52 protein-coding genes (2 of these 52 cut by a window edge) are annotated in these 57,671 nt (G+C 67.1%); 25 read left to right on the forward strand and 27 right to left on the reverse strand.

Features of this window, described 5'->3' with window-relative positions:
- Positions 1-133 carry the 3' end of an acyl-CoA synthetase gene (locus tag ACSUZC_RS23210; protein WP_439033211.1) on the forward strand. It extends 1,262 nt beyond the left edge of the window, so the window shows 133 of its 1,395 coding nt (coding positions 1,263-1,395); the start codon falls outside the window, past its left edge; the stop codon is at positions 131-133.
- A gap of 33 nt (positions 134-166) precedes the next feature.
- Here the strand turns inward: ACSUZC_RS23210 and ACSUZC_RS23215 are convergent, their stop codons facing one another.
- Both ACSUZC_RS23215 and ACSUZC_RS23220 read right to left on the reverse strand, forming a co-directional pair.
- Complete coding sequence (locus tag ACSUZC_RS23215) at positions 167-1,354, reverse strand: alpha/beta fold hydrolase (RefSeq protein ID WP_439030787.1); 1,188 nt, start codon at positions 1,352-1,354, stop codon at positions 167-169.
- Positions 1,351-2,472 (reverse strand): homogentisate 1,2-dioxygenase, encoded by a 1,122-nt coding sequence (locus tag ACSUZC_RS23220; RefSeq protein WP_439030788.1) that lies wholly within the window; start codon positions 2,470-2,472, stop codon positions 1,351-1,353. The genes ACSUZC_RS23215 and ACSUZC_RS23220 overlap by 4 nt, the downstream gene beginning before the upstream one ends.
- A gap of 142 nt (positions 2,473-2,614) precedes the next feature.
- On the opposite strand from ACSUZC_RS23220, the gene ACSUZC_RS23225 reads away from it, so the two are divergent.
- Positions 2,615-3,226, forward strand: a complete 612-nt coding sequence (locus ACSUZC_RS23225) for a TetR/AcrR family transcriptional regulator (RefSeq protein ID WP_439030789.1) — start codon at positions 2,615-2,617, stop codon at positions 3,224-3,226.
- A gap of 67 nt (positions 3,227-3,293) precedes the next feature.
- The gene (locus tag ACSUZC_RS23230) at positions 3,294-3,869 is read left to right on the forward strand and encodes a GNAT family N-acetyltransferase (RefSeq protein WP_439030790.1); all 576 of its coding nucleotides are present in this window, start codon (positions 3,294-3,296) and stop codon (positions 3,867-3,869) included.
- 20 nt (positions 3,870-3,889) lie between these two features.
- On the opposite strand, the gene ACSUZC_RS23235 is transcribed toward ACSUZC_RS23230, so the two are convergent.
- The 5 genes from ACSUZC_RS23235 to dinB all read right to left on the reverse strand — a co-directional run bounded on the left by ACSUZC_RS23235 (position 3,890) and on the right by dinB (position 10,006).
- Positions 3,890-4,618: a DUF429 domain-containing protein gene (locus ACSUZC_RS23235; RefSeq protein WP_439033212.1), complete on the reverse strand. Its 729-nt coding sequence runs from the start codon at positions 4,616-4,618 to the stop codon at positions 3,890-3,892.
- Positions 4,619-4,699: 81 nt separating this feature from the next.
- Complete coding sequence (locus tag ACSUZC_RS23240; RefSeq protein ID WP_439030791.1) at positions 4,700-5,368, reverse strand: response regulator; 669 nt, start codon at positions 5,366-5,368, stop codon at positions 4,700-4,702.
- Complete coding sequence (locus ACSUZC_RS23245) at positions 5,365-7,062, reverse strand: ATP-binding protein (RefSeq protein ID WP_439030792.1); 1,698 nt, start codon at positions 7,060-7,062, stop codon at positions 5,365-5,367. The genes ACSUZC_RS23240 and ACSUZC_RS23245 overlap by 4 nt, the downstream gene beginning before the upstream one ends.
- Before the next feature lie 75 nt (positions 7,063-7,137).
- Complete coding sequence (locus ACSUZC_RS23250; RefSeq protein WP_439030793.1) at positions 7,138-8,607, reverse strand: CitMHS family transporter; 1,470 nt, start codon at positions 8,605-8,607, stop codon at positions 7,138-7,140.
- A gap of 190 nt (positions 8,608-8,797) precedes the next feature.
- Entirely contained in the window at positions 8,798-10,006 is a 1,209-nt protein-coding gene (gene dinB, locus ACSUZC_RS23255) for a DNA polymerase IV (RefSeq protein WP_439030794.1), read from the reverse strand.
- Between the two features lie 168 nt (positions 10,007-10,174).
- Here dinB and ACSUZC_RS23260 point away from each other — a divergent pair, with 168 nt between their 5' ends.
- From ACSUZC_RS23260 to ACSUZC_RS23315, 12 genes are read left to right on the forward strand one after another with little or no spacing between them, the layout of a single operon-like run.
- Positions 10,175-11,830 (forward strand): ABC transporter family substrate-binding protein, encoded by a 1,656-nt coding sequence (locus ACSUZC_RS23260; RefSeq protein WP_439030795.1) that lies wholly within the window; start codon positions 10,175-10,177, stop codon positions 11,828-11,830.
- 11 nt (positions 11,831-11,841) lie between these two features.
- Positions 11,842-12,804: an ABC transporter permease gene (locus tag ACSUZC_RS23265; RefSeq protein ID WP_439030796.1), complete on the forward strand. Its 963-nt coding sequence runs from the start codon at positions 11,842-11,844 to the stop codon at positions 12,802-12,804.
- Complete coding sequence (locus ACSUZC_RS23270; protein ID WP_439030797.1) at positions 12,801-13,664, forward strand: ABC transporter permease; 864 nt, start codon at positions 12,801-12,803, stop codon at positions 13,662-13,664. Before ACSUZC_RS23265 ends, ACSUZC_RS23270 begins: the two co-directional genes overlap by 4 nt.
- Entirely contained in the window at positions 13,654-15,177 is a 1,524-nt protein-coding gene (locus ACSUZC_RS23275; protein ID WP_439030798.1) for an ATP-binding cassette domain-containing protein, read from the forward strand. The genes ACSUZC_RS23270 and ACSUZC_RS23275 overlap by 11 nt, the downstream gene beginning before the upstream one ends.
- Entirely contained in the window at positions 15,174-16,679 is a 1,506-nt protein-coding gene (locus tag ACSUZC_RS23280) for a Y4yA family PLP-dependent enzyme (RefSeq protein WP_439030799.1), read from the forward strand. The genes ACSUZC_RS23275 and ACSUZC_RS23280 overlap by 4 nt, the downstream gene beginning before the upstream one ends.
- 1 nt (position 16,680) lies before the next feature.
- Positions 16,681-18,021, forward strand: a complete 1,341-nt coding sequence (locus ACSUZC_RS23285; protein ID WP_439030800.1) for a pyridoxal-phosphate dependent enzyme — start codon at positions 16,681-16,683, stop codon at positions 18,019-18,021.
- Complete coding sequence (locus ACSUZC_RS23290; RefSeq protein ID WP_439030801.1) at positions 18,018-19,259, forward strand: aminotransferase class V-fold PLP-dependent enzyme; 1,242 nt, start codon at positions 18,018-18,020, stop codon at positions 19,257-19,259. Before ACSUZC_RS23285 ends, ACSUZC_RS23290 begins: the two co-directional genes overlap by 4 nt.
- Positions 19,256-20,548, forward strand: a complete 1,293-nt coding sequence (locus tag ACSUZC_RS23295; RefSeq protein ID WP_439030802.1) for an ATP-grasp domain-containing protein — start codon at positions 19,256-19,258, stop codon at positions 20,546-20,548. The genes ACSUZC_RS23290 and ACSUZC_RS23295 overlap by 4 nt, the downstream gene beginning before the upstream one ends.
- Positions 20,545-21,819, forward strand: coding sequence for an ATP-grasp domain-containing protein (locus ACSUZC_RS23300; RefSeq protein WP_439030803.1), 1,275 nt, complete (start codon positions 20,545-20,547; stop codon positions 21,817-21,819). The genes ACSUZC_RS23295 and ACSUZC_RS23300 overlap by 4 nt, the downstream gene beginning before the upstream one ends.
- Positions 21,816-23,102, forward strand: coding sequence for an MFS transporter (locus tag ACSUZC_RS23305; protein ID WP_439030804.1), 1,287 nt, complete (start codon positions 21,816-21,818; stop codon positions 23,100-23,102). Before ACSUZC_RS23300 ends, ACSUZC_RS23305 begins: the two co-directional genes overlap by 4 nt.
- Positions 23,099-23,842 (forward strand): class I SAM-dependent methyltransferase, encoded by a 744-nt coding sequence (locus ACSUZC_RS23310; RefSeq protein WP_439030805.1) that lies wholly within the window; start codon positions 23,099-23,101, stop codon positions 23,840-23,842. Before ACSUZC_RS23305 ends, ACSUZC_RS23310 begins: the two co-directional genes overlap by 4 nt.
- Before the next feature lie 50 nt (positions 23,843-23,892).
- Entirely contained in the window at positions 23,893-24,729 is an 837-nt protein-coding gene (locus ACSUZC_RS23315; protein WP_439030806.1) for a class I SAM-dependent methyltransferase, read from the forward strand.
- Between the two features lie 15 nt (positions 24,730-24,744).
- On the opposite strand, the gene ACSUZC_RS23320 is transcribed toward ACSUZC_RS23315, so the two are convergent.
- From ACSUZC_RS23320 to ACSUZC_RS23355, 8 genes are all read right to left on the reverse strand, one after another.
- The gene (locus ACSUZC_RS23320) at positions 24,745-25,149 is read right to left on the reverse strand and encodes a VOC family protein (protein ID WP_439030807.1); all 405 of its coding nucleotides are present in this window, start codon (positions 25,147-25,149) and stop codon (positions 24,745-24,747) included.
- Between the two features lie 132 nt (positions 25,150-25,281).
- Positions 25,282-25,944, reverse strand: coding sequence for a TetR/AcrR family transcriptional regulator (locus ACSUZC_RS23325; RefSeq protein ID WP_439030808.1), 663 nt, complete (start codon positions 25,942-25,944; stop codon positions 25,282-25,284).
- A 9-nt stretch (positions 25,945-25,953) separates the two neighbouring features.
- On the reverse strand, positions 25,954-27,678 hold the full coding sequence (locus tag ACSUZC_RS23330; RefSeq protein ID WP_439030809.1) for an ABC transporter ATP-binding protein: 1,725 nt from the start codon (positions 27,676-27,678) through the stop codon (positions 25,954-25,956).
- A gap of 29 nt (positions 27,679-27,707) precedes the next feature.
- Positions 27,708-29,588, reverse strand: coding sequence for an ABC transporter ATP-binding protein (locus ACSUZC_RS23335; protein ID WP_439030810.1), 1,881 nt, complete (start codon positions 29,586-29,588; stop codon positions 27,708-27,710).
- A gap of 154 nt (positions 29,589-29,742) precedes the next feature.
- Positions 29,743-30,882, reverse strand: a complete 1,140-nt coding sequence (locus ACSUZC_RS23340; RefSeq protein WP_439030811.1) for a hypothetical protein — start codon at positions 30,880-30,882, stop codon at positions 29,743-29,745.
- On the reverse strand, positions 30,849-32,012 hold the full coding sequence (locus ACSUZC_RS23345) for a GTP-binding protein (RefSeq protein WP_439030812.1): 1,164 nt from the start codon (positions 32,010-32,012) through the stop codon (positions 30,849-30,851). The genes ACSUZC_RS23340 and ACSUZC_RS23345 overlap by 34 nt, the downstream gene beginning before the upstream one ends.
- 110 nt (positions 32,013-32,122) lie before the next feature.
- Positions 32,123-32,401 (reverse strand): hypothetical protein, encoded by a 279-nt coding sequence (locus ACSUZC_RS23350; RefSeq protein WP_439030813.1) that lies wholly within the window; start codon positions 32,399-32,401, stop codon positions 32,123-32,125.
- A gap of 13 nt (positions 32,402-32,414) precedes the next feature.
- Complete coding sequence (locus ACSUZC_RS23355) at positions 32,415-33,302, reverse strand: fructose bisphosphate aldolase (protein ID WP_439030814.1); 888 nt, start codon at positions 33,300-33,302, stop codon at positions 32,415-32,417.
- A 74-nt stretch (positions 33,303-33,376) separates the two neighbouring features.
- On the opposite strand from ACSUZC_RS23355, the gene ACSUZC_RS23360 reads away from it, so the two are divergent.
- From ACSUZC_RS23360 to ACSUZC_RS23375, 4 genes are all read left to right on the forward strand, one after another.
- Positions 33,377-33,793 (forward strand): hypothetical protein, encoded by a 417-nt coding sequence (locus ACSUZC_RS23360; RefSeq protein ID WP_439030815.1) that lies wholly within the window; start codon positions 33,377-33,379, stop codon positions 33,791-33,793.
- A gap of 5 nt (positions 33,794-33,798) precedes the next feature.
- The gene (locus ACSUZC_RS23365; protein ID WP_439030816.1) at positions 33,799-34,731 is read left to right on the forward strand and encodes an ATP-binding protein; all 933 of its coding nucleotides are present in this window, start codon (positions 33,799-33,801) and stop codon (positions 34,729-34,731) included.
- A 7-nt stretch (positions 34,732-34,738) separates the two neighbouring features.
- A complete protein-coding gene (locus tag ACSUZC_RS23370; RefSeq protein ID WP_439030817.1) occupies positions 34,739-36,232 on the forward strand; it encodes a VWA domain-containing protein in 1,494 nt (497 codons plus the stop codon).
- A gap of 130 nt (positions 36,233-36,362) precedes the next feature.
- Positions 36,363-37,220 carry a mycofactocin-coupled SDR family oxidoreductase gene (locus tag ACSUZC_RS23375; protein ID WP_439030818.1) on the forward strand — a complete coding sequence of 286 codons (858 nt, stop codon included), beginning with the start codon at positions 36,363-36,365 and terminating at the stop codon, positions 37,218-37,220.
- A gap of 75 nt (positions 37,221-37,295) precedes the next feature.
- On the opposite strand, the gene ACSUZC_RS23380 is transcribed toward ACSUZC_RS23375, so the two are convergent.
- The 9 genes from ACSUZC_RS23380 to ACSUZC_RS23420 form a co-directional block, all read right to left on the reverse strand.
- Entirely contained in the window at positions 37,296-38,636 is a 1,341-nt protein-coding gene (locus tag ACSUZC_RS23380) for a carboxylesterase family protein (RefSeq protein WP_439030819.1), read from the reverse strand.
- Between the two features lie 10 nt (positions 38,637-38,646).
- A complete protein-coding gene (locus tag ACSUZC_RS23385) occupies positions 38,647-40,773 on the reverse strand; it encodes a heavy metal translocating P-type ATPase (protein ID WP_439033213.1) in 2,127 nt (708 codons plus the stop codon).
- 81 nt (positions 40,774-40,854) lie between these two features.
- Positions 40,855-41,142, reverse strand: coding sequence for a DUF1490 family protein (locus ACSUZC_RS23390; protein ID WP_388061396.1), 288 nt, complete (start codon positions 41,140-41,142; stop codon positions 40,855-40,857).
- A gap of 232 nt (positions 41,143-41,374) precedes the next feature.
- Positions 41,375-42,202 (reverse strand): alpha/beta hydrolase, encoded by an 828-nt coding sequence (locus tag ACSUZC_RS23395; protein ID WP_439030820.1) that lies wholly within the window; start codon positions 42,200-42,202, stop codon positions 41,375-41,377.
- A gap of 36 nt (positions 42,203-42,238) precedes the next feature.
- Positions 42,239-43,075, reverse strand: coding sequence for an alpha/beta fold hydrolase (locus ACSUZC_RS23400; protein ID WP_439030821.1), 837 nt, complete (start codon positions 43,073-43,075; stop codon positions 42,239-42,241).
- 201 nt (positions 43,076-43,276) lie between these two features.
- Positions 43,277-44,104 carry a helix-turn-helix domain-containing protein gene (locus ACSUZC_RS23405; protein ID WP_439030822.1) on the reverse strand — a complete coding sequence of 276 codons (828 nt, stop codon included), beginning with the start codon at positions 44,102-44,104 and terminating at the stop codon, positions 43,277-43,279.
- Between the two features lie 74 nt (positions 44,105-44,178).
- Positions 44,179-45,144, reverse strand: coding sequence for a helix-turn-helix domain-containing protein (locus ACSUZC_RS23410; protein ID WP_439030823.1), 966 nt, complete (start codon positions 45,142-45,144; stop codon positions 44,179-44,181).
- A gap of 109 nt (positions 45,145-45,253) precedes the next feature.
- Positions 45,254-46,192, reverse strand: coding sequence for a hypothetical protein (locus ACSUZC_RS23415; protein ID WP_439030824.1), 939 nt, complete (start codon positions 46,190-46,192; stop codon positions 45,254-45,256).
- A 9-nt stretch (positions 46,193-46,201) separates the two neighbouring features.
- Positions 46,202-47,041 carry an alpha/beta fold hydrolase gene (locus ACSUZC_RS23420; protein WP_439033214.1) on the reverse strand — a complete coding sequence of 280 codons (840 nt, stop codon included), beginning with the start codon at positions 47,039-47,041 and terminating at the stop codon, positions 46,202-46,204.
- Positions 47,042-47,222: 181 nt separating this feature from the next.
- On the opposite strand from ACSUZC_RS23420, the gene ilvD reads away from it, so the two are divergent.
- The gene (ilvD, locus tag ACSUZC_RS23425) at positions 47,223-48,938 is read left to right on the forward strand and encodes a dihydroxy-acid dehydratase (protein ID WP_439030825.1); all 1,716 of its coding nucleotides are present in this window, start codon (positions 47,223-47,225) and stop codon (positions 48,936-48,938) included.
- A gap of 100 nt (positions 48,939-49,038) precedes the next feature.
- Here the strand turns inward: ilvD and ACSUZC_RS23430 are convergent, their stop codons facing one another.
- Positions 49,039-49,446, reverse strand: coding sequence for a winged helix-turn-helix transcriptional regulator (locus ACSUZC_RS23430; RefSeq protein WP_439030826.1), 408 nt, complete (start codon positions 49,444-49,446; stop codon positions 49,039-49,041).
- Positions 49,447-49,555: 109 nt separating this feature from the next.
- Between ACSUZC_RS23430 and ACSUZC_RS23435 the strand changes: the two genes are divergently transcribed.
- The 3 genes from ACSUZC_RS23435 to ACSUZC_RS23445 all read left to right on the forward strand — a co-directional run bounded on the left by ACSUZC_RS23435 (position 49,556) and on the right by ACSUZC_RS23445 (position 53,767).
- Positions 49,556-51,511 (forward strand): alpha/beta fold hydrolase, encoded by a 1,956-nt coding sequence (locus tag ACSUZC_RS23435; RefSeq protein ID WP_439030827.1) that lies wholly within the window; start codon positions 49,556-49,558, stop codon positions 51,509-51,511.
- A 123-nt stretch (positions 51,512-51,634) separates the two neighbouring features.
- Positions 51,635-52,477 carry an SDR family NAD(P)-dependent oxidoreductase gene (locus ACSUZC_RS23440; protein WP_439030828.1) on the forward strand — a complete coding sequence of 281 codons (843 nt, stop codon included), beginning with the start codon at positions 51,635-51,637 and terminating at the stop codon, positions 52,475-52,477.
- 345 nt (positions 52,478-52,822) lie between these two features.
- The gene (locus tag ACSUZC_RS23445) at positions 52,823-53,767 is read left to right on the forward strand and encodes a manganese catalase family protein (protein ID WP_439030829.1); all 945 of its coding nucleotides are present in this window, start codon (positions 52,823-52,825) and stop codon (positions 53,765-53,767) included.
- A gap of 61 nt (positions 53,768-53,828) precedes the next feature.
- Here the strand turns inward: ACSUZC_RS23445 and ACSUZC_RS23450 are convergent, their stop codons facing one another.
- Together ACSUZC_RS23450 and ACSUZC_RS23455 are read right to left on the reverse strand one after the other, a co-directional pair.
- Positions 53,829-55,079, reverse strand: coding sequence for an esterase/lipase family protein (locus tag ACSUZC_RS23450; protein ID WP_439030830.1), 1,251 nt, complete (start codon positions 55,077-55,079; stop codon positions 53,829-53,831).
- Positions 55,080-55,125: 46 nt separating this feature from the next.
- Positions 55,126-55,767, reverse strand: coding sequence for a class I SAM-dependent methyltransferase (locus ACSUZC_RS23455; protein WP_439030831.1), 642 nt, complete (start codon positions 55,765-55,767; stop codon positions 55,126-55,128).
- A gap of 207 nt (positions 55,768-55,974) precedes the next feature.
- On the opposite strand from ACSUZC_RS23455, the gene ACSUZC_RS23460 reads away from it, so the two are divergent.
- Both ACSUZC_RS23460 and ACSUZC_RS23465 read left to right on the forward strand, forming a co-directional pair.
- Positions 55,975-56,766, forward strand: a complete 792-nt coding sequence (locus ACSUZC_RS23460; RefSeq protein ID WP_439030832.1) for an LLM class F420-dependent oxidoreductase — start codon at positions 55,975-55,977, stop codon at positions 56,764-56,766.
- A gap of 75 nt (positions 56,767-56,841) precedes the next feature.
- Positions 56,842-57,671, forward strand: partial view of a TPM domain-containing protein gene (locus ACSUZC_RS23465; protein WP_439030833.1) — the 5' portion only. It continues 1,204 nt past the right edge of the window; the window shows 830 of its 2,034 coding nt (coding positions 1-830); its start codon is at positions 56,842-56,844; its stop codon lies beyond the right edge, outside the window.

Consider the following 57,671-nt stretch of genomic DNA (forward strand, 5'->3'; position numbering starts at 1 on the left):
CGTCGCCGACACCGAACTCATCGAGTTCGTCGCGGGCGAGCTGTCGAATCACAAACGGCCACGCGAGATCCGGTTCGTCGAATCGCTGCCGCGCAACGCGATGGGCAAGGTGCAGAAGAAGCTGCTCGGCTGAGTTCCGCGCCCGCCGGGGTGGTGTGCGCTGCCCTCAGTTGGCCCAGGACCTCTCCCCCAGCCACTCGGTGATGACGCCGACCGCCTCTTTCAGCTTCGGGCCCTGCTCACGGCCGGAGTAGTAGTGCGTCGCACCGACGATGGTGTGCAACGTCTTGTCCGGGTGACCGACCGCGTCGAACAGGCGATGCGTGTGGCTCGGTGTGCACGCGTTGTCGGCGGAGTTGCCGATGACCAGCGTCGGGACCTCGAGGTCGGCCGCGCAGCGCGGACCGTCACCGAGTGCGTCGTCGAAACTCCACTGCGACAACCAGCTACGCAGCGTGGTGAACCGCGCGAGGCCGACCGGACCCATGTTGACGATCCGCGGATCGCCCAGATAGCAACCGAGCTCGCGGTCACTGGGGTCGACGGTGAGATCCAGCCACCGCGGATCAGCCATCGTCCCGTGCACGATGAAGCCGCGCTCCATCAAGGGCTCGCCATGGTCACGGAGGTCGGCGAGTTGTTGCTTGACCCAGGCGGTGATCCGGCGGTTGCGCTCGATCTGTGCGGCGCGGTAACGGTCGAGGAACTCCGCCGAGTACGGCGGCTGGTGGGGATTCGACGGGTTGTAGAGGTCCAGCTCCGGGTCGCGGCGGTGCGGATCGGACTCGTCGACGATCGACGGATCCATCCACTCGGTCAATGTGCCGTGGCGCGAGACGTGCGCGGCGAGCAACATCATGCCGTCCGCGGCCGGCAGGTCCAGGGCGGTCAGGTCCGGGGGCTCACCCGCGGGCGTCTCGGTCACCGTCGCGTGCTGGGCCTGCTGCTGGTAGTACAACGACAGTGCCCCGCCGCCACTCCACCCGGCGAGAATCACCTTCTCGTATCCCAGCCGTTCGCGCGCATCCTTCACACACGCCCCGAGGTCCTGCACGACCTTCTCCATGATCAGCGCACTGTCGACGCCGCGGTACCGGCTGTTGCAGTAGATGACGTGATGCCCGGCGCGGGCGAGCGCGTTGGTCATCGGCAGGTAGGCGCCGCCGCCGATGGGATGCATGAAGACGATGACGTTCTTCGACGGCACACCCTTCGGCCGCAGCAGGTAGCTCTCGAGCACGACACTCTCGGTGACCCCGCCGTAGGTGTCCTGGTAGGCCGAGAGGTCGTCGAACACAACGAGATAGGGGATTCGCTCGTACTCGTGTCGCGGCACGGCGAGGGTCGCATTCATACGCGTGCCTCATCGCTGGTCGGTGATGTCGCATCAGAAACCGACGCCTCGACCATCGCCGGAGACGGGATCAGTCGACGACGGGTGTCGATCGAGATCACCTTCCATTCCACCCGATCGAACTCGTCGAACTTGCGCCGCGACCGTTCGCGCGCCCTCTCCGGAATGCCGTGATGCATGCCCTGGGGAGCGTGCGAGATCAACCCCGGTGGCATCGAGACACCGAACATGCTGCCGCCGTGGAAGAATGCGATCTCGTCGAAATCGGTGTTGCGGTGATACCACGGCAGGCGTTCGGCGCCCTTGCGCGCTTCGGCGGGGCGCGGCAGGAAGTTCATCACGTAGACCCCGGTGGCCTGCATGAACAGATGCACCGTCGGCGGCAGGTGGACGGTCTCGGAGGTGATGACGTCGTAGTCCTCGATGTTGAAGGTGAACGCGAAATTGTCTCCGCGCCAACCCTCGACATCGAGTGGGTGGAAGGCATAGAACAGGGAGGTCTGTCCATCACGCTGGCGGAAGCGCACCTCGTATTCGTCGCGGCCGTCGTCGTCGAATGCCTCCGCCTCGGGCACGACGACGAGCGAGGAATCGAACGGGAAGAACCTGCCGAGAACACCCGCCTCGGGCACCCGGAACTCGTCGACCGCCTCGATGATCAGCAGCAACGAAGGGCCGTCGGGCACCTGACGATACGTGCACCCTTTCGGGATGTAGACGTAGTCGCCGGGCCGATAGGGCAACCGGCCGAACTCGGTCTCGAAGTATCCCGTTCCCTCGTGCACGAAGAACAGTTCGTCGCCGTCGACCGGCCGGAACCAGAAGGGCGCGGCCTCGGCACGGCGGCTCAACGAGATCCGGCAGTCGTCGTTGAAGAACATCACGAGCGGCTCTCCGCCCGGGTCGGACTGATCCGTCGGCGTGAGGTCGGTGACGATCCGGTCGACGCCCGTGTGGGTACCGACCGCGCGGAACCGGGTCGGGTCGTTGCGACGATAGAGATGTGCTGTGCGACCGGTGAATCCGTACCGACCGAGTTCGTCGTCCTTGAGATCCTCCACGTCCCGGTGCACCTGCCTGGGGGTGCGGCCCCTGCGGTGGTGGATGAACGATTCCATGACTCTCCTCTGTCGCCAACGGTTTTCTGATGCTAGATTCAGTTTCAGAACTTGACAAGGGTCACACACGTTCTCGACGCTCGAACGGGTCGCGCGCCGGCGCGTGGTTCGATATGTCATCGGTACGCGGAAGGGAGCTCAGGTGCCGCCGACGAACAAAGGACGTCAGACCGAGGCCGCGTTCCTCGACGCCGCGCGCCGGACCTTTGCCGAAAAGGGCTATCTCAACACCAAGATCTCCGACATCTCGGCCGCGGCCGGACGCTCCACCGGGTCGTTCTACAACTACTACGACAGCAAGGACCGGCTGCTCGAAGCGCTTCTGGACCAATTCGGCGAGGAGGTCGTCGCGGGCTCGCTCGCGACACGGCACGCCGACCCCGAGGCCAGTGTGCGGGCAGCGGTCACCGCCTACTGGACGACCTACAAGAAGTACCTCCCCGAGATCATCGGCCTGTTCCAGATGTCGATGCTCGACGACGATTTCCGCGCTCGTTGGCACGCCAACCGCGTGTCGGGCGTCAAACAGGTGTTGTCGGGACTCCACGGCGCGGAGCGTGCCGGTTACGACGTCGGACTGCCACTCGAGCCGCTCGCGTCCGCTCTGGTGGCGACACTCGAATCCACTTGCTGGACATGGCTTGCGGTGCGTGGGGAGGCCGCCGGTCCGATCCCCGACGACGACACGGCGATCGAGATCCTCACCGCCATCTGGTACCGGACCGTCTTCGGCGCGGGGCCCCGCGAGTCCTGACGACCGCACCTCTGCCAGATCACCCGTGGTGCTTGCCGTCCGCCGGAGCGGCGACGATGCTGGACCCATGCCCATCGAGGTCCGGCCCGCAACGATCTTCGACGACATCGCCACGATGGTCGGCCCGAAGAAGCCCACGTCGAATGTCTGCTGGTGCCTGAGTTACCGAATCCCCAGCACGCAGAACCAGCAGTTGGTCCGCGAAGAGCGCGGCAAGTTCGTGAAGGAGCTGTGCGACAGCGGGATTCCGCTGGGAGTCCTGGCCTACGACGGTGGCGACGTGGTCGGTTGGGCGGCCGTCTCTCCCCGCGCGGACACGACGTTCGCGCGCAATCGCAAGATCCCCCACGTCGACGACCTGCCGGTCTGGTCGGTGTGGTGCATCCGGGTGCGGCCGGGTCATCGCAAGAAGGGGATCTCGCACGCACTGCTCAGGGGCGCCGTCGACTACGCCCGCTCGAACGGCGCCCCCGCCATCGAGGGGTATCCCGTCGACAACAAGGGCGAGAAGGTCGATCTGACGATGGCCTACGTCGGGACACGCGGGTTGTTCGAAAAGGCGGGGTTCGTCAAGGCCGCCGACACCGGTTCGGTCCTCGCTCGATTCCCGCGCGTGGTGATGCGCCTGTCGCTGGCCGGTTGATCACGCGGTCACCGCGAACCTCAGATCAGTTCCGCCAGTTCGACGGTGGGTACGTGAATCCAACCCTCGCGGGCGGCGACAGGCCGGTCATCGGCGTCGGGCAGGGTGGTCCGGCCGAGCTCGGCGGCGCGAGCGATGAGCGCGGTGATCACGGCGTCGAATGCGTCGTCGTCGCGAGCCATCGTCTCGGCATGATCGCCGAGATCGAGCCACGGCGCAGCCGCTGTCAGGGCCACGAGGAGCTCGGCGAGGATCGGCGCATTGACGGCTCGTTTGTATCCCCGCGAGGTGAGACCCCACCGTTTGAGGGCGCCTGCCGGATACGCCTCGACAGCCCACCCGTCGACGCGGTCGTCGACGGCAAGATCCGCGAGTAGCCCGGCACATCGAAACGCGACATGGGCGATCTGATCGGCGGAGACACTCAGCGGACGCCCGAGCCCGGAGTCGGCGATCCAACGATCGGTACGACGCAGCGCAAGAGGCCGGCGCCGTGCGATCTCGTCGAGACGACGATCCGCAGGCAACCCGTGCCGGTGATGGGCGACGACGAAGTCCACGAACTCGTCGGGCCACCCGAACGGCGAGTCGATGCCGATCCGCGTCGCACCCTCGGCGAGCCGGCGGATGTCGGCGTCGTCGGCCCCGACCACGAGATCGGTCACCTCAGCCCGGCCGTCACGCCAGTCGAGCACTGCGACAGCGGTTTTCGCCGGAGACGCGGAGAGATCCACCCCGACCGTCCGCATCTCAGACACCCCCGACATCTCCGGCAACCTCCACACTCTAGTGCTGTGACCGACGCAGGCGGCCCTGCGGCCCTCGCCGGTTCACGCGCCGCGGAGCCGGTACTCCTGCCGCGGTCGTCCGGTGGTGCCGTACTGCAGCGACATCGTCAGTTTCCCGGCGGCCACGAGGTTGGCGAGGTGCCGTCGGGCGGTCGGCGCGGCGACGCCGATCTCCCGGGACACGTCGTCGGCGAACAGCGTCGAGTCGGAGCGGGCGAACAGGGCGAGAATCCGCTGTTCGGTGGGCGATCCGGACTCCGACCGTTCGGTGGCCCTGGTGCCGAATCGCAACGCCGACAAGGCTGCGTCGACTGCATTCTGGTCGACGTTCCGCCCGGCCAGCACCCGCCGGTACTGGGCGTATCCGGCGAGACGTCGCGCGAGGTCGGCATCGTCGAACGGTTTGATGAGGTAGGCCAGTGCACCGGCGCGTGTCGCGGTACGCACCGCGGAGGCGTCGGTCTCGGCCCCGACGATGAAGCAGTCGCACGCCAGTTCGGCCACGAGGTCGATACCCGAACCGTCGGGCAGGTGGACGTCGAGCAGCGCGAGATCGATGTCGGGATGCTCGGCCATCGCCTGTCGGGCGGCGGCCACGCTGCCCGCACGCGCGCGCACGGTGAATCCGCGGACCGCCTCGACGATCGTCGAATGCAAGGCCGCGACCCGGAAGTCGTCGTCGACGATGAGAACGCCGAGGTCCTCGCTCATTCTCGGTCTCCTTGCTCGTCGGGTTCACGGCGATCGTCGTGCGGCGTCGGCGCGAGGACGCCGGGCAGCCTGGCCACGAAGAGTGCACCGCCGAGTTCGTGATCGCCGGGTCCCCCGGGGTGCGCGACCCACAGGTCGCCGCCGGTTCGTCGGGCGATCTGCCTGGCGAGGGCGAGTCCCATGCCGCGACCACCGGGTATGTATGCGCCGGATTTGGTCGTCGCCCCCTCCGCGAAGACGTCGTCGGGATCCTCGAAGCCGATGCCGGGACCCGAGTCGCCGACGGACACCAGCAGCGTGTCACCGTCGGCGATGATCTCCACCTCCACGTCGGCGGGCTCGTCGGACGGTGCGTCCGACAGAGCATCGGGCATTCCGTCGGCCGCGGCCTCGATGGCGTTGTCGACGAGGTTACCGAGGACGGTGGTGACGACGACGGGTTCGGCCAGGGTGGCGTCGAGCCACGTCTGGTCGCCGAGGCGGAGGGTCACACCGCGTTCTCGCGCCTGTGCCGCCTTCGCGTCGAGGAAGGCGTGCAGGTGCGGTTCGCGGACGTTGTCGAGGCCGCTCAACAGCCTGCCACCGGGGCCGGTGCCGGCCAGTTCGTCGAGGTAGGCGAGCGCCTCGTCGGCATGCCCGTGTCGGAGCAGACCGGCGAGCACGTGCATCCGGTTCGCGGTCTCGTGCCGCTGGGCACGCAGCGCTGTGCTCATGGACCTGATGGAGTCCACCTCCCGGCTGAGTGCTTCGACGTCGGTGCGGTCGATCACCGACAAGACCATGCCGAGGTCACGACCGTCGGCGCGGACCCGGTGGGAGCTGACGAGGACGACGCGTTCGCCGATGCTCGCCGCGAGCGGTTCGTCGGTCGGCGTCGCCAGGACGGTGGCGACGCGCGGCGTGAGGCCGAGGTCGGCCGCGGGTGTCCCGGTCGGCGCGTCGATGTCGAGCAGTGCGCGCGCCCGGTCGTTGATGACGCGGACGATGCCGTCGGCGTCGACGGCGAGTACGCCGTCGGCCATCGAATGCAGCACGGCGTTCTGTTCGCGCACGAGTTCGGCGAGCTCGTCGGACTCGAGACCGAGGGTGAGACGCCGCCACCTCCGGGCCAGCAACGCGGAGCCGAGGGCGCCGATGCCGAGCGCGGCCAGCGCGAGCAGGGATGTGGCGATGATGTCGCTGCGGGTGTCTGTCTCCAGCCGCTGCGTGGAGACACCCACGCTGACGAAGCCGACGACGCGTTGCCCGTCGCCGAGGATCGGCACCTTGGCTCGCACGGATTCGCCGAGGGTGCCCCGGTCGGTGTTGACGTCGTCCGATCCGGACAGCACCTTCGACGGGTCGGTGGAGACCGTCTTGGCCAGTTCCGACGCCTCCGGGTGAGCAAGACGGATGCCGCGATCGTTGCCGATGACGACGAACAGGGCACCGGTCCGGGCGCGCACCGCCGCGGCGTGACGCTGGAGCGGGCCGTCGAGCAATTCGGCCGCATCCACCTGGGTGCCGGGATGGGCCGCGACCTCGCTGCGGACCTCGCCGTCGGCGGCGACCGACTGGGCGATCGCGAGTGCGCGTTGCGCGTACTCGTCGCGCACGCGGTCGTCGGCTCCGGCGATGACCAGTCCGAACCCGACCACGAGGCTGACGGCGATCACCGCCAGCTGCAGGAGCAGCACCTGCGTCCGCAAACGCATGCTTGTCACCCTAGTGCCGCAGATGGGGTGTCACAGAGGGGTGTCACAGACGCGCCGAAGTGCGGTGGGGTTTCGTCAGAACGGGATCGCTCCCACCAGCACGCCGACGGCGAGCATGACTAGAGAGACCACGGTGGCCCGCCACAGGACCTTCTTGTGGTGGTCGGCCAAGCCGACGCCGGCCAGGGCCACCAGCAGCAGGATCGCCGGGACGAGGGGGCTCTGCATGTGTACGGTCTGGCCGGTGATCGATGCGCGGGCCATCTCGGTGGGGTCGATGCCGTAGCGGGTCGCGGTTTCCGACAGCACCGGCAGCACGCCGTAGTAGAAGGCGTCGTTGCTCATCAGGAAGGTGAGCGGGATCGAGAGCACGCCGATCACGATCGCCATGTGCGGTCCCATCCAGTCGGGGATGCCGTCGGCGAGCCAGTGTGCGATGGCGTCGACCATCCCGGTGCCGTTGAAGACTCCGGTGAGCACTGCGGCGGCCAGCACCATGGCGACCACCGACACGATGCTGGAGCTGTGACGGGTGATGGCTTCCTGCTGCTGCTTGATGTGCGGGAAGTTGATGGCCAGGGCGATGCCGGCGAAGATCATGAACAGCACCGGGATGGCGACGATGTCGGCGCCGAGGATGGCCAGCAGGGTCACGGTGAGACCGGCGTTCACCCAGAAGAGCTTGGGACGCAGGGTCTCCCGATGGGGATCGAGGACGCCGGAGAAGGAGGCGTCGCGGTCGTCGTCAGCGGCAGCCGAGACCGCGCCGAGGTCGTGATCGCCGGTGGGGGCGTGGTCGTATCCGCCGGAACCGGTTGCCGCCGAACCCGAACCACCGGAACGACGACCCTTGGGCGGCAGGCCGGTCCCACCACCGGCAGCCACGAGCACTTCCTCCTTCGGCGCGAGGATCGACTCTCTGATCTCCAGCTTGCCGATGCGGCGACGTTCGAGGACTCCGAGGTGGTAGGCGAAGAGCAGCACCACGACCAGCGCAGCGGCCAGGGCGGGGACCATCGGGACGAAGACGTCGTTGGTGTCGATGTTCAGCGCACTCGCCGCCCGGGCGGTCGGGCCACCCCACGGCAGGATGTTCATCGTGCCGTTGGTGAGTCCGGCGACGACGGTGAGGACGACCGGACTGACTCCGAGCTTCACGTAGAGCGGCAGCAAGGCGGCCGTGGTGATGATGAAGGTCGTCGAGCCGTCACCGTCGAGGGACACGACACCGGACAGCACCGCGGTGCCGACGACGAGGCGTGCCGGATCGTCGTGCACGGCACGGACGACCGCTCGCACCACCGGGTCGAAGAGGCCGACGTCGATCATGATCCCGAAGAAGATGATCGCGAAGAACAGCATCGCCGCCGTCGGGGCAAGGTCCTTGATGCCGTCGGTGATCATGTCGCTGATGCCGAGGCCGGCGCCGGCGAACAGCCCGAACGCGACGGGGACGAGGATCAGCGCCACCACGGGCGTCGCCCGCTTGGTGATGATCAGCACCATGAAGGTGGCGACCATCCCGAGGCCGAGTGCTACCAACATTGTCTTCTCGATTCTTCATCGGATGTGAGGACGACCACATCGGTGGTCACATCAGAAGTGTTGGCGTAACCGGCATCACAGTCACGCTTGGGCGCATAAGTATCGTTTCGCGCTTTTCGCGCGCCCACCGCCCCCGCCCGCGTTTCGTAGCGATAACGGGGAAATAGCGCGCATTTCCGCTACGAAATCCCTAGTCGGGGAGCATCGGCGCGTCGTCGCCGTGGTTGCGTCCGATGAGCACCGCGCGAGTGACCGAGTCGCGTCCGAAGCGATCGCGCAGAAGGTCCATGGTCGCGTCGAGCTCCTCGCCGTGGTCGGTGTCGAAGGGCAGGGCGAGCTGGATGTTGTCGTGATCGTCGAGGTTGGTCAACGACAGCCCGACCAGGGTGCACCCCCGCTCGCGGATGATCGGCATGGCGTCGGCGAGGAGTCCGCGCGCCGACGCCATGACGATGTCGGTGCGGTCGGTCGGTTCGAGGAGCGTCCGAGACCGTGTGGCGCGGGTGAAGTCGTCGAAGCGCAACCGCAGAACCACAGTCCGACAGACTCGTTCAGCCGCCCGGATCCGCTTGCCCAATCGCTCCACGATCGCGACGATCGTCGCCTCGAGGTCGGCCTCGGATTTGGGGCGGCGACCGAGAGCACGTTGCGACCCGATCGAGCTCCGACGCTTGCCGGTCTCGACGCGACGCGGATCCTGGGCGAGCGACAGGGCGAACAGATGTCGTCCGGCCCCGGACCCGACGATGCCGCGCAGCGATCGCTCCCCGAGTGCGGCCAGTTGACCCACCGTCTCCACTCCGGCGTCGTGCAGCTTGGCCTCGGTGACCGGGCCGACGCCCCACAGTCGACGGACGGGTAGCGGATGCAGGAACTCCAGTTCGGTACCCGGCGCGACGATCAGCAGACCGTCGGGTTTGCCGACGGCACTGGCGACCTTCGCGAGGAATTTACTGCGCGCGCCGCCGACGGTGATCGGGAGCCCGACCTCCTCGCGGACGCGCCGACGGATCGTCGCTGCCACATCATGAGGCGTCCCGCTGATGCGACCCAACCCGCCGACGTCGAGAAAGGCCTCGTCGACCGAGATCCCCTCGACCACCGGGGTGGTGTCGTGAAAGATGTCGAAGACCTCGCGGCTCGCCTCCATATAGGCCTCGAACCGGGGCGGCACGACGACCGCGTCGGGACACAGGGCACGTGCCTCGTGGCCGGGCATCGGCGAGCGCACACCACGGGCCTTCGCCTCGTAGCTCGCGGCGAGGACCACGCCACCCCCGACAAGGACCGGACGTCCCCGAAGCGCCGGGTCGTCCCGCTGCTCCACCGATGCGTAGAACGAGTCGAGATCGGCGTGCAGGATCGACGCGTCACGCCGCTCCCGCCGCTCGATGTGCATAGAACACATGTTCGCATGGCGTTCGGACATGCACCAGAACGCGCTGTCACGAACTGGAGTCTCCAAAACCGTCGGCAGTGTGCTATTGATAATGATTGTCATTAGCAATAGTGCGTCCGCACCCCCGTGCGGTATCGAAGGGGCATCCACACAGTCATGAGACTCATCATGAGTCGACGCGTCGTCGTCGGCTTGGCATTGACAGCGGCGCTGGTCGCCGGCTGTAGCTCGACATCTGAATCCGCCGAGACGGCACCCGCCCAGGCACAGGACATCAACGCCCAAGAGGTCGGATCGCTGCGCGACGGCGGGGAACTCCGGATTCCGGTGGACGCACTGCCGACCAACTACAACCCGTTGCAGGTCAACGGCGCGCGGGTGGTGACCTGGCAGCTGTCCGAAGCGATCCTGCCCAGTGCGTTCCGGGACGGAGCAGACGGCAAACACGTTCTGGCAGAGGACTTCTTCTCCAGTATCGAGCTGACGTCGGAGTCGCCGCAGGTGGTCACCTACACCATCGCCGATGGCGCGGCCTGGTCCAACGGGCGGCCTCTGGACTGGGAAGACCTCCGTTCCCAGGTGGGTGCACTCAGCGGGAAGAACGCCGCGTTCGAGGGTTACAGCTCCGTGGGCTACTCCGCCGTGGAATCGGTGACCCGCGGCGACACCGACCAGCAGGCGCTGGTCACATTCGCCGAGCCGTTCGCCGAATGGCAGGGCCTGTTCAACCTGATCGTGCCCAAGGAGGTGACCGGCGATCCCGAGACCTTCAACACCGGCTGGCTGAACGCGCCGACCATCACGTCAGGCCCCTTCGTCGTCGACCGCGTCGACCCGGTGGGCAAGAGTGTGGTGGTCAAGCGCAACCCGGACTGGTGGGCGACCACGCCGCCGCTCGATCAGATCACCTTCCGTGCACTGGATCCCGCGGCTCGAGCCGACGCGCTGGCCAACGGCGAGATCGACCTGTATCCGGTCGGCGGTGACATCGACCTGTTCACCAGGGCACAGTCGATCGACGGCGTGGAGATCCGTCAGGCGTCCGAGCGCCGCGCCGGCCAGCTCACGTTCAACGGCGCCGACGGTGCGATTCTGGCCGACGAGCAGGTCCGCGTCGCGGTGGCGCAAGCCATCGATCCGGCCGCCATCACCACCGTGCTCCTCGGCGAGATCGTCCCCGGTGCCGAGCCCGTCGGCAACCACATCCTGCCGCCGACCGACACCGGTTACGTCGACAACTCATCAACCCTGCCCTTCGATCCGGAGGCTGCCGGGCAGGCGCTCGACGCGGCCGGATGGGTTCGGGAAGGGGACGTCCGGGTCAAGAACGGCACCCCGCTGACGTTGCGGTTGCTCGCCCAGAACACGCCGGTCGGCAACACGGTGTCCGGTGTCGTCCGCGATCAGCTCGCAGCGGTCGGCGTGAAGGCGGAGGTCGTCTCGGTGTCGCCGGATCAGTTCTACGACGCCAATCTCCTGCCCGGGAACTTCGACATCGCCGCGTTCGAGTGGACCAAGTCCGCGTCCCCGTTCGCCCACGATCGCCCGGTGTTCCAGAAGGTCGAGGGGGACGACTTCGGCAGCAACTACGGCCGGATCTACATCCCGGAGATCGACGCGCTGTACGACCAGGGGCTCGCCGAGCTCGACGCCGACAAGCGCAACGAGATCGCGAACCAGATCGACGTGCTCGCCTGGAAACACGCTCACCACCTGCCCACCTACGCCGAATCCGGCGCGTATGCGGTGCGTGCGGATCTGGCGAACTACGGTGCACGTGGTCTCGGCGCGTACGGCTTCGAGAAAGCGGGCTGGCAGCAGTGATCCTGCGCCGGGTGATCGGGGGCACGTGCCTGTGTCTGGCGGCGACCTTCGTCGCCTATGCACTGGCGTCATGGAGCTTCGATCCCCTGGCGGACCTCGAGACCCGACAGCCGCGCCCACCGCAGGCGGTGATCGACGCGCAGGCCCATCGGCTGGGTCTGCACCTGCCGATCCACGAACGCTTTCTGCACTGGCTGTCGGGTCTCCCCACCGGCGACCTCGGCGTGACCGTGGCCAATCAGCCCGTGTCCGAGGAGTTGTGGCGTCGCGCGGGCACGAGCTTGCGCCTGTACCTGATCGGCGCCGCGGTCGCGGTGACGGTCGGGGTCGTCCTCGGGGTCCGCGGGGCGATGTCGCGGCGCCGCGGCGCCGACCAGTTCTCACTGCTGTGGACGCTGGCTCTGATCGCGATCCCGACCTTCGTCCTGGGCACTCTGCTCAAGATGCTCTGGCTTCCGGTCAACACGATGGCCGGCCAGCAGATCCTGTACTTCTCCGGCGAGCAGACCGTCGGCGCCGACTTGTCCGGTGGCGCTGCCCTGCTCGACCGAGTGCAGCACCTCGTGTTGCCCACCATCTGTATCGCCCTCCCCCAGTTGGCGTTCTTCGCGCGGTATCAACGGGCGGCCGCGGTCGACGTACTCGGCAGCGAGTACATCCGCACCGCCCGCGCCAAGGGCTTGTCCGACCGACAGGCCTTCTGGCGACACGGGTTACGGTCAGCCCTGGTCCCGGTGATCTCATTGTTCGCCTTCAGCTTCGGCATCCACCTCGCCGGCGGCGTCTTCACCGAGCGGGTCTTCGGCTGGCACGGTCTCGGTGACTGGGTGCTCACCGCGATCCATGACCACGACGCCACCGTCGTCGCGTCGGTGACCCTGTTCTTCGCGGTACTCGTCGTTCTCGCCGGACTCACCTCGGATGTGGTCGTCTCCCGCCTCGACCCTCGCGTCCGGATTCGAGGTGTGCGATGACCCTGCTCACCGCCGACGAAGTGGTGCCAGGCAGATTCGCCCCTCGACGCGGAACCATGATGGCCGCCACCGGCGCCGTGTTGTTGTTGCTGTTGCTGATCGCAGCTGTGCTCGGACCCGTCCTCGCGGGTTCCGACCACCTGACCCAGCGTCACGACGCGATCTTGACCCCCCCGGGAGGCGAGCACTGGTTCGGTACCGGACGGCTGGGCGAAGACGTTGCGGCACAGACCTTCCACGGTATGCGAAAGTCTTTGCTGATCGGCGTCGCCGTGGCGCTGATCTCCACCGCGCTCGCGGCGCTCGTCGGATCGTTCGCGGGATTGCTCGGCGGTCGCGCGGACGGGATGACCATGTGGACGGTCGATGTCCTGCTCGTGCTGCCACCGATTGTCGTCGTCGCCGTGCTGTCCCCGTTGTTCGCGGGACGTTCCTGGTTGCTACTGGTCGTGGCCATCGCCGTGTTCCAGTGGATGCTCCCGGCGCGGATGGTTCGGTCCCGCACGATGGTGCTGCGCGAGAGCGGTTTCGTGCGCGCCGCCACCGCCATGGGCGCCTCGCGGGTACGCATCATCTGCCGTCACCTGATACCGAACATGGTGCCGCTTCTGGTCATCGACGTCACCCTCACCGTCGGCACGGCCGTCATCGCCGAAGCGGGGTTGAGCTACTTCGGATTCGGCGTCCAACCGCCTGATGTATCGCTGGGCACCCTGATCGCCACCGGGAGCACCTCGGCGGTCACCTTCCCGTGGGTCTTCGTCTTTCCGGCGGCTGCGCTGGTGGCCACGGTGATGGCGGTGGGTCTGCTCGGCGAAGGCATACGTCTGCGACTGGAAGGACCGTCCGATGGACGTTGAACATCCGGTGATGCTCGAGGCCCGGGAACTCGCCGTGACCATCGCGGGGCGACAGGTGGTCCGGCGGGCGTCGTTCGATCTGCAGGCCGGACGGACGATGGGTATCGTCGGCGGTTCGGGCTCCGGCAAGACCATCACCGCCTCCGTCCTCCTGGGGCTCGCCCCACCGCGGGCCACGGTGACCGGCTCGGTTCGGCTCGACGGCCGCGAACTGCTCGGGCTCGATGAGCGCGCGTGGTGCGACATCAGGGGAAGACGGATCGGGTGGGTGGGACAGGACCCGCTCGCCTCGCTCACGCCCACGATGACCGTCGTCGATCAGATCGCCGAGGCGATCACGATCCATCGCCGGATCGGCCGGCGCGTCGCACGCCAGGAAGGCGTGAGATTGATGGAAGCGGTGGGCATCCCGGGCGCAGCACGTCGCGCCGGCGCTTACCCGCACGAGTTCTCCGGGGGGATGCGGCAGCGGGTGGCGATCGCGATCGCCATCGCCAACGAGCCCGACGTCCTGATCGCCGACGAGCCGACCAGTGCGCTCGACGCGGTTGTCGGCGCACGGATCCTTGATCTCTTCGACGAGCTCGTGCAGCGACGTCGCCTCGCGATGCTCGTCATCTCCCACGACGCCGCGGTGATCGACCGGTTGTGTCACAACACTCTCGAGATGGACAGCGGGGTGCTCGAAGAGCGCTCCCGTCCACGACCGACGGAGCTCACCGGACGCATGTCGCCTGCGCGGTCACGCCCGGATACCCCTGAGGTCCTGGCCATCCGCGGACTCACCGTGCGCTACCCCGGACGCCGCGGTGTCCGCGGCACACGCGCTTCCACCACCGGTTGCGTGAACGTCGACATCGATGTACGCGCCGGCGAAGCCGTTGCGCTGGTGGGGGAGTCGGGAAGCGGAAAGACGACGATACTCGAGCAAGTGCTCGCGTTGCGCGCCCCACAGGAGGGGGGCGTCGAACTGTTCGGCACCCCGGTCGACACACTGGACCGGCGCGGTAGGCAATCGCTGCGTCGCCGGCTGGGCGCCGTATTCCAGGATCCCAGCGACTCACTCAATCCGCGAATGACGGTTGCCGATCTGGTCGCCGAACCGATGCGTATCCATCGAGTGTCGCCCGAACCGGGGCGTGTTCGCGAACTGCTCTCCCAAGTGGGGCTCAGCGCAGACCTGAGCACCCGGCGGCCGGCAGAGCTGTCCGGTGGACAGCAACAGCGGGTGGCCATCGCACGCGCGCTCGCGCTCGACCCGATGCTGCTGTTGCTCGACGAGCCGGTGTCCGCACTCGACGCCCCCTTGCGCGAAGACATCATGTCGCTGCTCGACGACCTGCGCACCGTATTCGGGCTGGCCTACCTCATGGTGTCCCACGACCTAGGCCTGATGCACCGGTATGCGGACCGGATCCTCGAGATGCATCAGGGGCGAATCGTGAGCCCTTCTGCCCCAGTACCGCCGCCATACGCACCGCCCACCACCCCCGAACTGGAGTCCACCGCATGACCGCACCGCCCCCACTCCGTCTCACCCCTGCACTCTCCGAGGAGTCCGCATCTCTGCTCGGCGAAGCCGCGACGCTGCACCGGCTCGTCGATGCCCTGGGATCGCCACTCAACGTTCTTCTTCCACAACGCATCCGGCACAACGTGGCTGCATTTCGGCAGGTGATGGATGCGCACCGGATCAGCGGCCACATCTACTACGCCCACAAGGCCAACAGATCGAGTGCACTGGTCCGCGAGCTCGCCGCCACCGACGCATGCATTGACGTCGCCTCCCCCGCGGAGCTCCAACACGTCCTCGGAGCCGGGTTCAGCCCGGAGCGGGTCATGGCGACCGGCCCCAAGACCCCTGAATTCGTGTGGTTGTGCGCCCGCAGCGGTATCACGGTCAATGTCGACGGAGTCGATGAACTGGCCCTGTTGGGTCGTATCGTCGCCGGCGCCCACCTCTCCAAGGTGCCGGTGCTCGTACGGTTCTCCGAGTTCCGCGCCGCCGGCACCACCCTCCTCAGCAAGCCGTCGCGTTTCGGCTGCGCGGCCGATGATCTCGACGTCGTGCTGGCGCTCCTCGACAAGTTCCGCGACGAGGTGCGATTGCGCGGGGTGGCCTTTCACCTCGACACCGTCGGCATGCCGGAGAAGACCAGAGCCATCGAGGGGAGCCTGCACCTGCTCGACGAGTTCGTCCGCCGGGGTCACGCACCGACGGTTCTCGACATCGGTGGTGGCTACGGGGTGAACTACCTGTCGTCGGCCGTGGAGTGGGACGACTTCACCACCGCACTCGGCTCCGCGCTGCTCGGTAAGCGCGAACACATCACCTGGCAGGGAAGCGGATACGGACTTCGCAACGACGGTGGTCGTCTCCGGGGCACCCTCGGTCTGTATCCGGCCCATCGTCCGGTTGCCGGTCCCGGGTATCTGGACGGGTTGCTGAGTGCGGCGGCACCGACGATGCAGCGCCCCCTCGGCACGATCATCCTCGAGAACATGTACGACCTGTACATCGAGCCTGGGCGGGCGCTGCTGGACCAGTGCGGATTCGCGATGGCCCGGGTACTCGAGGTCCGTAGCTCCCCCACCGGCGAGACGCTGGTCCGGATGGACATGAACGCCCGTGACGTCAGTCTCGAAGAGCATGGCGTGCAACTCGATCCGGTCCTGGTGCCGCGGAACGCCACTCCGCGCGACTCCGGCAGCGGTTACCTCATCGGCAACCTGTGCCTGGAATCCGATCTGATCAGTCGTCGGAAGATCTTCTTCCCGGCGATGCCCGCCGCGGGCGACCTGCTCGCCTTCCCCAACACCGCCGGGTACTTCATGGATTTCAGCGCCGATCACGCACTCGGCCAGCCCGTCGCCACCAAGGTCGCGATGTATCGCGAAGCCGGTGAATGGAAGTGGAAGCTCGACGACCAGTACTGGCCGCTGTCGCCCCAGTGGCTCGACCCCCAGTTCCCCGACCTCATGCGCACAGAGCAGATGACCACCCAGGAGTCCTGAGATGATCTACGACAACATGACCGACGTCATCGGCAACACTCCGCTGGTCAGGATGGACCCAGCGGTGACCGGCCTACGCAACATCGACCTGTACGCCAAGCTGGAGATGCTCAATCCGTTCGGATCGGTGAAAGACCGTGCCGCGTGGTCGATGGCACAGCCAGGACTCGACGACGCCGCTGCGGGCGAGCGCACGATGATCGAGCTCTCCAGCGGCAACACCGCCAAGGCACTCGCGGTGATCGCGGGCATGCACGGCGTGCGGTTCCGTTCGGTCACCAACCGCATGAAGGTACCGGAGATCAAGGACCTGCTGCTGCTCCTGGGTGCCGACATCGAGGAGCTGCCCGGCCAGGCGGAGTGTCTGGACGTCACCGACACCGACGATCCACTCGCCCGGATCCACCGAGCCGTATCCGAGCCGGGCAGCGGGTATTTCCACACCGACCAGTACTTCAACGATCGGAATGTGCAGTCCCACATCGACGGCACCGGTCCGGAGATCGTCGCCGATCTGGGCCGAGCACCGGACCACTTCATCGCGTGCGTCGGTACCGCCGGGTCGTCGACGGGAGTGGCCACAGCGTTGCGGGCGGTGGACGACGGTGTCCACGTGCTGGGTCTCGTTGCGGCGAAATCCGATTTCATTCCCGGTATCCGGAACATCGACGAGGTCCACGAGGTCGGGTTGTTCGACCCGGAGACCTACGACGCGATCGAGGCGGTCAGCGCCGACGAGGCCATCGACGGAATGCTCGATCTCGTCCGCCGATGCGGGATGCTGGCCGGACCGACCGGCGGCGCAGCATATTTCGGCGCGGTACGGCATCTTGCGAAGATCGACAGCCAACTCGAAGGGTCGGGCCGGCGTGAGAGTGCGGTGTTCATCGTCTGCGACCGCGTCGAAAGCTACATGAGCTACGTCCGCACGCGGCGGCCCGAACTGCTGAAGCAACCGCCGCGCATCCACGACGTTCGCAACCTCGCGGATCAGGATCTCGCCGCAGCCGCCGTCGTCGACGCCGCGCAGGCCCAGTCGTGGATGGCTCAGGAGCGGCCCACGGTCATCGACCTGCGCGGAGGTTTCGCCTTCGCGGCCGCCCACATCGAGGGCTCGATCAACATCGTCGACGAGGTCTTCGCCGAACTGCTGCACGGCGGTCTGCCGGTGGGCGCCGACCAGCCGGTGCTGCTGGTGTGCCCGGTGGGCGAGAAATCGTTGCGTTACAGCGCTCTCATGCGGCGGATGGGGCACCGCGGCGTCCGCAGTTTGTCGGGCGGCGTCATCGCGTGGCGCGACGCGGGTGCTCCGTTGGTTCGCGGTGCAGGTGCCGGCCGATGACCACACCGGATCTGCTTTCCTCGCGGCTGGCCGACCCGGCCGAGGTCATCGAGCGGCTGGGATCGTGGAACCGTGAGGTCCGAGCACAGTTTCCCATCCTGACGGGCCACCCCGACCGGGCGTACCTGGACAGTTCGGCCACCGCGCAGAAGCCGCAGGCGGTCATCGATGCGGTGAACCGATACCTGTGCACCATCAACGCCAACGCCGGCCGGGGTACATACACGTGGGCCAACGCCACCACCGACATCGTGGAAGCGGCCCGCGGCCGCGTTGCCCGGTTCCTCGGCGACACCGGATCAGACGGTTCCGGAGTGACGTTCACGAGCGGCACCAGCGGTGGACTTCGCCGAATCGCGCTGGACTGGTTGACCACTCACCTGCGCGATGGCGACCACATCATCGTCCCCTTCGCCGATCATCAGGCCAACCTGCTGCCGTGGACGGAAGCTATTGAGTCACTGGCATCCCGGGGCATTCGCGTTGCCATCGATGCCCTACCCTACGAATCCACCGGCACAGGCGATTACGACATCGATGCGCTTCGCGGGTTGCTTACGCCCCGAACGACCTTCGTCGCTGCGACCCATGTACATCACGTCTACGGCAACGACATGAACGTCCACCGGCTCCGCGATGCGGTCGGACCGGACGTGGTGATCTGTCTCGATGCCGCCCAGAGCGTTGGACACCTCCCCGTCGACGTCGGTGCGCTCGATGTCGACTTCGTCGTCTTCTCGGGGCACAAGGCGATGGCTCTCCCCGGTATCGGTGCGATCTGGGCGCGCAATCGACGGGGACACGAGTTTGCACCGAACGGCTGGTCGGGCACCCCCAACACCAGTGGGATCGTGAGTCTCTGCGCCGCCCTCGACTGGCTCGATGCCGCCGGCGTGGACCGGATACACGAGTGGACTCTCGCACTCGGTGCCCTGCTCACCGACGCGTTGTCGACGATGGATGCCTACGAAGTCCTCGGCTGCCAGTCCAGCCTGCATCTCGATTCGCATGTGCAACGACGTGTCGGCATCGTCACCTTCCGCCACCGCCACATCTCGTCGAACGATCTCGGGTTCATCCTCGACAGCCGCGGCTTGATGGTGCGCGCCGACGGTCACTGTCAGGGCCGTGACGGCGAGAAGACCGCCTCGGTGCGGGCCAGCATGCACGCCTACACCTCCGCCGACGAGGTCCGCCGGTTGATCGAGGTCCTACGAGAAGTGGAGAACGCGCGATGAGCTCGGTGGTGGTGATGGTCGACCTCTACGCGCCGACGCTGCGGCTGGCTCGCGGCTTCCTCGACGCCGGGCACGAGGTGATCCGGGTGCAGAGCACGCCAGAGGTGCCTCCGGCCTACGGCGGCTTCGACGAGCCCGGCTTCACACCCCCGATCATTCACGAGGGCAACATGTTCGACGGCCCGGGGATCGAACGGACGGTGGCCGCGGTGGCCGCGCATCGGCCGGTCGCGGTGATCACCGGAGGTGAGACCGGTGTGGAACTCGCCGATGCCCTCGCCGAGCGGCTCGGGTTGCCCGGGAACGGCACGGCGTTGAGCTCCGTACGCCGCGACAAGTTCGGCATGATCGATCGGTTGTCGGCATGCGGCCTGCACACCGCCGACCAGATCCGCGTTCCTGACGCGGCGGCCGCCGCGGAATGGCATCGTGCCCGCGGCGGTCGCGTAGTGGTCAAACCGACGCGCAGCGCGGCCAACGACGGGGTGCACTTCTGCGATACGCCGGAGCAGACCCGCGATGCCGTGGACCGGGTTGCGGCGTCGGACAACATCTTCGGAATCCGAAACGAAGGTGTTGTGGTGCAGGAGTTCCTGGTGGGTGGCGAATACGTGGTCAACACGGTGAGCTGCGCGGGCCGTCACCGCGTCACCGACATGTGGAAGTACACCAAGATCTCGGCCAACGGCGTCACAGACCGCGTCGCAGCCGCGACCTCGATCGCGGTCGATGATCCGATCGGGGAACAGCTCGCCGACTACGGTACTTCGGTATTGGATTCGCTCGGCATCAGCTACGGTCCTGCCCACCTCGAGGTGATGATGACGGCCGACGGTCCCGCGCTGGTGGAGATCGGGGCTCGCCTATGCGGTGCCGACACCGCGTATTTCGCCCACCTCGCGGTCGGTGAATCTCAGATCGACTGGACTGTCCGAGCTTTCCTGGAACCGGAAGAGTTCCGCGGAAGCCATCGTCGGCCGAGGCGTCAGCACGCTCACACCGCGATGGCCTTTCTCACCTCGCCGGTCGCCGGAACATTGCGTGGCTACCCGAAACTCGATCAGGTGCAGCGGTTGCCCAGCTATCACAACCATCAGGCCATCATCGAACCGGGACAATCCATCCCGGTGACGATCTCCGACGTCACCGAGCCGATGATGATCGGTCTGAGCCATCCGGTCCGCGACATCCTCGAACGCGATCTCGCGACGGTGATGTACCTCGACGGCGAAGGCTTCTACGACGTGGAACGTGAAGAACCCGACGCGACGAATGGTGCCCCATCGTGAGCCGGCACGTCGTGGTCCTGCATCGGTGGGTGGCTCCGTATGCGCTGTATGAGAACTACATCGACCACACCGTCGACCGGGTCAGTTACATCACCACACCCACCGGGGTGGCGGGTGTCCCGTCCGGTGCCGCAGCGATGAGGATCGTCGCGGCCACCGATGATCCGGACGAGGCCGAGGAGGCCCTGCGCAGCCTCGAACTCGCGCACGGGGATGCCGACGCGGTGATCGCCCTGAAAGAAGACGATCTCCTGGTGGCCGCCGGTTTGCGCGCACGTCGCGGGCTGCCCGGCTGGTCGGCCGAAGACCTACGCGTGTTCCGCGACAAGATGGCGATGGCCAGAGCGGTCGCGGATACCGGCGAGCAGTTGCCGGCATTCGCTGCGGTCGACAATCTGCGGGACATAGCCGAATTCGCCCGGGCCCACGGTTGGCCGGTCGTGCTCAAGCCGCGGTTCGGGAGTTCGAGCGCAGGCGTGGTCGTGTTGCGCGAGGACGACCTCGCACACCTCGACCTCGACACCCGGATGGCAGAACTGGGTCCGCACCTCGTCCAGACACTTGCCACCGGCACCCTCCTCCACGTCGACGGTGTCCACGTCGAGGGCTCGCTACCGGTCTGGCGGGTACATCGATATCTGCACACCCCGTTGGTTTTTCGGTCTGGCGGTTGGATCGGCTCGGTGGAGGTCGACGATCCCGCGACGCTGCGACGCGTGCACGATCACGCACTGAGGATCGTGTCACGCCTGGCCCGAGGAAAGTCGACGGTCTTCCATCTCGAGACCTTCCTCTCGTCCGGCGACTCCGGACCGCAATGCACCTTTCTCGAGGTCGGAGCGCGGGTCGGCGGGGCCGAGATCCCGATTCTCTGGCGCGACATCCACGGTCACGACCTGATGGAGACCGCCTTCCGGCTCGCTCTCGGTGAACGCGTGACACGGGCCCCTGTGGACGAAGTGCACGGACCTCGTGAGCTCGGCGGGCTGCTGCTACTCGCGGCGCCGGCACAGCGTCCGTGCGAGATCACCTCCGCCGCTGCGGCGCTCGGCACGGATTGGGCCCCGCCGGAACTCTACGGCGAAGACATGGTGGGCGTCGGCGACATCATCAGCGACGCCGATGCGTATTACGAGCACGTCGGCGGCCGCTTCCGGTTCCGGGGGCACGACGCTGCCGCCATCGCGTCGGCCATCGACCAGGTCGCAGCCCGCGTGCGCCTGACCGGCCGTCCGATCGCGCCGTCGCATCCCGAAGGTGTACTCACGTGAGGCGGTACCTGGAGCTGTGGCGGATCCCCGGTGCGCCGATGCTCCTGATCGGCGGCACGGTCGCTCGCCTCGGGCACGGGGTGACGATCGTCGCGTGGCTGTTGCTGGTGCGTGCGGTCAGCGGCAACTACGCCGAGGCCGGATTCGTGGCCGGCGCCATCTCCCTCGCCACGGCGTTCGCCGCACCGGTCGCCGGTCGGCTCGTCGATCGCTTCACCGTGTCTCGCGTACTCCCGGTCATCGCCCCGGCGTACTCGGTATCTCAACTCGCACTGCTCTGGGTGGTGGTGTCCGATCAGCGGCTCTGGGTCACCATGCCCGTGGCGGTGATCGCCGGTGCGCTGTTCCCGCCGCTGTCACCCGCCATCCGCGCGGGCTGGACGCACCTCACCCGTCCGGGCGGCGGACACGAATCCGGTCGTACCACCGCGATGGCCGCGGAATCGACGGTGTTCGAGCTGGTCTTCGTGATGGGGCCGCTCCTGCTGTCCGGTTTCATCTTGGCGACAGACGTCGTCGGCGCCGAGGATCCGTCGACAACCGGGACGGCGTCGGCGATCGTGGTGGCGGCGCTGACCACCGCGGTTGGGACGGTGACGGTTGCCCGCGGTGCCGCATTACGATCGGTGTCCGGGACTGCCGGCGGCACTCGGACTGTCGGTCTCGGGCCGCTGCGCGTGACCGGGTTTCCGACAATGCTCGCCATCACTGCGACCGTGGCTCTCGGATTTGGCGCCTCGCCTGTGGCGATTGCGGCATTCGCCGAGTTGCGCAGCGACGGTCAGGGTTCGGCGACCACCGGGCTGCTCATCGCCATCTGGAGCCTCGGCAGCGCCGCCGGCGGTCTCATCTACGGAGCGCTGCCGTGGCCGAACACCGCGATAGCCGGGCTCGCTCGTCGAGCCACTGTCGTGCTCGTTGCGCTCGCTCTGGGGTACGCGCTGTGGAACCTCACCGACTCGGTGCCTGCGTTCGCCGTGATTCTCGTGCTGACCGGCGCGGTCATCGCACCGGCTACCGCCATCCTCGCCGAACTCGTGGCCGCGGCCGTCCCGGCCGGGATGCTCACTGAGGCCTACACCTGGTTCACCTGCGTCAACATGAGCGTCGCAGCCCTGGGTGCCGCGATCGCAGGACAGGTGGTCGAGAAGTCCGGCGGCGTGTCCGTGGCATTCTGGATCTGCGCGGCCGCCGCGGCCGTGGCCGGTCTGGGCGCCATCGCGCTGACGGTGTCGGCCGAGCGCTCCCACCCTGCCGCGGTGGACAAGGAAGCCGTGTCATGAACCCGGATCTCGCACTCCACTGGTTCGATCGCTGGGAACGCCAGCAGGAGCTCTACGCCGTCGCGCGCACAGACAGATTCGAGGTTGTCTGCGACGTTCTCGCCTCGGCTCCATCCCCCGACGTCGTGATCGATTTGGGTTGTGGCCCGGGTTCATTGTCTGCCGTTGTAGCGCATACGTTTCCCGACGCCACCGTGATCGGCATCGACATCGACCCGCTCCTCCTCGAGCTGGGAGCATCCGTCCATCCTGACGTCGACTTCCGGCAGGCAGATCTCGGCACCCCGGGCTGGGCGGACGACCTGCGTGACCTACGCGTCGGAGCGATCGTCACGAGTACCGCACTGCACTATCCTTCGGTGCCCGTCCTGGCGACGATCTACCGCGAATGCGCGCACCTGCTGCGCCCGGAAGGCGTGCTGGTCAACGCCGACCATCTACTCGCGGACTCCCCCGGCCTCCAGAAGATCGCGACGGCGATCGGCGAGCGCGCGGCCGATCGCCCACACGTCAGCGGGCAGGAGACATGGTCCCAGTGGTGGGGCGCCATCGAGAAGGAGCCGGAGTTCACCGATCTGCTGGCGCAACGCGCCCGTGATGTGCCGGCGCATGTGGCCGACAACGCACTGACCGCCGACCAGCACCGCGAGATCATGCTGGCCTCGGGGTTCGTCGAAGCGGGGACCGTCTGGCAGCTGGGGCTGAGCTCGGTGATGGTCGGGATCGCCCCGGGCGGATGAGGCGTCGACGCTCTATCGAAAACCGTTGTCAACAGGGCTACGCTGGTCTCATGACCGGACCAAGCCTCGTCGACACGTTCAACTCGACCAGTCCCGACTTCGATTTCGTGACGCCCATCGTGTGGGGACCGGCCGGTGAGTCCTTGGTGGCGCGAGCGCGCGTCGCACTCGGCGATCGCGTCCTCGACGTCTGCTCCGGTACCGGTGCGAGCGCCTTGGCCGCGGCCCGCGTCGTCGGTCCCGACGGACATGTCACCGCCGTCGACTTCGCGGCCGACCTGATCGACCGCGCCAAGACGAGCGCATTTGCGGCGGGCTTGCGCAACATCGACTTCCGCGTCGATGACGTGACTGCCCTACCTGGCCGAGATGAGGGCGGGTATGACGTCCTCACATGCGGTTTCGGCGTGTTCTTCCTTCCCGACATGGACGACTCCGTACGCAATCTGCTGACCCTTCTGCGTCCCGGTGGCCGGATCGCGATCGGGGTCTGGCACGACGACGCACTGTACGACTTCACCGGCGCGTACTTCACCGAGGTCGCACGGGTGACGAACACCCCACCGCCGCCCGGCCCGCGCGCCCCATCCGACGGGCCGCCGCATCCCATCACTCGGATCGACACCGAGGAGAAGATCATCGGCTGGCTCGAATCGATTGGCGCCGTGGATGTGTCGGCGTCGGTTCTCGATCTTCGTGTGCCGCGTACCGATGACTTTTCCTGGTCGATGGTCCTCGGTAGTGGGCTACGTGGAGCCCTCGCGGGGCTCGACACCGACGCCGTCGACGACGTGCGCACCGGATTCCTCCGTCGGCTCACCGACGAGGGCATCGTCGAAGTCGACTGCGACACGCTGATCGCCGTCGGGCAGCGTCCGGCTGTCTGACGGCGACCGCAGTCGTCACCCCGCCATGGCCGCCAGGTCCATGTAGGAGACCTCCCACGCGTGACCGTCGAGGTCGCGGAAGCTCCGCCCGTACATCCAGCCGTGGTCCTGGGTCTCCTGCCAGGCGCTGCCGCCCGTCGCGAGCGCCTTGTCCACGAGGGTGTCGACCGCCTCGCGTGACTCGGCCGAGATCGCGAGCAGGACCTCGCGGTCCTTCGTGGTGTCGCTGATTCCGCCGGTGATGAAGCCCTGGAACTTCTCTGGAGTCATGATCATCACGAACGCCGAATCATTGACCACCAGGCACAGGGTGGTGTCGTCGCAGAAGTCGGTGTTGAACTCGAACCCCAGACCGGTGAAGAACTCCCGTGTCGCCGGGATGTCGGTGGCGGTGGTATTGACGAACAGCATGCGAGACATCGGGTTTCCCTTTCCGTGGCGCCCCCGTGATGGGGCGGTCAACACTGTAGACACGCCTGGGGCCGAAAACTCATCGAAGTAGTTCGGGCGTGATCAGCTGACTGCTCGAAGGTCCAGTGCCCTGCGCGACTGTCAGATCTCGGGCCATGAGTGCTCGAGACCCAGGATGATGAAGTCCACCTTGGTGTCGACCACCCCTCGCTCCAACCACTTCTCCCGAGGCTCGATGATCGATCCGCTGTCTACCGCGCTCTGCACATGTTCGAAACCGGTCACCCCGTCGCCGTCGCGGGTCCGCCACGACTCCACCCCCAGATAGCACGCGAAGACTGTGTCGCCGAGGAAGTCGAGCGCGAACATCGCCTGCTGGTGGGTCTTGCCCTGTATCGCCAGACACCGGGCGTACTCGGTGATGATGTGCTCGATGCGGGTGAAGGCCGGTGCGTAGGAGTACACCACACGACTCAGTCCCGGGTACGCCTCACAGAGCCGCCAGCATTCGTCGGACCAGAGACGGAGGATCGTGCGCCAGTCGTCGTTCTCATCGGGCAACCGGAAGGTGGCAGCGATGTGGTCGAGACAGGCGACTACGAGGTTCTCGCGTGAGGAGTACAGGCGGTAGAGCGCCGCGGTGACCACCCCGAGATTCTTGGCGACACCGGCGAGAGTGAAACGATCGATACCCTCCTCCAGGACCGCGGCGATGACGTCCTGCTCGGTGAACGCCGGTTTGCGCCCCGCCTTCTTGCCGGCCGTTCGAGACGTACGAGCCGATTCGCCACCATCACGATCCATGCGAATAGGCTAATTCGTCAGTTGCCAGCCCTGGGCATCCTCCAGCCGACGCCAGAACCGAGCGTAGGTCCCACCGGCCGCGAGCAGCTCGTCATGCGTTCCCTGTGCCTCCACTCGACCGTCGGCATCGAGCGCGATGATCATGTCTGCACGCGCGATCGTCGAGAGACGATGAGCGATCACGAGGACGGTCGCACCTTCGCGCAATCGCTCGACAGCGGCGACGATGTTGGCCTCGTTTTCGATGTCCAGGGCCGACGTAGCCTCGTCGAGCAGGACGATGGGCGCCTGTTTGAGCAGAGCACGGGCAACCGCCACACGTTGGCGCTCACCGCCGGACAGGGCGCGGCCGCCTTCTCCCACCCGGGCCGACCAACCACCCGGCAATCTGGCGGCGATCTCGGTGACTCCCGCGATCTCGGCGGCCGCGCGGATTTCCGACGTCGTTGCGTCAGCGCGCCCCACACCAACATTCGCCTCGAGTGTGTCGTCGAACAGGTACACGTCCTGGAAGACCATCGACAACTGGCTCATCAGTAGCTCGGTGGTCTGTTCGGTGACCGGCAGACCACCGACCAGGACCCGGCCGGAGTCGACGTCGTAGAACCGGGAGATGACCCGGGCGATCGAAGTCTTTCCGCTGCCCGACGGTCCGACCAGAGCGACCATGGAACCCGCCCGCACCGTGATCGACACGTTCCGAAGCGCCGGTGCGGCGCCGGATGAGTACGAAAACGTGACATCGTCGAGTTCCACGGTCCCCGGAGTGGGAAGTTCTGTGGCCGTTCGAGACTCGGGCAGCGCTTCGGCGGTGAGCACTTCGTCGAGACCGTCGAGGAGCGGACGTCGCGACTCCAGGGCCATCGCGCTGCTCGTGATCGCCTGCAGTGTCGAGGTGAACCGCAGCGCCAGGCCGATGAACGCCAGCGCCGGTATCGGGTCCAGGCTGCCGTCGACCGCGAGCGAGCCGGTGACCGTGATGAGGATGACGATCACTCCCTGGGTGACCATGCCGCTGAGCAGCATTCCAACCGTCTCGAGCCACAGACCCTTCGTCTTCGCCGAGTAGGTGCCCTCGAGAGCCTTGTTCAACGGCGCGTAGTCGTCGCTGCGCCCACACGAGCGGATCGAGCCCTGACATTGGGCGTACTCCACCACCCTGTTGGCGAGGGTCACCTCGGAGGGCTCGTGGATCGAGCGTCCGGCACGCATCAGGGCCGTGGACGCCAGCGTCATCACGACGAAGATCGGCACGGCGATGGTGAGGATGAGACCGAGAACCGGGTCCCAGAACCATGCGGCGGCGATGATCACGAGGGCAGATGTCGTCCGTGACACCAGCGGCCCGAACATGTGCGCAAAGATCTCACCGGCCGACATCAGCTCGGTTGACACCATCCGGGAGAGCGCACCCGCGAGCGGGCGGGCGAACCAACCGAGTGGCTGCTTGGCCACCTGATCGCCGACGAGCCGGTGAAGACTCCGCAGAAAGTCCAGTGCTACCGCATAATTGGCGCGCTCGGCGACGTAGTTGAGGCCGAAACTCGCCACCGACAGGGTGGCGAGTACGACCAACCAGCCGGAGAGGCCGAGCCCCCATACCGCGGTGCCCTGGGCCAGGGCGGTGATGGTCGGCAGGAGCGTCGCGAGCGCAAGGCCTTCCACTGCGCCGACCATCATGCTCGCCGCGATGGCCGGACGCATTGCCTCGGGACGGGAGACCATACGCTGCATTCGCGGAACGATATCGATCAGCGGAATTTTCATCGCCGGGCTCCTTCGGTGTGGTCGAGGTCGGCGCCGCGGGACAGACGCGACTCGGCGCCGGTCACCTGCCACAGATGGGCGTAAGTCGGATGGTCGAGTAACTCTTCGTGCGTTCCCGTGGCCGTCACACGGCCGGCGTCGATGACAATGATCTGGTCGACGCCCTTGATCACCTCGGGCCGGTGCGCAATGACGAGGACGGTCCGTCCGCGGACGAGCGTCGAGAGCGCCTGCTGGATCTGATGTTCCGACTCCGGGTCGGTGAGGGCCGTGGCTTCGTCGAGAATCAGAACCGGCGCGTCGACGAGCAGTGCCCGCGCGATCGCGACCCGCTGGGCCTGACCGCCGGACAGGCCGGTGTCGGCACCGTAGACGGTGTCGAAGCCATCGGGCAGCGCTTCGATGTCGTCGAGGATGCAGGCGGCTCTGGCTGCTTCACGGATGTCGGCATCCGACGCGGCCGGCCGGCCGAGCGCGATGTTGTCCCGGAGGCTGATGCCCGACAGCTGCGGGTCCTGGAGTACGAATCCCACGTGTGCGTACAGGTTCGGCACGTGCTGGAGAGGAACGCCCCCGATGGTGATGGTTCCCGATCGCGGGTCGTCGAATCGTGCGAGCAGGGTGGCGATCGTGGACTTGCCGGAACCAGACGGACCGATGAGCGCGGTGACGGTGTTCTGGTGCAGTGTGAAGCTGACGCCGTCAACGGCGAGCGCGGCGTCCGGACGGGAGTCGTAGGCGTAGCTGACACGGTCGAAAACCACGTCGTAGGAGCCTGGTTCGCGACCGACTGAGTCGTCGACGTGCGACAGGACAGGGGTCTCCAACAATTCGGCGAGTCGCAGCGCGGAGGCACCGGCGATCTGCTGCGACCACATCGAGTTCATCAAGGTCTCGAGCGCGTACGGGATCAGCAGTGCGATGAGTGCCGTTGCGAGCACGTCGGCGGTGCTCACCATGTCGTGATGCACGAGTATCGCACCCACACCGATGTTGATGAGCAGGATCAGCGGGACTGCGAGGAACGACGTCCCCAGCGCGGCAACCCGAATGAGGGGTTTGACCCAGTCGACGTAGAAGTCGTGGAACTCGTCGGCCGACTCCTGGTAGCTGCGGTGCGCACGGCCCACACGGCCGAAGGCTTTGACCACCGCGATGCCCGTGACGAACTCGACCATCCGCGCGGACACCGTCGACAGGCGCTTATCCATCTCGACGGTCTTCTCACCCATCCCACGCATGGACATCGCCATCGAGGCGATGTAGAGCGGCAGAGTCGCGATGGCGAGAAGTCCCAGCCGCCAGTCGATCACGAAGGTGTACACCATGAGTGCGACCGGCATGACCACTGCGTTGGTCCCATCGACCGGCTGGTGGGCGATGAGGTGGTGGATGGTGCCGATGTCATCCTGGACGGCTTTGCGGACGCGACCGGAATTGGTGGACGTGAACCACGCCAACGGCACCCGAGCGAACCGCTGAATCATGCGAACCTGGATCACGTGCCCGAGCTTGATGTCGGCGACATGGGTCACGAGGAGCGCGACAAAGTACACGAACAGCCGCAGAGCGAAGGTGAGGACGAGGATGCGGACCCATCGGCCGACCTCGTCGCCGTCGACCTCGGTTCGGGCCCCGTAGGCGTCGAGCAGCACGCCGCCGATGTGTACCAGCGCGATGTAGGGAACCACCGCCAGCAACGCCGAGACGGCCGCGAGCAGTCTGCCGACGGCCAGCCGCCCGGCAACCGGCTTCAGCAACGTCTTGAGCGCGCGAGCGCCGGCCTTCTGCTTCGCCTTCGCGTCGACGACGTCGGTGTCGAGACCTGGTGGCGGGTTGTCGGGCTCGGTGGTCTCGGTGGACGCAGTGATTGTCATGGCGGTCCCGTCGACGGTGGCAAGCCACTCTTGGCTGGCGGCGCACAACACATCGCCGAACTAGTTAGGGTTGCCATACTCATTTATGAACGTCGTTCACTTTAGACACCCATGGCCGCGCTCGCAATACCTCGTCCGGCAATCCCGAGATGGATCAGCCCGCGCTGATCTCGTCGATCCAGCTGGTGTCGAGGAAGATCCGTTCCCGCACCGGAAACACCTCGCTGATGGATCCGACGAGCGCCTCGCGTGCCCGCGATGTCCACGGGTTCGTCTGGTCGTGAATCGTGATCAGGCTCGAGATCGCCTGGCCCGCCTGGCCTGGTGCCTCGCCGAGGTGTCGTGCGAACGCCCGGATCTTGTTCGGACTCAGGCGGGCGCTTCGTCCGGCGTCGAACTCCGCGCTGAAGTCGCGCCACGCATCGAGCACCCTCAACCGGTCAGGGTCCGTGGTGCCTGCGATGAGGGCGTCGAATGCGGCCGCCTGCCCGTTGTCATCGGCACCGGTTGCGGCTGAGCGCTTCTCGCATCCCGCCAACCGGGCGCCCAGCAACGGCCGCAGTTCGACGACGTCGTCGGGCACGTCGACACAGCGGTGACTCTCGGCGAGGGCCGTCGCGAGGGTGTCGACGACCTGCGCATCGTTGGCTGGTCCACACCTCGCCAACCCGTCGAGGTCCGTGGCGCGTCGGTCGAAGCCGGCGATCGCTTTGTCGATGGCGGTCGTCAGGATGATGTCGGTCAGAAATCCATGGGGGTGAGACATATTGAGAAAGCCGATGAGTGCGTGTGGCCGGACCGGACCGGTGAAGGCACACATCAGGACGCACTCGTCGCCGAACACATCTGCGTACTCGTGACATCCCAGCAAGCGGGTCCGTCCGAGTTCCTCGTGCCATACCGGTTCGGCGGCACCTCGTGCGGCGATCCGGTCCGCGACCTCGGCGGCAGCATGACGTGTTCGCGCTGTGGTTGCGACAACGGACAGCGCGCGCGATAGAGCAAGGCACTCCGGCCCGCCGCGGTCGGCAACCGTCTCGATGAATCCGAGTACGACGGCCTCGTCCGCATCGGGTTCATCGCGAGTCATCAACGCCGACAACAATTGCGAGGTGTAGGCCTCGCTGCCGAGTGGGTCGACCTCGGTACGCAGAGCGCGCATCATGGAGACGATCGGCGCGAGGTGGTCCGCCACGACTTCCCGGTCGGTCCGCCGCGGCGTCCCGCGCTTCTTGGGTCGCCTCTTCTTGCTGACCGGGCTCACGCGTGAGAGTGCGCGGCGATCGGAGACCATTGCGGCAGCGGATCGGGATAGTTGACCCATTCGTCGGGCCCGGCGGCGTACTCCTCGTCGGTCAGAAGGGCGGCGCGTAACAGCTCCATCGGTGACCAGTGATCGAGCCTGACGCCGATCAGCACCACCTCTTGTCCGGGAGACACATCGGTGTCATCCCAATTCACGGCAGGTTCGATCATGAGGTTGGGACCCGCCTGCGACCACACTGCTCCGATACCCGGCCGGCTGGCCACCCAGCAGAATCCCTTGCTGCGCAACAATCCGCGGAGACCGTCGAGAGCGGACTGCAGGCGTTGCGGATGAAACGGGCGGTCCGACCGGAAGACCGTACTGGAAATGCCGTACTCCTCGGTCTCCGGAGTGTGACCGCCGGCCAGCTCCTCCTGCCATCCGGCGACACCGCGCGCGGCCGTCAGATCGAACAGTCCGGTTCCCAGAACTTTGTCAAGGTCTATGTGTCCGTTGGTGATTCGAACGACCTCGGCGTTCGGGTTCAGTCGTCGGAGCGTTCCCTCCGTGGCGCCGGCCAGCTTCTCACCGACCAGGTCGGTCTTGCTCAACAGGATAATGTCGGCGAACTCGACCTGATCGACCAGGAGATCCGAGATCGACCGCACGTCACCGGCGCCGGCTTCGAGATCTCGATCCCGAAGCCTGTCACCCTTGGCGAGTTCGGACAAGAAGGTCACGGCATCGACGACGGTGACCATGGTGTCCAGCCGGGCGACCTTCGACAGGGTGTAACCGTCGGCGAACTCCCAGTCGAAGCTCGCAGCAACCGGCATCGGCTCGGAAATACCGGTCGACTCGACCACTATGTGATCGAATCGTCCCTCACCCGCCAGCTTCGCGACCGACTCGATCAGATCCTCCCGGAGGGTGCAGCAGATGCACCCGTTGGTGAGCTCGACGAGCTTCTCCTCGGTGCGATCGAGGTGTGCCGTGCCGGCCATGGGACCGTCGACGAGCTGGGCGTCGATGTTCACCTCGCTCATGTCGTTGACGATGACCGCGACCCGTTTGCCGCCACGATTGGTCAGGATGTGGTTCAGAAGGGTGGTCTTGCCTGCGCCGAGGAAGCCGGACAGGACGGTGACGGGAACGCGTGAGGAGAGCTGGCTGTTCATCGCTTAATGATAACGATTGTCATTAGTGGATGGACAGCGCCTCCGGGGCCTGGTTCTTGCGATTTCGGCAAGAACCATGCGCGAGCGCCGAGGTGCGCCGCCGACCACTCTCAGTTCGCGTCCTGGAGTCTTCCGATGAGGGCACTCAATTCGTCGATGACCGTCCGTTCGCTGCGACCCGAGGCCGCCGCGAGTTCGATGGCGAGCAACCTGGCGACGGTGGCCAGCCCGACTGCAGCCGCGTTGGTGTCACGCTCCGATCCCACCGCCCGGGCCAGTGCCTCCTCGGGCGCGTCGTCAGCATGCGTCCACGACGACAGGATTCGCAGGCCCGTGCCGATACTTCGAAACTGGGCGTCGGAAACCCACGACCCTCCAGCGGAACTCATGGCACGCACATCCTCAGTCGACCGATGCGCGGTAGATTGCGTCGATCGAATCGTCGAGCGTGCGGTCGAACGCGGCGTCGTCCTGCTGGTCGGTCAGCCCGTCGAGAAGAGCGCGGCTGAAGCTTGCGATGAGGCCGGGGTTGCGGCTCAGTCTCGCACAGGCGTCCTCGCGCGGGTATCCGCCGGAAAGTGCCACCACTCGGGCGACCCTCGGGTGCGCGATGAGGTCGGCGTAGAAGTCGTCGACGGTCGGAATGGTGATCTTGACGGCCACTTGCGCGTCGCCGATCCCCTCCAGTCCACGGAAGATCTCGGTCTTCAGCAGTTCCTCTGCCTCACGCTTGTCCGGCGCGTCGATACTCACCTCGGGTTCCAGGATGGGAACCAGGTCGGCGGCGAGAACGTGGGCCGCCACGTCGAACTGCTGCTCGACGACCCGCCGGATCCCCTCGGGACTGGCCTCGTGGATGACCGACCTCTCCTTGGTGCCGAAGACGCCACGCGTACGAGCGTCTTCGAGGGTGCTACCCAGATCCGGGATGTCCTTCATCAGTTGAACGCCGTCCTCCTGGTCTCGCAACCCCTTGTCGATCTTCAGAAACGGGATGATTCCCTTGCTGTCCCACAGGTACTGCGCGAACCCCACACCGTCGACGCGGCGATCGAGCGTCCCCTGGAACAGGATCGCGCCGAGGACGCGACCGCTGTCGAAGGACGAGCTGAGGACGATGCGGGTGCGCGCCGTGTTGATGAGGTCGAACATCTCCTCATCCGTGGAGTAACGGTCGTCGTCGATGCCGTACAAGCGCAGTGCCTTGGGGGTACTGCCCCCGCTCTGGTCGAGCGCGGCGATGAAACCGTTCCCGTTGGCGAAGCGCTCGAGCTGTTCGGATGCGGGCATGGTGATCCCCTTCGGCTGGTCGTCGACATGGTGTTCGATACCCGAGTCTAAATGACAACGGTTATCGTTAAGGGATGGGTTGCGACGAGAATGCCGGAGACCGAGGCGGACCATTGGTGACTGTGTGCGCGGGACACCGGTGCAGTGCCCTGTGGCAGCTCCGCGACGAGAGCGCTCCGGACGCGGGCGGAGTCGGGACGGTTGCACACTCGCAGCAGCTGGGAGCCACAATCCGGACGACGCCGGGCGGGGTTCTCATCAAGACCGGATGCCTGGGGGTGTGCCATGAAGGGCCGGTCGTCGCCGTCGCCTATCGTGATGCCGGATCAGCGCGCGTACGTTTCGGGCACGCCTTCGCGACGGCGGACCGCGGGCCGGTGCTGCGTGGCCTCATGCGATGGATCGTGAGTATCCGATCTCCTTCCGACTGCCGAGCCATCCCGCGGTCGCTGCAGTCCGCACTCATCGTCGCCGCAGAACACGGCGGGTGAAACGGATGACGACCTACCCTTTCACCGCGGTTCTCGGACATGACTCCCTCAAGAACGCGCTGCTGATGACCGCCGTCGACCCAGGCATCTCGGGAGTGCTGGCGATGGGCGACCGGGGAACTGCGAAGTCCACCCTCATCCGGGCCCTGGGCGATCTGATGAGGCTGGCGGGAGTGGCCGCGCCGGTGGTCGACCTGCCGCTCGGGGCGACCGAGGACCGAGTCGTCGGCGCGCTCGACGTCGACCGCGCGTTGCGCGGCGGGGAGGCGATGTTTCGTCCCGGACTGCTGGCGGAAGCTCACGGCGGGTACCTCTACATCGACGAGGTGAATCTCCTCGACGACTTCCTGGTGGACCTGTTGCTCGATGTCGCGGCAAGCGGGCTCAACATCGTTGAACGCGACGGCCTCAGCCACCGGCATCCTGCGCGTTTCATCCTCGTCGGTCCCGGAAATCCCGAAGAGGGCCAGTTGCGACCACAGCTGGAGGACCGATTCGGCCTGTCTACTCATGTGCAGACCATCACCGACGTGGGCCTGCGGACGCGCATCGTTCGCCAACGTCTCGAATACGATTCTGATCCTGTTGGTTTCGCAGCCGGTTTTGCGGTGTCTCAGCACCGGCTCGCCGAACGCCTCGCCACGGCGCGCCGACAAGTAGAGAATGTCGACGTCGACGATCGCATCCTCGAGTCCGCTGTGCAGCTGTGCGTGGAGGTCGGAGCCGTCGGGCACCGTGGCGAAGTGATGCTGGTACGTGCGGCCCGAGCGCTCGCCGCACTGCGAGAACACCCCTCCGTGACCCCGGGCGACCTGGGAGAGGCGGCGATTCCTGTTCTACGCCATAGAATTCCGCGCGATCAGTTCGAACGTCCGACGGCATCGACGGCGCGGGTGCGGAACGCGGTGGCGGCGACCCTCGGTCGCTCGGCCGCCTGAGTCGACCATGCTCCCTTGGCAACGTCCTCCGGAGTCGTTTCTCGACGCGGGTCAGGTCCACCTGTGCCGAACGTGGCGCAGCGGTGGACGATTCGGCCTCCTGCTGGTCGGCGACGCCGGCCGCCGGGAGGCGGTCTTGGCGCACCTGCGCCCTCGCTCCGCGATCACGATCACCGCAGCGATGACCGAAGCCGACGTGACCGCCGATGAGACCGCGACCGGAACACCGATGCAGTCGATTCTCACGCGGTCCTCGGGTCCGGCCGGCGTCGTCATCCCCGCCGCCGAACTCGTCGACCCCGCTGTCGCCGCGCTCCTCGACAGTGACCGAATACTCGCTTCCGCTCCTGACGTCGAGAGCGTTCCCGGCGCTCTCCTGTCGCGCCTGCCTGCCATCGTCGGACTCGGAGTCGTGCCGACGATCCGGTGTCGGCGCTTGCCCCTGACCGACTTCGCGGCGCCGCTCAACTGGGTCGTCGAGTCGCTGGCCGCCAATGGCTTTGATGACCACCGGTTGGACATCGGCGCCTGCCGGTGCCTGCTTTCCATGAGGGTCGGGCCCGGGTCGTCGACGAGGATATTGGCGCGCCACGTCATCGAGCCGCGACTGGGACCGATGGTCGATGCCGCCGTCCTCACGCCTGAGCCCATCGAGCAGACACCCTCCGCTCGAGGGGCGCCCGCCGGCGACTCGGGACAAGAACTGGGCCACGACGAGGCAGACGTGACACGAGTGCCCGATCCCGATGCCGGCTCCCCGACCATGCCTGAATGGGCAACCGTGTCAGCGGCGCATCGCTACCTGCAGCTGAAGCGACCTGGACGACGAGGTGCGCGAGCCCTGTCACACCGTGGTCGGGTCCGGCGCGTGGTCGACTACGAACCGACACTCGGACTCGATGTCCACCAGACGCTGGCGATGGCAGCACGCCGGGGAAGGCTCGATCGGGACACGTTGCGGAGCAGCGTCCGGACCCGCCGCGCCGGTCGGCTCACGATCGTCATCGTCGACCGGTCGGACTCGATGAGCGGTGTGAAGGGCCGAGTCGCGGCGGGCAGGGCCATCGGCGCGATACAAGAGTCCGTCGGCAACAGGTCCAAGGTGGCCGTGATCGCGGCCCAGGGGGCGTCGGCGCAGCTGGTTGTGGAGCCGACACGTGATCTGAGGGATGCTCACGACACGATCACCCGACTGCCGTCGGGCGGCGGCACGCCTCTGGCATCGGCGTTTCTGCTCGCCGTCGGAGTGATCGGCGACGACACGGACACCGGAGTGCGCGTGCTCGTGGTGTCCGACGGCGGATCGAACGTCCGGCTGGAGGAACACGTGGCCGGGACAGCGGAATCGCCCGCTGCCCAGGCGGAGACAGCGCTTGCACTCCTGGTGCGACGTTGCGAGCAGGTCGTGGTGATACCGACAGCGAACCCCGGGGTCCGGGTTCGTCCCGGCGACATCGAGTGGTTGATCAGAGCCGGGGCGGTCGTGCGGACCGCCGGGTAGTGAACCCTCGCACCTCTACGAAGCTAGAGGTTCCGAAAACGTCTGTTGCATAACCACATTCGCATTTGAATGCGAAACTAGAACGTGTTTCACTTCTCACGTCCAGGTATCGAAGAGACCGAGGAGAACCATGAATCGCGTGGCGGGAAAAGTCGTTTTGATCACGGGAGCCGCTCGCGGCCAGGGCCGCAGCCATGCCGTCCATCTCGCCGATGAGGGCGCTGACATCATCGCCTTCGATCTGTGCGAGGACATAGCGTCCAACGAATACCCTCTCGCGACTCGGGAGGATCTCGATGAGACTCGAGTACTCGTAGAGAAGTCAGGGCGGCGCTGCGTCACCGCTCAAGTCGACGTCCGCGATCGCACAGCGCTGCGCGAGAACCTCGCAGCCGCGGTGTCCGAGCTCGGCGGTCTGGATGTGGTGGTCGCCAATGCGGGCATCTGCCCGCTCGGTCGTGACGTCGGGATCGAAGGCTTCGTCGACGCCTTCGACGTCGATTTCGTCGGCGTCGTGAACGCCGTACATGTCGCACTCCCCCACCTGTCGGCGGGTGCGTCGATCATCGTGACCGGATCGGTCGCCGGCCAGGTTCCCCAGACCGGCATCAACGGCATGGAGGCGCTGCAAGGCCCGGGCGGCGACGGCTATGGCCTGGCCAAGAAGATGCTCGGGGCCTACACCTCGTCGCTGGCTTTCACGTTGGGGCCGCTGAACATTCGCCTGAACACAGTCCACCCGACGAACGTCGACACCGACATGCTGCAAAGTGCCCCGATGTATCGGACATTCCGTCCCGACCTCGAGAACCCCACCCGCGAGGATGCCCTGGAGACCTTCCCGTTCATGCAGCTCATGCCGACTCCCTGGGTCGACGCCGCCGACATCTCCCACGCGGTTGTGTACCTGGCCTCGGACGAGTCGCGGTTCGTGACCGGGCAGCAGCTGCGGGTGGACGCCGGCGCCGGGATGAAGATCGGACTCTGACAAGCTGCCGGGCGCGCGGGAATCCGTAGCGCCAATGCGGATATGGCGCGCATTCCTGCTACGAAACGCCGCGGGTCAGGGGAAACGGATCAAGCCCGGTACGTCCGACGGGGCGGTCCAACCGTCTCGTGCGAAGCCCGCCCAGATCCGGCGGAGACGACGTCCGTCCTCTGCGGCTCTCTCGGCGTCGTACCCGGCGAGGATCGGGGCACCCTCCCAGATGTCAGGAGTGCCGAAGAGCAGCGGGATGTCGACGGTGTGCACGGCGCGCAAGGGGTGGTCGTCTGCGCCCCACTCGATGACGTACTGCGCGGCCTTGCCGCCGGCCCGCCGGTGCCGCCGCGCGAAGCGATTGGCCGCCGACGTGTAGATCGCACGGGTGAGTTGCTGGACGAGACCCTCGTACAGTCGGGTGCCGACGACCGGAACAGCCGGTAACGACGAGACGCCGCCGATGGCTGCGGTGAAGAACCCGGCCTCCCGGCTGTTCCACCCGATCAAGAGCTCGACCTCGCTGGCGCGCTCCTCCCACACCGCGTCCACCTCGCTCTCGGATGGCAACGGGTGATGCCCGTACTGTGGCCCGAAGGACATGAAAGCGGGAAGACCATGCTGCAGCACCGCTTTGAGTCCCATCATCGACTCCTGGACGTCGAGGACCTCCTCGATCGTCGCGGATGCCGACACCTCGTGCGATGCGGCGAACATGTCGGCGTGCAACCGCTCCCGCCGACGGGTGATACCGAGCGGCGCACTCTGCACGATGGCGCGGTGGAACAAGCCCGAGACACCGTCGGCCGCCATCAGCTGCGCGACCGCGTCACCACCCGCCGATTCACCGAAGACCGTCACCGCGTCGGGGTCACCGCCGAAGGCCGCGATGTTGCGCTGCACCCACCGGAGGGCTTCGATCATGTCGAGCAGGCCGAGATTCGCCGGCCGCGTCACGCCGTCGCCGAGAAAGCCGAACAGACCGAGGCGGTAGGTCACCGACACGACGATCACCCGCTGCTCGGCGACCAGCGCCGACGGATCGTGACAGGGAGCATCGGCGGCGCCGATGATGTACGAGCCGCCGTGGATCCACACCATCACGGGCAGGATCTCGTCAGGCCGGCGATCGACCGGCACGGTGACCGACACGTACTGCGCGTGTTCGTCCCCGACCAGTTCGCCCAGTGCTGCCTCACCGAATGCGTTGTCGACGATGCCCTCCCCGTCACGCTGAGGGCAAGCAGGAGACAGCGCTGTCGCGTCGATCGGCGTGGCCGACACCGGTTGTGGTGTCGGCACCTCGAATCGGGCCGCGCGTGCACAACGGATTCCGGTGGCTCGCACCACCTCTCCCGAGACCCGGCCGATGACGGTGCCGGCCGGGCACTCGAATGTCGCACTCGTCGTCGGCGGATCGATCACGATAGGCTCCTCAACGCGTCACGGTGTCGGCGGCGTCGACCTGATAGCGGATGAGTCGAGAACTGTTGAGCACCACCGCAACCGAGGACGCATTGTGCAACACCGCGGCCAACACCGGGGAGAGCGCGCCGCCGGCGCCGATCACCAGACCCAGGGCGTTGACCGCGATCGACATGCCGTAGTTCTGGCGGATCACCTCGACGGTGTGCGAGCCGAGATCCCGGATGTCGAGCAGCTTGCGCAGGTCGTCCCCGGCGAGGGCGACGTCGGCGGTCTCGACGGCGACGTCTGTGCCCGCCAGCCCCATGGCGATGCCGATGTCGGCCGCAGCCAGGGCGGGAGCGTCGTTGACGCCGTCACCCACCACCGCGACGACGTGCCCGAGTGCCTGCAGTTCGCGGACAACGGCGAGTTTGTCGTCGGGCGTGACCTCGGCCGCCCACCGTTCGATGCCGAGTTCGGCGGCGATGGTGGCAGCGGTGACCGGGTGGTCGCCGGTGAGCATGGCGATCTCCGTGACACCGTCGGCCCGCAGGGCGTCGAGCACCTCGCGCGCCTCGGGTCGTAGTTCGTCGGAGAGGCTCACCAGACCGACCAGCGTGCCGTCGACGGCGAGCAGCAGAGGTGTCTCGCTCGCCTGTCGCAACCGACTCACCCAGTCGATGGCGTCGTCGGAGATGGCGACACCGTGCCGGTCGAGAAGCGACGGGCTCCCGAGGAGCAGGACGCGGCCGTCGTCGGCGCGGGTACGCATCCCGAGCCCGACGATCACCTCGCATTCGGCGTGGGTCGGGATCTCGATACGCCGCTCCTCGGTGGAACGGATGACCGCCTCCGCGAGCGGATGACGCGAGTGGATCTCCGAGCTCGCCGCGTACGCGAGGATCTGTTCGGGTTGCCAGTCGTCGGAGAACGAGACCACGTTGGTGACGACCGGACGTCCGACCGTCAGGGTGCCGGTCTTGTCGAACACCACCGCCGAGATCCGGCCCGACGCCTCGAGGTGCGAGCCGCCCTTGATCAGGATGCCGCGGCGTGCTCCGTTGCCGATGGCCCCGCTGATCGCGGTCGGCGTGGACAGTCCGACCGCACACGGACAGGCGATGAGCAGCATCGTCATCGCGCGTCGGAGATCCCTGGTGACGAGCAGGGTCAGCGCCGCCATCGCGAACGAGGCGGGCACGAATCGGCGGGAGAAGTTCTCCCCGACCGTCTGGATGGGCGCGCGGTCGCGCTGGGCCTCCTCGACGCGGCCGATGATGCGCCCGATCGAGGTGTCGTCGCCGACGGCGTCGGCTTCGATGACGATCCGGCCGGTGAGAACCACCGAACCGGCCTGGACGCGGTCGCCGACGTGCTTGGTGACCGGCAGGTTCTCGCCCGTCAGCGCGGACTGGTCCACCACGGCCTCGCCGTCGATCACCACACCGTCGACCGCAACCGCGACCTGCTCGTGCACGATGACCGCGTCGCCGACGTGCAGTGCGTCGATGGGCACCTGGACCTCGGTGTCGTCCTCGAGACGCACCCACGCCGTGTCCTGTGTGCCGCGGAGTAGGTCGGTGATCGCGCGACGGGTCCGTCGGAGCGTGAGGTCTTGCAGGAACTCCCCGATGTTGAGCAGCCAGAGCACTGTGAGGGCGACGACGTTCTCGCGGAGCAGCAGACTCGCGATGGTGGCCGCCGACACCAGGGCGTCGGTGCCGGCCCGCCCACCGCGCAGAGAGCGCAGGGCGCCGCGGAGGAAGGGGTAGCCGGAGAAGATCGTGACGCCGGTGGCCACGGTGCGCGACGCCGGGCCGAGCAATGGAGGCCGACGGAAGCCGTAACGTCGGAAGCCCAGCAACACGAGGGCCGCGGCGCCGACGCCCATGCGGAGCAGATCGGCGTTCGTCACATCCGCCGAATGTGGTGCCCGGTCAGGAAGATTGGCCGGATCCGCCGCGGTGGCAGCTGCGATCGCGTGCTCGATCGCGGCTCGCTCGGTGTCGGCCCGAAACCACACGACGACCGATGCTGTCCGGGGATAGGCGTGTACGGCCCGCACACCCGTGACCCGGGCGACGCTCTCCTCGATGGCGACGGCACGACGATCGGCCGCTCCCCGGGCCGGTCCGCGTAACCAGGGCACCGTCATGCGGACCCGACCCGCCGCTGATGACAGGACCAGGATCTCGGTCGCGGGAATGTCCTGCGTAGGCGCCGACGCGCTCACGATTCAGTGATCGTGGTCGTGGTCGTGCGCGACGGCCGTTCCCGGCGGAGTCGCCTCCTCACCCAGCCGTTCCTTGGCCTCCGCGACGATGTCGGCGGTGTTGAGCCGCACCGACTCGGCCACCTCTTCGGCCTTGCGGGTTCCGCGGATTCCCCACGTGGTGGCGACGACAGCACCTTCGCGCAGCGGGGCGCGGCGGGCGACGGTGCGTACGGCGTCGTAGGCGACCGCGCCGACGAAGCCCGTCGCGACCGTTGCCCCGGCCTTGGCGAGCAATGCGTGAAGTGCCATGTGGAGTCCTCGCTATCCGATGTGCTGCGCACGTGGTGACAGGACACCACGCTACATGCGCACACCGACTCGCACGGCTCGGCCGCGGGTGCGGTTGTCGGACATGCGGACCCGCTTATACGAGTGGCCGGGCGGGCGGCGCCCTTCGAGGCTCGTCGCTATCGCTCCACACACCTCAGGGAGCAGTGGGGGCCGCTGGCACTCCTCACACCTCAGGGAGCACATGGGTGGGTCACGCGGGCAACGCTCCCCGCGTCGCGTGGTCCTCGGCCCACCGGAGCGCGTGGTCGGCGACCTGTTCCCACCCGGGCTCACCACAGGTCCAGTGCGACCGCCCGGCGAACTCGTGGTAGTCCGTCACCGACTTCGACCGGCGGTACTTCTTGGCGTTCGACCTGTTCACCGCGGGCGGCATGATGTGGTCTGCCCCGCCGGCGATGAAGAGCAGGGGCGCGCGGTCGTCGCGCCGGTAATCCACCCAGGTCTCCTGGTGCCCCGGTGTGAGGTTCGCGAACACTCCGTACTTCCACACCCACGAGCCGGGCGCGGGGATCGCATATCGGTCGTACACCGCACGCGAGTCCTCCTCGCTCAGGGTGTTGGTGAACGCGTACTGCCACTCCCGGGGTGTGAAGCCGGCGGCCTTGTGGCGGTTCGAGAACCGTTTGAGAATCGGGAACAGCGAGCGAACCTGCGAGAGTGGCTGTGTGCGTACACCTTCGGTCGGCGCCGAATCGATCACGACCGCCGCGGCACCGAGCCCGCGGTCGAGCAGCAACTGCGTGAGCACGCCTCCGAAGGAGTGGCCCATGATGATCGGCGGTGACGGCAGTGCGCGGATGATCCCGGCGAGATGGTCGACCGTCGCGGGCACGGTGAGGTCGGCGATCACATCCGAGTTCTGGCGAAGGGCTTCGACTTCCACCTCGAAGCCGGGATACGCGGGTGCGATGACCCGATACCCCTTGTCCTGGTAGTAGGTGATCCACTCCTCCCAGGACCGGGGCGTGACCCACAACCCGTGGATGAGGACGATGGTGTCGGGGGACGGTGTGGTCATGAGATGTCTCCGTTGTCGGTGGCCGCAAGCGTGGGCTCAGGGGGCGGTGTAGGTGTCGAGAAAGGCGAGGAGATCGTCGTTGAGCTCGCTCTTGTGGGTGTCGGTGATTCCATGTGGCGCACCGGGGTAGACCTTCAGCTCGGCCCCGGCGACCCGTTCGGCGGACGCCTTGCCGCCCACGTCGAACGGCACCACCTGATCGTCGTCGCCGTGAATCACGAGCGTGGGCACGTCGACCCGTTCGAGGTCGGCTCGGAAGTCGGTGGCCGAGAACGCGGCGATGCTCTCGTAGGCATTGTGCGCGCCCGCCTGCAGGCCCTGCCGCCAGAAGGCGTCGCGCATGCCCTGTGACTGGTTCTGGCCGGGCCGGTTGTTGCCGAAGAAGGGCCCATCGGCAAGGTCCCGGTAGGTCTGTGAGCGATCGACCGTCGACGCCGACCGGATGCCGTCGAACACCTCGATCGGGACGCCGCCGGGATTGTCGTCGGTCTTGAGCATGAACGGGGGCACCGCGGAGACCAGCACCAGTTGCGCCACCCGATCGGTGCCGTGCCGCCCGATGTAGCGCGTGACCTCGCCACCGCCGGTGGAGAACCCGACGAGAGTGAGCTCCTGCAGATCGAGATGCCGGATCAGCTCCGCGAGATCGTCTGCATAGGTGTCCATCTCGTTGCCCGACCACGTCTGCGACGACCGCCCGTGCCCGCGACGGTCGTGCGCGATGGCCCGGTACCCGTTCTGCGCCAGGAAGAGTTGCTGCGATTCCCAGCTGTCCGCGTTCAGCGGCCACCCGTGGCTGAGAAGCACCGGACGTCCGGTACCCCAGTCCTTGTAGTAGATCTCGGTTCCGTCGAGCGTGGTGACGTAGGGCATGGGTCCTCCGGGATCCTCCGGTGTCGATGTGGGACCACCGTAAGAGCAAACCGGGCCGCGGATCGTGTCGAGGGTGCACGGTTCTGTGCTGTCGGTGACGCGGCCCGGTTGTGGAGACGGTCACATGTGGCGACAGCGGCTCGCACCGTACTTCTTCAGCGAAGGGCGCGGGGTCGCGGCGGCGCCTGCCGCACGATCCGGTCAGGGTCTCGCGTTGTCGCGACGCCATTGCGACGGCGACAGGCCATACGCTGCGCGAAATCGCTTGGCGAAATGAGTCGCGTCGCTGAATCCGTGCGCCCGGGCGACCGCCGGGATCGTCAGGTATCGCCGGACGATGAGTGCGTCCCGGGCGCGGTCCAGCCGCCGTCGGATGATGTAGTCGCCGAGTCGCCCCTCGGCGGACGGCCACTCGGCGTACAGCTTCCGAGTCGACACGTGGTGGGCCGCGGCGATGGTGTCCGCGCACAACCCGCTGTCGGTGAGGTGCTCGTCGATGTAGGTCTTCACCGAGGCGACCAGTTCCGACGACCCCGGCCGGTCGCCGGCGTCCACCGACGTGAGGATCAGGGACCGGATCACCGCACTGGTCGGTGCGGCCAGGTCCGGGAGCAACTCGGGGCATTCCAGCGCCAGCCGCGCCAGGTGCAGGACGTGGTCACGGACGAAGCCGAGCAACGGGTTGACGTCGCGCAAGCGATCGAGTCCGCGCCGAACGGTTTCGGGAGCGAGGGCCAGCCATCCCTGCGGAACCTGCAGCGCGACCAGCGACCCGGCTCCGTGAGCTCGAAAGTCGAAGGGTGACAACACATCGACGACGGTCAGCGATCGTGGACTCTGTTGATCTCCGGCGCCTCGACGCAGGGTCCACTCATCGTTTCCGGGGACCGCCACGACCAGCACCCCCTCTGCTCGCTCGTCGGCGGACCTGTTGCGGGCCAGTCTGATTCCGCGGTGCTCGGCGGTGGTCAACCACATGCCCTCACCCATCGGCCAGTGCGTCGCCGACAGAGCTTCTGATGCGACCACCGCTTCGGCGCCACTGACCCCGTGCCACGGCGCACATGGGGAGGCACCCGGATGGGCCGTCTCCCGGCCCGGGGTCACGTGTCGTCCCGCTGCGCCAGGGACATCACCCGCCATGCCCGTGGCGTCATCCCGTACACCTCACGAAACCGCCGGCTCAGGAAGGACGGGTTGGTCACTCCCCAGCGGCGGCCGATGAGCGCGACCGACTGGTGGCGGGTCTCCGGGCGGGCGAGGTCGTCGTGGACACCCTCCATCCGGCAGGCGATGATCCACTGTTCGAGTCCGAATCCCGCATCCGCGCAGAGCCGGAACAGCTTTCGCACCGAGATCCCGTGTGCATCGGCGATCATCCCGGCCGAGAGATTCGGATCACCGAGGTGCCGTCGCACGTAGCCCCGGATACGCGGGAGGAGCACGGCCGCCATGGCGTCGCGGGCATGGTCGGGATCGTGGGCCGACGCCAGCAACGCGCGGGCTATGTCGATGGTCGACGAGCCGATCGCCTCTGCAGCAATCGGATCGGCGGCCAGTCCGTCACCGTTGTCGGCCATCGACCCGATCCGGTCGGTCATCAGCGAACAGAGTGGACTTGACGCCAGACGGCCAGCCGCGCCACGCACCACCTCGTGGGGGAGGTCGAGTTCGTCGAGCGGGATGTACAGGGCCTGCGATGCCCCTTCCCCGGGCCAGTAGTAGTCGTAGGGGGTGTTCAGGTCGCACAGCATCATGTCGCCGACCCGCAGCCGTTGCTGGTTCCCGAACTGGTCGAAGCCGCCGACACTGCGCTCCTGCACCGCGATCGCCAGCACCTCCGACGGACCGCTCCGGATCTGGGCCGGGCTGCGCGACAACCGGAGTCCGGTGAGGTACGAGCGGAAGATGCTCGTGCTGCCGTAGGGGATGCGCTCCATGGTCGCGTCCGTGCGGAGCGGATCGTCGAACTCCACCGACGTGGGCCAGATCTGGTCGAGAAAGGCCGAGTAGGTCGCCTCTCGGCGGTCCTTCTCCGCCACTTCGTGCGAGGCGAAGACGATGGCCATGTCCGGGCCCCCTCATCTGACACGTTCGCTGGACGGCAATGGATGATCGAGCACGAAGAATACCGGCGGAACTCCCTTGATGACGGAGTTACCGCCGGTCAGGGCACAATTACGGCTCTCCGTGAGCCTCCCACCACAGTCGCGGTGTCATCCCGTGGGTGAGTACGAAGGCATCGACGAACGACCTCAGGTCGGAAAAGCCCAGCGACATCGCGAAGTCGGCGTCGGGCGGGACGTCGGAGGCCCGCAACGCCGCGCCTGCTGCGGCCACCCGTCGGGCCGCGATCCACCGATCCAGATCGATCCCCGACTCGGCCAGCCGGCCACAGGCCTCGACACGCGACAGTCCGCAACTCGCGGTCACGGATGCGGCGTCGAGGTCGGGGTCGTGCAGCCGGCTGTCGATCACGGCGCCGACCAGGTCGCGCACCCCGTCGTGGTCAGGCACCGGAGGATCATCGTGTGCCGCGGTCTCGATCAACGCACGGACCAGAGCGATCGTCGCGTTCCCCAGCGAGTCGGCCGCACTCGACGGCACCTCATCCTCCCGTCCGAGGCACAGGCCCCTGATGTGCCGGCGGAGAAGCGGATACACCGGGCTGTGCCCGAGACGGTCGGCCGCGCGTCGAAGCTCGTCGTGACCGGTGCCCAACGCAGCGAGCGGCACGTTGAGACACCTCGATCGTCCCCACCCCGGCCAGCTGAAGCCATAGGGACGGTCGAGGTCGACGAGCATCAGATTCCCGGGCCGGACCTCGCGACGCCGTCCGTGCTGTTCGAAGCGGGCCACGCCGAACTCCTGCCACGCCACGGCGACGTTTCCGGCCGGGCCCGAGCGGATGTTGCGACGGCTCCGCGTCAGCTGATTGCCCGTCATCGACGCGCAGAACAGGTTGACGCGACCGAATCTCCACGCCTCCATCACCGCAACCATCCGCGTCTCACCGGCGAAGGTCACCGTGGAGGGAGCGGCCTGTTCACCGAAGACCGTGCGTGCCACATCGACTCGGTCGGCTTCGGCATGATCGGCGCTGTCGAAGACGATCATGCCGCGTCGTCAGTTCGGCTGCGTCGCGTCGACCGCTCGGAGCACGATGCGTGAGACGGCGTCAGGACGCGAGACCAGCGACGCGTGAGATGCGTTGACCTCGGCGGTGCGTCCGGGGGCGGCCCGTCCGGCCAGGAAACGCTGCAGCGCGGGCGGGATCACCCGATCCTGCTGCGAGACGAGGTACCAGCTGGGCACCCGTGCCCACGACGGCGGTCCCGACGGTTCCAGGTTGGCGCGTAGCGCTGCGGACTTCTGGTGCGCGAACATGTCGGCGGCGACAGCGGGCGACACGTCCTGAGCGAAGATCTCACGGAAGTACGGGCGGGCGATGTAGCCGTCGACATTGCGTCCGGCGACCCCGGTCGGGTCGTTCTCGACGACCTTCAGTTGGAGCGCGGGCGGTAGCAACCGGCTGCCGGGATAGGTGAGCGGGTTCAGCAGACCCTGGACGAACTCGCCGGAGGTGGGTGCGAAGGCGGCGATGTAAACGTTGGCGCGGACGTCGGGGTCCTGGGTGTTGGTGATGACGAAGCCGCCATACGAATGGCCGACGAGAACGATCGGCCCGTCGATCGTCGCCAGCTTCTTCTCGAGTTGCTCGGCATCGTAGGCCGGGGACCGGAGCGGGTTGTCGAAGGTCTGCACGGCAAGTCCACGGCTCCGCAGATCCTGCGCGACGTCGCGCCAGCCCGAGGAATCGGCGAACGCCCCGTGCACCAGGACGACTGTCGGACTCGACGGCTGGGCGTCGGCGGGCGCCACGGACAGGCCGACGGCCGCGGCCATCAGCGTCGAGACGAGCACAGCCCGTCCGGCCAGTTTTCGGAGCGCGATCCTGGGGTTCATGCCGGCGGCCTTTCCACGAGAGATGGGGTCGAGGTGGACCTTAATCACTCCCGCCGCGATGGATCTGGTCACGAGCGCACGGTTCTGTGCTGACCGCGCACGGTCGGGAGACCGAATCGTCGCCGGTCCTCGAACGCGGACTCGAGAACACTCGTCCGGGACGACCATTACTGTTGCCTTCATGACCAAGCGAACCGAACCCGGCGCCGAGATCGACATCAAGCCTCGTAGTCGCGACGTCACCGACGGCCTCGAGAAGACCGCCGCCCGCGGCATGCTCCGCGCGGTGGGCATGGGGGACGACGACTGGGTGAAACCGCAGATCGGTGTCGGGTCGTCGTGGAACGAGATCACGCCGTGCAACCTGTCGCTGGATCGGCTGGCCAAGGCCGTGAAGGAGGGCGTGCACGAAGGCGGCGGCTACCCGCTCGAGTTCGGCACCATCTCGGTCTCCGACGGCATCTCGATGGGGCATGAGGGGATGCACTTCTCGCTGGTCTCCCGCGAGGTGATCGCCGACAGCGTCGAAACCGTGATGAGCGCCGAGCGGCTCGACGGTTCGGTCCTGCTCGCCGGTTGCGACAAGTCCCTGCCCGGCATGCTCATGGCGGCCGCCCGTCTCGACCTCGCCTCGGTGTTCCTCTACGCCGGCTCGACGCTGCCCGGATACGCGACGCTGTCCGACGGCAAAGAGCGTCAGGTGACCATCATCGACGCGTTCGAGGCGGTGGGCGCCTGCTCTCGCGGACTGATGAGCCGCGAGGACGTCGACACCATCGAACGCGCCATCTGTCCGGGTGAGGGTGCATGTGGCGGCATGTACACCGCCAACACCATGGCCAGCGCCGCCGAGGCACTCGGTATGTCCCTGCCGGGCAGCGCTGCTCCCCCGGCCCCGGACAAGCGCCGCGACCAGTTCGCGCGGAAGAGCGGGATCGCCGTGGTCGAGATGCTGCGCCGCGGGATCACCGCCCGCGACATCATGACCCGCGAGGCCTTCGAGAACGCGATCGCGGTGGTGATGGCGTTCGGTGGCTCCACCAACGCGGTGCTCCATCTCCTCGCCATCGCCAGCGAGGCCGAGGTCGAGTTGTCGCTCGACGACTTCATCAGGGTCGGCAGCCGGGTTCCGCACCTCGCCGACGTCAAACCGTTCGGCCGGCACGTGATGACCGACGTCGACCGCATCGGCGGTGTGCCGGTGGTGATGAAGGCGCTCCTCGACGCGGGACTCCTCCACGGCGACTGCCTGACCGTGACCGGATCCACGGTCGCGGAGAACCTGGCCCACATCGCGCCACCTGATCCCGACGGTCAGGTCCTACGGGCCACGAAGTCGCCCATCCATCCGACCGGCGGCATCACCATCCTCAAGGGGTCGCTGGCTCCGGAAGGTGCGGTGGTGAAGTCCGCCGGTTTCGACTCCGACGTCTTCGAGGGCACGGCAAGGGTTTTCGATCGGGAGCGCGCCGCGATGGACGCCCTCGAGGACGGCACCATCACCGCGGGGGACGTGGTCGTCATCCGATACGAAGGCCCCAAGGGCGGGCCGGGTATGCGCGAGATGCTCGCCATCACCGGCGCCATCAAGGGCGCCGGACTCGGCAAGGACGTACTGCTGATGACCGACGGCCGGTTCTCGGGCGGCACCACGGGTCTGTGCGTCGGCCACGTCGCGCCGGAAGCCGTCGACGGCGGACCGATTGCGCTGGTCCGTGACGGCGACCGCATCCGGCTCGACGTCGGTCGCGGTCTCCTCGACCTCCTCGTCGACGATGACGAACTCGCCTCTCGCGCACAGGACTTCACTCCCCTGCCGCCGCGGTACACGCGTGGTGTGTTGGCCAAGTACTCCAAGCTCGTCACCTCGGCGTCGCAAGGCGCCGTCTGCCGCTGAGCGCGGGGTCGCCGGGACCGGCGTTTTACGCCACGTCAGCCGTGGTCACCACGACGGGCGGGCGAGCTGACACCCGTCGATGCGAGATGATGGCACCCGCTCAGGCGGTATTGGCGACTCCGAGGTGGGACTCGCGCAACGCCTCCAAGTGCTGATGAAGGTGCTCGAGGAGATCTGAGTGGTCGATCGTCGTCGGATCGATCCTGCGACCCAGACGGCCGAGCTCGACGAGCAGCGGAATCGTGTCGAGACCGAGCTCGGTGAGCGAATAGCGCCCCTGCTGCCCGCGCGACACCTCCGTCTTGGACAGGAACCCCGACGCGGTGAGGTCGGTGAGCCGGCGAGACAGGACAGGTGCGCTGATGCCTTCCTCGCTGCCGGTGAGCAGTTCGCGAAACGAACGCCGGTCGTACATGGCGATGTCACGCAGGATCAGCAGGCTCCACTGGTCACCCACCATCTCCAACGTCCGGTTGACCGGGCAGGCCGATCGAGGTCGGGCGATCATCGTCACTCCTAGTGGTTGCAGTCTGTTACTACCGAGTGTAGCGTCACCGCAAAGTGATAACAGAACGTAACTACTCGCGATGCTGCGCTCGCGGGAGACGGAGACAGTTGTGGAGTCATTCATCCTCAGGAAGTACGGCGCCCCGTTCGAGCGGGCGCTGATACCCCGCCCGACCCCCGCCCGCGGTCAGGTCCTGGTTCGGGTGGCGGCCGCCGGCATCAACCCGGCCGACGAACGCAGCCGGACAGGTGAATTCAAGCTGCTGTTCCACCCCCGCCTGCCGGGCGTGGCCGGCGGTGAGCTCTCCGGTGAGGTCGTCGCGGTCGGGGAGGGCGCCTCGAAATTCGCGGTCGGGGACACCGTGATCGCGTATACAGGCGTCGAGGCCATGGGCGCCTACGCGGAGTTCGCCGTCGTCGACGAGGCGGCGCTGGCGCCCGCACCGACAAGTGTGTCCCTGGTCGAGGCGGCCTCACTACCCGTGGCCGCACTGACCGCCTGGCAGTCGCTGGTCACCCTCGGCCACGTGCAGCCCGGCCAGCGGGTTCTGGTTCATGGCGGTTCCGGTGCCGTCGGGTCGCTGACGATTCAACTCGCCAAGCACCTGGGTGCCACTGTCGTCACCACCGCCTCCACCGCCGGCGCCGGCTTCGTGCGCGAGCTGGGCGCGGACAAGGTCATCGACTACCGCGACCAGGACTTCGTCGCCGAACTCGCCGACAGCCCTGTCGATCTTGTCCTGGACACCCAGGGCGGCGAGACCACCAGCCGCTCGCTCGAGGTCGTTCGCCCCGGGGGACTCGTGGTCGGAATCGCCGGCACCCCCGATCCCGGGCTGGCCGAGCAGGCCGGCGCGCCCCTGCCCGTGAAACTCGCTCTGGGTGCAATGAGTGCGGGTCTCCGACTCCGTGCCCGCAAGCTCGGCGTCGGCTACAAGTTCCTGTTCATCGAGCCCGACGGCACGACTCTGGAGACTCTGGTCAGACTTGTCGACAGCGGCACGCTGCGGCCCGTCGTCGACCGCGTTCTCCCCTTCCACCACACGCTCGACGCCATGCAGCAGGTCCTCTCCGGCGGCCGACGCGGCAAGGTACTGGTCACCACCCGTCCCGATGCCGTCACCACCGGTCTGGCCGAGACCGACGCCGAAGGCTCCGTCGACGCCACGACCGACAACGCCACCGCATCCGAGTCGTCCCGCCCGACAACCTGGTCGGAGACGCCGAACAGCACCATCACCGTGGCCGGTGAATCGCTGGTCTTCCGCGACCTCGGACCGACGGGCGGCACACCGGTCGTCGTGCTGACCCACCTGGGGGCCACCCTTGACGAATGGGACCCCGCGGTCCTCGATCCCCTGGCGGCCGAACACCGGGTCGTGGCGCTCGAGCTCGCGGGTGTCGGCGGCTCCGGCGGAACGATCCCGGACACCGTCAAAGACATGGCCGACACCGCACGCGCCATGATCGCGGCCCTCGGGTTCGAGCACGTCGACCTGTTCGGCTTCTCGCTCGGCGGCTTCATCGCCCAGCAGATCGCTCTCGACGACCCCGGACTGGTACGCAGGCTCGTCCTGACCGGCACAGGCCCGGCAGGTGGGAAGGGAATCGACCGCCCGACCGGGCCCGCCTACATCTTCTGGGACATTCTGCGCGCAGCCCTGCACCGCACCGACCCGAAGGAGTTCCTGTTCTTCCCCCGCACGCCCGCGGGCAAAGCCGCCGCCCGCGACTACCTGAACCGCATCGCCCAGCGCGTCGTGGACAAAGACCAGGCCATGGCGATTCGCGGATTCAACCGGCAGATCGCAGCGATTCGCCGTTGGGGACGACAACAACCCCAAGACCTGTCCCGGATCACCGCGCCCACCCTGATCGCAAACGGCGACCACGACCGCATGGTGCCCACCGAGCTCTCCCGCGACATGCACCGTCGAATCCCCAACAGCACGCTGACGATCTACCCCGACGCCGGTCACGGCGGTGTCTTCCACAACCATCGCGAATTCACCGACCAGCTGCTCGCCCACCTGGCGACGGACGCCGTGAGCACGGCCGGCCGATGACCGACGCCTACACGCAAGACAGAGAAGACGCGCTCGGTCTCCGTTTCGGAGGGATGCCCACCGTGAGCCGCGGTGTCCACCGCACCCCAACCGCGGCAGGCGAACACGGGCGGGGGAAGTGACATGGCGACCTACCCTCTACGCGACAAAGTCGTGTTCCTCACCGGTGCCGGGCGGGGTCTCGGCGCGCAGACCGCACGAATCCTGACCCAGCGCGGGGCGCGGGTGGTTCTCGCCGACATCGATGCCGCCGCAGCGCAACGGGTCGCAGGCACACTGCCCGAGGGAAGTGCGCTGCACCTGGCATGCGACGTGACCGACCTCGAGTCGGTGAACATCGCGGTGCGCCAAGCCCTTGGCGTGTACAGCCGGATCGACACCGTCATCGCCAACGCAGGCATCCTGGGACGCACCGGAACCCTGCGTAGTCTCTCGACAACTGACGTATCGGCCGTCGTCGACGTGAACATCAACGGCGTCATCAACACGCTCTCCGCCACACTCGACTCCGTCATAGCCAACCGCGGTCAGGTCGTTGTCCTCAGCTCGGTGTTCGCCTATCTCAACGGTGCCGGGAGCATCCCCTACGCCATGAGCAAAGCCGCGGTCGAGCAGATCGGGCGCGGACTGGGTGTCGAGCTCGCCGCGCACGGCGCGTCGGCGATGGTGGCGTATTTCTCCCTCATCGACACCGACATGATCCGCGATGGCGTCGACAACGACCCGCGTGCGGCGGCCCTCCTGCACACCTTGCCGAAATCGTTCTCCACCAAGATATCCGCCCATGAGGCAGCAACCGCGCTCGTCAACGGGATCGAACGCCGCCGCCGCTCGGTGACCGTTCCCGCGAAGTGGGGTCGGGTCGCCGCCCTACGCGGAATCGCGGGGCCGATCGGTGATGTGGCGATCACACGCAGAACCCCGTTCGTCCGGGCCCTACTCGACCTCGACCAGGGCCCCTCCTGAACGCCGTTGACATGGGCGTCTCAACCGTCGGCACCAGGTGTCCGAGCTGAGCGCGGTACCGATCGTTCCTCACACGCCGGACCGACCCCGGTCGTCCCCAGAGGGGCCGGGTCCGGTCCGGCGTGTTTGTGTCATGGCGGCATGGGTATTGCTCGGCGTACCAGTTGCTCCAGAAATGTGGCCTCTGTTGATGTTGTGGCCCCCTTCGACGGGTGGCGGAGAGGTGTAGGTGTCCGCGAGCCGGATTGCTCACCTTCTGTCACAGCCGGTCCCGAGCCACTCGATCACACCATCTGCGAACTTCGGCACCGCCGGTCCGCCTCCATACGAGCTCGAGGAGAGCCTGTGTACCTACACACTCAGCAATTGATCAACGAGATCGCCGTCGACGAGCCCGATCCGGCCGCCGCGAACGCCTTGCAGGAGGGCCTCGGCGGGCAGTTCGGCGAGATGCGCACGATGATGCAATACCTTTTCCAGTCCATGAACTTCCGTGGCGATCCCGCATCCAAGCCGTACCGGGATCTGCTGCAGGGTGTCGGGACCGAAGAGATCAGCCACGTCGAACTCATCGGCACCACCATCTCGCGCCTGCTCGACGGCTCGCCGGAGTACAGCGGCAAGAAGACCGATCCGGTCGACAAACCAGGTGAGAAGGGGTCCACGCCCCTCAAGATCGCCCTGGACACCAGCAACATTCACCACTATCTGGTCGGTGCACAGGGTGCTCTGCCGGTCGACGCCGCCGGCAATCCGTGGTCGGGGTCGTATGTCTACAACAGCGGGAACCTCGTTCTCGACCTGCTCTACAACCTGATGCTCGAATCCACCGGCCGACTGCAGAAATGCCGGATCTACGAGATGACCGACAACAAGACGGCCCGCTCCACGATCGCCTATCTGATCGTCCGGGATCAGGCGCACGAGAACGCCTTCGCCAAGGCGCTGGAGAGTCTCGGGGTCAACTGGGGATCGATCCTGCCCATCCCGAAGACCAACGCCGAGCGGTACCCAGAGGTCAAGAAGCTTGTCGACCAGGGATTGCAGAGCGTCCAGTTCACTTTCAGCGCCGACAATCAGAGCGACGCGGCAAAGCTGTACCGCGGCGCATCCCCCAGCGGTGACGGGACCGAACTCAGCACGGAGGTCATGCCGGAAGGATTCCCCATGACCATCGCACCGGAACGCCGCGAAGAATTCGCGCCCGGACTCGACAAGGATCTACTGGCGCTGATCCAGGCCACCGCGGAGGTCGAGATCGCGACCGCCGACGATCCCGGCAAGAAGTAACCACTCCCCGGCGGGCGGCACGCGACTTCGGCGCCGCCTGCCGGCACGAGGGTGTGCCGCCCTAGGAAGATCGTCCGGGCGGCAACGCCTTCCGTGGTGCGAGGTTGGGAAGCATCCAGTCGTAGATGGCGTCGCTGTTCAACAACGTGAAATGGTGTGCGCCGCCGACGTGGAATCCCTCCTGGAACCGGAGCCCCCGGCGGCGTCGCGTGTGCTGGCCGCGTCCACTCGGTGCGAGCACCAGGCCGTCACCCAGCAGTCGCCCCAGAGGATTGTCGGGATCGCGGGTGATCGTCGCGGTAACGAACAGATGCCGTGCGCCCTCGAGTAGGGGGACGTCGGCGCCGGGCGGTTGAGACCACGCGTCTGGGTCATGCCCCACCCAGTCGTCATCGGTGAGGCTGCCGTGGAACAGGTCTCGCACTCCCGCACTCCGACGCCGCAGCAACGAACCGATCGGACGCGTGACAGGCATCCGGCACAAGGCGTTCGTCGCGAGATGGACACCGCGTGCCAGTGGCGCCCCCAGGTGCGGCGTGCCCAGGCACACCGTCTCCGACACCAGACGCGTCCAGTAGTCACCGCGCTGATCGGCTGCGTGACAGGCACTTCGGATGACGAGCCCACCCATCGAGTGGCCGATGAGGGTCAACCGGGTCACCGGGGTCGGCCAGAGGAGCACGAGGGCGTCGAGGAGATCGGCGAGTGCCCGGCCGTTCTCGCTGATGTGGCGGCCCGTGTTGTAGCGGATCTGGACCTCGGTCGCACCGATGTCGTCGGACAGCTTCTCGCCGTAGGTCGGTCGTTCGCCGAGTGACCACGCGAACTCGGACTCCATCAGTCCGTGCAGGAACACGACGACGTGTCCGGTCGGGGCTGGAAAGGCATCTCGAAGCGATCGTGAGTCGAGCGCGACCGGGCGCCCGTCGATCCGGATGGACATGTCGGCCGTCAGCGGCGAGTCATCGGTCTCTAGTTCGTCGCCGATGAGCCCGTTGAGTATGCCGAGCAGCACCGCGCCTCGATGGGTGTGCGAGGGTGCGCGGCCTTCGGGCCAGGGCACGTGGTCCGCCGCCGACCTGCCGGCGTCGAGTGCCGCGGCGATGGAGTGGTAGGTGCCCTCGCTCACGGCGTCGTGCACCATCCGCGCCGTGTCGACGGAGCTGCCCAGGACCGGTCGGAGCATCCGGAAGACACCGCCGGAGATGACGCGGTGCATCGAACCGATGCCCCGTGTGGCTTCCCCCACCTCGTAGAGGCCGAGGCCGGCGAGGGCCCGCAGTTCGGTCTCGCGCGTGGTCGTTGCGGTCATGCCCTGAGTGTACAGGTGTGCACTCAATCCGCGAGGGTCGTGGGGATCAGCCGACCCGCCGCCGTGCGCGCAACACCACATCGTGGGTGTGATGGCCGCCCCCGGCCGCCCTACCGCGTTCGCGTGTCTCATCGGTGACGATCTCCCACCCGTCGCCCAGGAGTGCCGCGAAGTCTCCGGGCTGGACGTAGGCGTCCGGATCGAACCCGTGCGCCCGCACCCCGTCCGGGGCATGCGCCACCACCAGCAGGGTTCCACCGGGCCCGACGGCGTCGACCAGTCGTCGCGCCGCGTCGAGGTTCGCCTTGGGGATCGGGAAGTAGTGCATGGTCACCAGATCGACGTCGGCGGCCGGAACGTCGTCGGCGATCACATCGGCACGCAACCAGGTGATGGACGGTCGTGGATCGATCTCGCGGGCCCGGTCGATCGCGACCTGCGAGATGTCGAGCGCCGTGACCTGCCAGCCACGATCGGCCAGCCAGCGCGCGTCGGCGCCCTCGCCCGATCCGATGTCGAGTGCGGTACCCGGCTCCGTGTCGGACACCTCGGCGACCAATGCAGGGTTGACGTCGGAGGTCCAGAGGCGGTCGGCACTGCTGTAGCGCGCGTCCCAACCCTCTGCGGTTCCCGGGTCATCGGGTCTGGATGGTCGGATGACGGTGTCGGGGTGGTGGTTCTCGGTCATGACTCGACTGTGGCACGCGCAGTCGCCAGAGGCTAGAACTGTTGCCGATTCGGCAAGAACCGACACCCTCGACCGCCCGCCCTCGATGAGCGGGTCGACGACCACCGGGGCATCTGGGTCCCGGCCGTCGCGTCCGAGAGCGGTTGACGGTCACCGTGACTCGCGTCGACGTCGACGATCCCGCCGACAGCAGGCACACTGGTCGGCATGGCCTTCCCCATTCGCATCGGTGTCCAGATCCAGCCCCAGCACGCTCCCGAGTACTCGTTGATCCGCGACGCGGTGCGGCGCGCCGAGGACACGGGCGTCGACATCGCGTTCAACTGGGATCATTTCTATCCGTTGTACGGGGCGCCGGAGGGTGAGCACTTCGAGTGCTGGACGATGCTCGGTGCGTGGGCGGAGCAGACCTCGCGCGTGGAGATCGGCGCACTGGTGACCTGCAACTCGTACCGCAACCCGGAGCTGCTCGCAGACATGGCGCGCACCGTCGACCACATCAGCGGTGGTCGCCTCGTCCTCGGTGTCGGCGCCGGCTGGTTCCAGAAGGACTATGACGAGTACGGCTACGACTTCGGCACCGTCGGGTCGCGGCTGAACGACTTCGGCGCCGCACTGCCACGGATCAAATCCCGCCTGGCCAAGCTGAATCCGGCCCCTACGCGAGACATCCCGATCCTCATCGGCGGTAGCGGCGAGAAGAAGACGTTGCGCTACATCGCCGAGCACGGCGACATCTGGCACGGCTTCAACGACGTCGAGCAGTACCGGCACAAGTCCAAGGTGCTCGCCGACCATTGCGCGGCCGTGGGTCGCGACCCGGAGACCATCGAGCGGTCGTCGGGCGTGCAGTTCGACGGCGACGTCGACGCCCTGCTCCGAGATGCCGACGCGTTGGCCGATGAGGGCGTGACACTGCTGACGGTCGGGGTCAACGGTCCCGACTACGATCTCACCGCACTCGCGGCGCTCTGCCGGTGGCGCGACTCGCGCAACTGACCGCAGCCTGGACCGGTTCGGTTCCCCTTCGGTCCTACGCTCACCCGAATGCGGTGGCTGGTTAAATTTGTGATCATGCATCGAGTGTCGGCATCGGGGGGCGGACCGAAACGCTGTGTCGGGGTGGCCGGACTGGTGGCCTTGCTGGGCCTCTTCCTGGCCTTGCTGTCGCCGGGGCCCGGAGCGGCGACGGCCGAAGCGCCCACCCGCCTCCCGACGTACGTGGTCGACTCGGCGGACGCGATCACCTCTGCGCAGCGCACCGAGCTCGAGGCCGCCGTGGACTCGCTGTACAACGCGCACGGTGTCCAGATGTGGATCGTGTACGTGCGCGACTTCGGCGGTCTCACGAGCGAGCAGTGGGCCGACCAGACGGCCCTCACCAGCGAACTCGGCGACCATGACGCACTGCTGGCGGTCGCGACCGAAGACCGCGCGTACCGCTTGTTCGCACCGGACAGCATCGGTGGTCTCGATCAGTCGACGCTCGACGAGGTCGCGAACGACGACGTCGTACCGCAACTACGTGAGGCGAACTGGGCGGGCGCCGGCTTCGCGGCGGTCAACGGGCTGTCCGAGGCGCTGGACCCCAGCTACACGGGGGTCATCGTCGCCGGGGTGGTCGGGGGCGCCGCGGTGCTCGGCGGGGGCGGAGCATTCCTATACTCGCGCCGCCGGAAACAGCGTCGAATCGAGGGAAGTCTGGAGACGTTGCGCGAGCAGGAGCTGACCGTCGACCAGCTGGCCGCGCAACCGATCGACGTGCTGGACCCGTGGTCGCGGGAGGTGCTCACCGACCTCGACAATGCGATCCGCACCAGTGAGGAAGAACTGCAACTCGCGATCGGCGAGTTCGGCGAGGCGGACACCGCCCCGTTCACCGCGACTCTGGATCGTGCGAGGCG

The sequence above is a fragment of the Gordonia terrae genome, assembly GCF_051789125.1.
In the GTDB taxonomy this organism is placed as follows: Bacteria; Actinomycetota; Actinomycetes; order Mycobacteriales; family Mycobacteriaceae; genus Gordonia; species Gordonia terrae_A.

Bases quoted from the DNA above. Each gene is read 5' to 3' on its own strand.
- ACSUZC_RS23215 (WP_439030787.1), bottom strand. From the start codon at position 1,354: ATGAATGCGACCCTCGCCGTGCCGCGACACGAGTACGAGCGAATCCCC.
- ACSUZC_RS23220 (WP_439030788.1), bottom strand. From the start codon at position 2,472: ATGGAATCGTTCATCCACCACCGCAGGGGCCGCACCCCCAGGCAGGTG.
- ACSUZC_RS23230 (WP_439030790.1), top strand. From the start codon at position 3,294: ATGCCCATCGAGGTCCGGCCCGCAACGATCTTCGACGACATCGCCACG.
- ACSUZC_RS23235 (WP_439033212.1), bottom strand. From the start codon at position 4,618: ATGCGGACGGTCGGGGTGGATCTCTCCGCGTCTCCGGCGAAAACCGCT.
- ACSUZC_RS23240 (WP_439030791.1), bottom strand. From the start codon at position 5,368: ATGAGCGAGGACCTCGGCGTTCTCATCGTCGACGACGACTTCCGGGTC.
- ACSUZC_RS23245 (WP_439030792.1), bottom strand. From the start codon at position 7,062: ATGCGTTTGCGGACGCAGGTGCTGCTCCTGCAGCTGGCGGTGATCGCC.
- ACSUZC_RS23250 (WP_439030793.1), bottom strand. From the start codon at position 8,607: ATGTTGGTAGCACTCGGCCTCGGGATGGTCGCCACCTTCATGGTGCTG.
- dinB (WP_439030794.1), bottom strand. From the start codon at position 10,006: ATGCACATCGAGCGGCGGGAGCGGCGTGACGCGTCGATCCTGCACGCC.
- ACSUZC_RS23260 (WP_439030795.1), top strand. From the start codon at position 10,175: ATGAGTCGACGCGTCGTCGTCGGCTTGGCATTGACAGCGGCGCTGGTC.
- ACSUZC_RS23270 (WP_439030797.1), top strand. From the start codon at position 12,801: ATGACCCTGCTCACCGCCGACGAAGTGGTGCCAGGCAGATTCGCCCCT.
- ACSUZC_RS23275 (WP_439030798.1), top strand. From the start codon at position 13,654: ATGGACGTTGAACATCCGGTGATGCTCGAGGCCCGGGAACTCGCCGTG.
- ACSUZC_RS23280 (WP_439030799.1), top strand. From the start codon at position 15,174: ATGACCGCACCGCCCCCACTCCGTCTCACCCCTGCACTCTCCGAGGAG.
- ACSUZC_RS23285 (WP_439030800.1), top strand. From the start codon at position 16,681: ATGATCTACGACAACATGACCGACGTCATCGGCAACACTCCGCTGGTC.
- ACSUZC_RS23290 (WP_439030801.1), top strand. From the start codon at position 18,018: ATGACCACACCGGATCTGCTTTCCTCGCGGCTGGCCGACCCGGCCGAG.
- ACSUZC_RS23295 (WP_439030802.1), top strand. From the start codon at position 19,256: ATGAGCTCGGTGGTGGTGATGGTCGACCTCTACGCGCCGACGCTGCGG.
- ACSUZC_RS23310 (WP_439030805.1), top strand. From the start codon at position 23,099: ATGAACCCGGATCTCGCACTCCACTGGTTCGATCGCTGGGAACGCCAG.
- ACSUZC_RS23315 (WP_439030806.1), top strand. From the start codon at position 23,893: ATGACCGGACCAAGCCTCGTCGACACGTTCAACTCGACCAGTCCCGAC.
- ACSUZC_RS23320 (WP_439030807.1), bottom strand. From the start codon at position 25,149: ATGTCTCGCATGCTGTTCGTCAATACCACCGCCACCGACATCCCGGCG.
- ACSUZC_RS23325 (WP_439030808.1), bottom strand. From the start codon at position 25,944: ATGGATCGTGATGGTGGCGAATCGGCTCGTACGTCTCGAACGGCCGGC.
- ACSUZC_RS23330 (WP_439030809.1), bottom strand. From the start codon at position 27,678: ATGCAGCGTATGGTCTCCCGTCCCGAGGCAATGCGTCCGGCCATCGCG.
- ACSUZC_RS23335 (WP_439030810.1), bottom strand. From the start codon at position 29,588: ATGACAATCACTGCGTCCACCGAGACCACCGAGCCCGACAACCCGCCA.
- ACSUZC_RS23340 (WP_439030811.1), bottom strand. From the start codon at position 30,882: ATGGTCTCCGATCGCCGCGCACTCTCACGCGTGAGCCCGGTCAGCAAG.
- ACSUZC_RS23345 (WP_439030812.1), bottom strand. From the start codon at position 32,012: ATGAACAGCCAGCTCTCCTCACGCGTTCCCGTCACCGTCCTGTCCGGC.
- ACSUZC_RS23350 (WP_439030813.1), bottom strand. From the start codon at position 32,401: ATGAGTTCCGCTGGAGGGTCGTGGGTTTCCGACGCCCAGTTTCGAAGT.
- ACSUZC_RS23355 (WP_439030814.1), bottom strand. From the start codon at position 33,302: ATGCCCGCATCCGAACAGCTCGAGCGCTTCGCCAACGGGAACGGTTTC.
- ACSUZC_RS23360 (WP_439030815.1), top strand. From the start codon at position 33,377: ATGGGTTGCGACGAGAATGCCGGAGACCGAGGCGGACCATTGGTGACT.
- ACSUZC_RS23365 (WP_439030816.1), top strand. From the start codon at position 33,799: ATGACGACCTACCCTTTCACCGCGGTTCTCGGACATGACTCCCTCAAG.
- ACSUZC_RS23370 (WP_439030817.1), top strand. From the start codon at position 34,739: ATGCTCCCTTGGCAACGTCCTCCGGAGTCGTTTCTCGACGCGGGTCAG.
- ACSUZC_RS23375 (WP_439030818.1), top strand. From the start codon at position 36,363: ATGAATCGCGTGGCGGGAAAAGTCGTTTTGATCACGGGAGCCGCTCGC.
- ACSUZC_RS23385 (WP_439033213.1), bottom strand. From the start codon at position 40,773: ATGACGGTGCCCTGGTTACGCGGACCGGCCCGGGGAGCGGCCGATCGT.
- ACSUZC_RS23390 (WP_388061396.1), bottom strand. From the start codon at position 41,142: ATGGCACTTCACGCATTGCTCGCCAAGGCCGGGGCAACGGTCGCGACG.
- ACSUZC_RS23395 (WP_439030820.1), bottom strand. From the start codon at position 42,202: ATGACCACACCGTCCCCCGACACCATCGTCCTCATCCACGGGTTGTGG.
- ACSUZC_RS23400 (WP_439030821.1), bottom strand. From the start codon at position 43,075: ATGCCCTACGTCACCACGCTCGACGGAACCGAGATCTACTACAAGGAC.
- ACSUZC_RS23410 (WP_439030823.1), bottom strand. From the start codon at position 45,144: ATGGCCATCGTCTTCGCCTCGCACGAAGTGGCGGAGAAGGACCGCCGA.
- ACSUZC_RS23415 (WP_439030824.1), bottom strand. From the start codon at position 46,192: ATGATCGTCTTCGACAGCGCCGATCATGCCGAAGCCGACCGAGTCGAT.
- ACSUZC_RS23420 (WP_439033214.1), bottom strand. From the start codon at position 47,041: ATGAACCCCAGGATCGCGCTCCGAAAACTGGCCGGACGGGCTGTGCTC.
- ilvD (WP_439030825.1), top strand. From the start codon at position 47,223: ATGACCAAGCGAACCGAACCCGGCGCCGAGATCGACATCAAGCCTCGT.
- ACSUZC_RS23430 (WP_439030826.1), bottom strand. From the start codon at position 49,446: ATGATCGCCCGACCTCGATCGGCCTGCCCGGTCAACCGGACGTTGGAG.
- ACSUZC_RS23440 (WP_439030828.1), top strand. From the start codon at position 51,635: ATGGCGACCTACCCTCTACGCGACAAAGTCGTGTTCCTCACCGGTGCC.
- ACSUZC_RS23450 (WP_439030830.1), bottom strand. From the start codon at position 55,079: ATGACCGCAACGACCACGCGCGAGACCGAACTGCGGGCCCTCGCCGGC.
- ACSUZC_RS23455 (WP_439030831.1), bottom strand. From the start codon at position 55,767: ATGACCGAGAACCACCACCCCGACACCGTCATCCGACCATCCAGACCC.
- ACSUZC_RS23460 (WP_439030832.1), top strand. From the start codon at position 55,975: ATGGCCTTCCCCATTCGCATCGGTGTCCAGATCCAGCCCCAGCACGCT.